At 33.1% G+C, this 43,210-nt stretch carries 32 protein-coding genes (1 of these 32 cut by a window edge); 14 read left to right on the forward strand and 18 right to left on the reverse strand.

The window, feature by feature from the left end:
• Nucleotides 1-501, reverse strand: the 5' portion of a protein-coding gene (locus DK441_RS26175; RefSeq protein WP_109853480.1) for an ion transporter. 375 nt of this gene lie to the left of the window's left edge; only the first 501 of its 876 coding nucleotides appear in the window; the start codon lies at nucleotides 499-501; its stop codon lies off the left edge, out of view.
• Between the two features lie 253 nt (nucleotides 502-754).
• Nucleotides 755-2,293, reverse strand: a complete 1,539-nt coding sequence (locus DK441_RS26180; protein ID WP_109853481.1) for a BspA family leucine-rich repeat surface protein — start codon at nucleotides 2,291-2,293, stop codon at nucleotides 755-757.
• 505 nt (nucleotides 2,294-2,798) lie between these two features.
• Between DK441_RS26180 and DK441_RS26185 the strand changes: the two genes are divergently transcribed.
• Nucleotides 2,799-5,699 carry a two-component regulator propeller domain-containing protein gene (locus DK441_RS26185; RefSeq protein WP_109853482.1) on the forward strand — a complete coding sequence of 967 codons (2,901 nt, stop codon included), beginning with the start codon at nucleotides 2,799-2,801 and terminating at the stop codon, nucleotides 5,697-5,699.
• Between the two features lie 28 nt (nucleotides 5,700-5,727).
• Nucleotides 5,728-6,342: a response regulator transcription factor gene (locus DK441_RS26190; RefSeq protein ID WP_109853483.1), complete on the forward strand. Its 615-nt coding sequence runs from the start codon at nucleotides 5,728-5,730 to the stop codon at nucleotides 6,340-6,342.
• Between the two features lie 48 nt (nucleotides 6,343-6,390).
• Here the strand turns inward: DK441_RS26190 and DK441_RS26195 are convergent, their stop codons facing one another.
• From DK441_RS26195 to DK441_RS26205, 3 genes are read right to left on the reverse strand one after another with little or no spacing between them, the layout of a single operon-like run.
• Nucleotides 6,391-7,683: a glycosyltransferase family 4 protein gene (locus DK441_RS26195; RefSeq protein WP_370444339.1), complete on the reverse strand. Its 1,293-nt coding sequence runs from the start codon at nucleotides 7,681-7,683 to the stop codon at nucleotides 6,391-6,393.
• Nucleotides 7,684-7,691: 8 nt separating this feature from the next.
• Nucleotides 7,692-10,133 carry a YfhO family protein gene (locus DK441_RS26200; RefSeq protein WP_109853485.1) on the reverse strand — a complete coding sequence of 814 codons (2,442 nt, stop codon included), beginning with the start codon at nucleotides 10,131-10,133 and terminating at the stop codon, nucleotides 7,692-7,694.
• A gap of 32 nt (nucleotides 10,134-10,165) precedes the next feature.
• The gene (locus tag DK441_RS26205) at nucleotides 10,166-10,450 is read right to left on the reverse strand and encodes a DUF4834 family protein (protein ID WP_317193936.1); all 285 of its coding nucleotides are present in this window, start codon (nucleotides 10,448-10,450) and stop codon (nucleotides 10,166-10,168) included.
• 46 nt (nucleotides 10,451-10,496) lie between these two features.
• On the opposite strand from DK441_RS26205, the gene DK441_RS26950 reads away from it, so the two are divergent.
• The 3 genes from DK441_RS26950 (at nucleotide 10,497) to DK441_RS26850 (ending at nucleotide 13,949) form a co-directional block, all read left to right on the forward strand.
• On the forward strand, nucleotides 10,497-12,200 hold the full coding sequence (locus DK441_RS26950) for a transporter (RefSeq protein WP_235015842.1): 1,704 nt from the start codon (nucleotides 10,497-10,499) through the stop codon (nucleotides 12,198-12,200).
• Nucleotides 12,201-12,337: 137 nt separating this feature from the next.
• Nucleotides 12,338-13,456 (forward strand): GNAT family N-acetyltransferase, encoded by a 1,119-nt coding sequence (locus DK441_RS26215; RefSeq protein WP_109853486.1) that lies wholly within the window; start codon nucleotides 12,338-12,340, stop codon nucleotides 13,454-13,456.
• A 346-nt stretch (nucleotides 13,457-13,802) separates the two neighbouring features.
• The gene (locus tag DK441_RS26850) at nucleotides 13,803-13,949 is read left to right on the forward strand and encodes a hypothetical protein (RefSeq protein ID WP_160112295.1); all 147 of its coding nucleotides are present in this window, start codon (nucleotides 13,803-13,805) and stop codon (nucleotides 13,947-13,949) included.
• A gap of 100 nt (nucleotides 13,950-14,049) precedes the next feature.
• Here the strand turns inward: DK441_RS26850 and DK441_RS26220 are convergent, their stop codons facing one another.
• The 3 genes from DK441_RS26220 to DK441_RS26230 all read right to left on the reverse strand — a co-directional run bounded on the left by DK441_RS26220 (nucleotide 14,050) and on the right by DK441_RS26230 (nucleotide 18,777).
• Nucleotides 14,050-15,309: an aminotransferase class I/II-fold pyridoxal phosphate-dependent enzyme gene (locus DK441_RS26220; protein ID WP_109853487.1), complete on the reverse strand. Its 1,260-nt coding sequence runs from the start codon at nucleotides 15,307-15,309 to the stop codon at nucleotides 14,050-14,052.
• 271 nt (nucleotides 15,310-15,580) lie between these two features.
• The gene (locus DK441_RS26225; protein ID WP_109853488.1) at nucleotides 15,581-16,621 is read right to left on the reverse strand and encodes a PLP-dependent cysteine synthase family protein; all 1,041 of its coding nucleotides are present in this window, start codon (nucleotides 16,619-16,621) and stop codon (nucleotides 15,581-15,583) included.
• Nucleotides 16,622-16,707: 86 nt separating this feature from the next.
• A complete protein-coding gene (locus DK441_RS26230) occupies nucleotides 16,708-18,777 on the reverse strand; it encodes a S9 family peptidase (RefSeq protein ID WP_109853489.1) in 2,070 nt (689 codons plus the stop codon).
• Nucleotides 18,778-18,913: 136 nt separating this feature from the next.
• Here DK441_RS26230 and DK441_RS26235 point away from each other — a divergent pair, with 136 nt between their 5' ends.
• Both DK441_RS26235 and DK441_RS26240 read left to right on the forward strand, forming a co-directional pair.
• Nucleotides 18,914-19,237 (forward strand): YbaB/EbfC family nucleoid-associated protein, encoded by a 324-nt coding sequence (locus DK441_RS26235; RefSeq protein ID WP_025668016.1) that lies wholly within the window; start codon nucleotides 18,914-18,916, stop codon nucleotides 19,235-19,237.
• Between the two features lie 124 nt (nucleotides 19,238-19,361).
• Entirely contained in the window at nucleotides 19,362-19,682 is a 321-nt protein-coding gene (locus DK441_RS26240; RefSeq protein WP_074405926.1) for a YegP family protein, read from the forward strand.
• 31 nt (nucleotides 19,683-19,713) lie between these two features.
• Here DK441_RS26240 and DK441_RS26245 read toward each other — a convergent pair whose 3' ends face one another.
• Nucleotides 19,714-20,757 carry a low specificity L-threonine aldolase gene (locus tag DK441_RS26245; protein ID WP_109853490.1) on the reverse strand — a complete coding sequence of 348 codons (1,044 nt, stop codon included), beginning with the start codon at nucleotides 20,755-20,757 and terminating at the stop codon, nucleotides 19,714-19,716.
• 117 nt (nucleotides 20,758-20,874) lie between these two features.
• Here DK441_RS26245 and DK441_RS26250 point away from each other — a divergent pair, with 117 nt between their 5' ends.
• The 3 genes from DK441_RS26250 (at nucleotide 20,875) to DK441_RS26260 (ending at nucleotide 23,198) form a co-directional block, all read left to right on the forward strand.
• Nucleotides 20,875-22,608, forward strand: a complete 1,734-nt coding sequence (locus DK441_RS26250; protein WP_160112296.1) for an AraC family transcriptional regulator — start codon at nucleotides 20,875-20,877, stop codon at nucleotides 22,606-22,608.
• A gap of 129 nt (nucleotides 22,609-22,737) precedes the next feature.
• Complete coding sequence (locus tag DK441_RS26255) at nucleotides 22,738-22,929, forward strand: hypothetical protein (protein ID WP_160112297.1); 192 nt, start codon at nucleotides 22,738-22,740, stop codon at nucleotides 22,927-22,929.
• A gap of 77 nt (nucleotides 22,930-23,006) precedes the next feature.
• On the forward strand, nucleotides 23,007-23,198 hold the full coding sequence (locus DK441_RS26260) for a hypothetical protein (RefSeq protein ID WP_025668011.1): 192 nt from the start codon (nucleotides 23,007-23,009) through the stop codon (nucleotides 23,196-23,198).
• A gap of 81 nt (nucleotides 23,199-23,279) precedes the next feature.
• Here the strand turns inward: DK441_RS26260 and DK441_RS26265 are convergent, their stop codons facing one another.
• The 9 genes from DK441_RS26265 to DK441_RS26300 all read right to left on the reverse strand — a co-directional run bounded on the left by DK441_RS26265 (nucleotide 23,280) and on the right by DK441_RS26300 (nucleotide 32,132).
• Nucleotides 23,280-25,409 carry a peptidase domain-containing ABC transporter gene (locus tag DK441_RS26265; RefSeq protein WP_109853493.1) on the reverse strand — a complete coding sequence of 710 codons (2,130 nt, stop codon included), beginning with the start codon at nucleotides 25,407-25,409 and terminating at the stop codon, nucleotides 23,280-23,282.
• Nucleotides 25,410-25,412: 3 nt separating this feature from the next.
• Nucleotides 25,413-26,660 carry an HlyD family secretion protein gene (locus tag DK441_RS26270; protein WP_109853494.1) on the reverse strand — a complete coding sequence of 416 codons (1,248 nt, stop codon included), beginning with the start codon at nucleotides 26,658-26,660 and terminating at the stop codon, nucleotides 25,413-25,415.
• Between the two features lie 9 nt (nucleotides 26,661-26,669).
• Nucleotides 26,670-26,855 carry a TIGR04149 family rSAM-modified RiPP gene (locus tag DK441_RS26275; protein ID WP_074405920.1) on the reverse strand — a complete coding sequence of 62 codons (186 nt, stop codon included), beginning with the start codon at nucleotides 26,853-26,855 and terminating at the stop codon, nucleotides 26,670-26,672.
• Between the two features lie 96 nt (nucleotides 26,856-26,951).
• Entirely contained in the window at nucleotides 26,952-27,113 is a 162-nt protein-coding gene (locus DK441_RS26280) for a Blp family class II bacteriocin (RefSeq protein WP_109853496.1), read from the reverse strand.
• A gap of 35 nt (nucleotides 27,114-27,148) precedes the next feature.
• Nucleotides 27,149-27,367 carry a hypothetical protein gene (locus DK441_RS26285; protein ID WP_109853497.1) on the reverse strand — a complete coding sequence of 73 codons (219 nt, stop codon included), beginning with the start codon at nucleotides 27,365-27,367 and terminating at the stop codon, nucleotides 27,149-27,151.
• Between the two features lie 53 nt (nucleotides 27,368-27,420).
• Entirely contained in the window at nucleotides 27,421-27,597 is a 177-nt protein-coding gene (locus tag DK441_RS26855) for a hypothetical protein (RefSeq protein WP_160112298.1), read from the reverse strand.
• 338 nt (nucleotides 27,598-27,935) lie between these two features.
• Nucleotides 27,936-28,145 (reverse strand): hypothetical protein, encoded by a 210-nt coding sequence (locus tag DK441_RS26290; protein ID WP_025667785.1) that lies wholly within the window; start codon nucleotides 28,143-28,145, stop codon nucleotides 27,936-27,938.
• A 222-nt stretch (nucleotides 28,146-28,367) separates the two neighbouring features.
• The gene (locus tag DK441_RS26295; protein WP_109853498.1) at nucleotides 28,368-29,585 is read right to left on the reverse strand and encodes a lanthionine synthetase C family protein; all 1,218 of its coding nucleotides are present in this window, start codon (nucleotides 29,583-29,585) and stop codon (nucleotides 28,368-28,370) included.
• Between the two features lie 135 nt (nucleotides 29,586-29,720).
• Nucleotides 29,721-32,132, reverse strand: coding sequence for a zinc-dependent metalloprotease (locus tag DK441_RS26300; protein WP_109853499.1), 2,412 nt, complete (start codon nucleotides 32,130-32,132; stop codon nucleotides 29,721-29,723).
• 104 nt (nucleotides 32,133-32,236) lie between these two features.
• On the opposite strand from DK441_RS26300, the gene prfB reads away from it, so the two are divergent.
• The 4 genes from prfB to DK441_RS26320 all read left to right on the forward strand — a co-directional run.
• A protein-coding gene (gene prfB, locus DK441_RS26305; protein ID WP_109853500.1) for a peptide chain release factor 2 occupies nucleotides 32,237-33,335 on the forward strand; the annotation gives its coding sequence in 2 pieces (ribosomal slippage) (nucleotides 32,237-32,299 and nucleotides 32,301-33,335; 1,098 coding nt in all).
• Nucleotides 33,336-33,352: 17 nt separating this feature from the next.
• On the forward strand, nucleotides 33,353-33,694 hold the full coding sequence (gene arsC, locus DK441_RS26310) for an arsenate reductase (glutaredoxin) (RefSeq protein WP_025667790.1): 342 nt from the start codon (nucleotides 33,353-33,355) through the stop codon (nucleotides 33,692-33,694).
• A 194-nt stretch (nucleotides 33,695-33,888) separates the two neighbouring features.
• The gene (locus DK441_RS26315) at nucleotides 33,889-36,333 is read left to right on the forward strand and encodes a TonB-dependent receptor domain-containing protein (protein WP_109853501.1); all 2,445 of its coding nucleotides are present in this window, start codon (nucleotides 33,889-33,891) and stop codon (nucleotides 36,331-36,333) included.
• Between the two features lie 864 nt (nucleotides 36,334-37,197).
• The coding region (locus tag DK441_RS26320; protein WP_160112299.1) for a SprB repeat-containing protein at nucleotides 37,198-43,210 on the forward strand (6,013 nt) is incomplete at its 3' end.

Consider the following 43,210-nt stretch of genomic DNA (forward strand, 5'->3'; position numbering starts at 1 on the left):
TAAATCCTGAAAATGTATTGGGTCATTTTCTGAAAAGAAGAACACACCGGCTACAGCGTAGATATAAAAAAGCAACAATAATAGAATAGAAACATATCCCATAGAAGGGATACTTTTTAATAGTGCTCCTACCAACATTTGAAGTTTTGGTAATGCTTTTATAAGTTTTAAAACTCTTAATAAACGTAGTAAACGTAATATGGCTATAGAACTTCCTCCAAAAGGGAGAAATGCAGCTGCTACAATGATAAAATCAAAAACATTCCATCCATCTGTAAAATAAAGCCAGGGTTTTCTTCCTTCTGCAATAACTTTTACAACGATTTCTATAATAAAAACTCCTAAAATTATTTCATTTAATACCTCTAATACAATTTCATGCTCTGAAGAAAATCTGGGATACGTAGCAATCCCAACCAGAACACCAGCAACCAAAATTGCAATGGTGACCAGGTTTTGAAACCATTTACTTTTACTTATTGACTTACATAGATTTACCATAAAAGTTATGTTTAATAACAATCTATTAATTAAGTATAGTGTAGTAGCTTATACCAAGTATTGTGCACATAACAATTTGCATATAGCTGTTTTATATGTGTTGAATATCCGTTATATGTTATTTGATATTTATAACATGGATATCGTTCTTAAAGAGAACTGATTGACAATTTGAATATAGAATATTCAAAACCTGGTAAAAAAGGAAGCCCCAAAATTATGATAGCTTCCTTTTGTATGCTACTGCATATATCTATCTAGGGCAAGAAGTGTCCCCAATGATGCTCCAACGTTTACTGCCTGTTAAATTTTCTCTTGCTACTTGGGCAGTACAATACGTTAATCCTTCTACTCCCAAACCTACATTAGACTGTACATTTGGTAGTGCTGCCCACTTGGTAAGTAGTGCATCATAATTAACTGTAGAAATATTAGTGTTATCAAGCATCCCTTCCATAACTGTAACATTTTGAATATCCCAATCACTTATATCTGCACTAAAAGATGTAGCCTTCCAAAACATAGATCTCATATTTGTAACTTTACTTACATTCCATTTACTAAGATCTCCATTAAAAGATGTAGCTCCAGAAAACATACTTCCCATATCAGTAACATTACTTACATCCCACTGGCTTATGTCTCCATTAAAAGCAGTAGCACCAATAAACACGCTTCTCATCCTAATAACATTGCTTACATCCCATTTACTAAGATCTCCATTAAAAGCGGTCGCTCCATAAAACAGACCTGTCATATCTGTAATCTTACTAACATCCCATTGGCTTATATCTCCACTAAAAGACAATGCTTTATAAAACATACTCGCCATATCGGTAACACTACTTACATCCCAGTTACTAAGGTCTCCATTAAACTTTATACTATTAGCGAACATTTCTTTCATATTTGTAACTTTACTTACATCCCATTGACTAAGGTCTCCATTAAAAGAAGTAGCATTATCAAACACCGATCTCATATCCGTAATAGTACTAACATCCCAATCATTAAGACCTGCATTAAACTTAGCACAATTAGCAAATAGACCTGCAATACTGGTAACTTTGGATAGATTTGGTACATCTTTAGCATTATATGTCATATTTACAGCTCCTGCAAAAGTTCCATAAAGAGATTCCCATTGGTTATCCCCCCATTGCTCGATGGTTTCGAGTGTTTTCCTACTATCAGTTGATATTATAAACATAGGAAATGTTCCTGATATAGAAACTGTATATGTCCCAGCCGTTACATAAGTATGACTTGGAGCGGTAGTCTGATTCTTTTCGACAGTACCATCACCCCAATCTATAGTGTAATCGTAAGTAATATCCTTGTTAAGATCAATAGCAATAACTTCATTAGCGGTTGTAGTTTTCCAGGTAGTGATAAAAGGTTCTGATACATTCTCTACAGTTACCGTAATATCTGCACTTGCCTTATGAGTACCATCAGATACTTCTACAGAAAGTGTATACGAAGTAGTGGTTTCAAAATCCAGTTTTTTACCAGCTACCAAACTTAATTCTCCTGTATCGGTTAACTCAAAAAGAGCATCACTATTTTTAGTTAGTGTAAATGTAAGTGCTTTGTTTTCTGGATCTGTGGCTGCTACTTTACCAATAACTGCATCATCTGCAATATCTTCTGCTGTAGTAAAGGTTTGAGCATTGATCTCTGGTGCTTTATTAACTACAGGAGGGGTTTGCGGTTGTTCATCATCATTGCTACATGAGAATGTTACCAATACCATAAGTAGTATAATTCCTTTTGTTAAATATATTTTCATAATTAAATTTTATTTTGGTGTAATTTTTTGAGATGCTACTATTTATCTTGAGCGTACAAATAATAGGTTAATTTTTCATGGCAAACTGCAGAAAACACTATGTCTTTATTTTAAGAACAATCTCAAGTAAATAGGTCTAGAAGAATAGGTGTATTCTCTAAATTAATTAAGTTAATATGTCAAATACTTCAATTTGGGCAATCAAAATCTTGATTAGTATTTGCGAAGAAATAGTTTACATTGTAGTTTTTTTTCATGATATATTTGGATTTAAATTATACGCCAAAAATATCTCATTACTCAATTTTAATTTTCACCCGTTTAGGGTGATTTTTTTATAAATTTATTTTGACACTTTTGAAATCTATATTTAAACTATTAAATAGTAAATTTTAAAGTGTAGGTTTATTGTACTAATCAGGTGTTTAATGCTAATAAAATATATCGACAATCAATAATACTATCTATTTTAGATTACTAATTTTGTAAAAACATAATCATATCTATGTCGAGATTTTTTATAATATGCTATACTCTTGTCCTAAATGGTGTGATTCTTAATGCACAATCTCAGTTTTTCAAACATTTTACAACAGATAATGGCTTACCTCATGATATTACGTATCAAATCATTCAAGATCAAGAAGGGTTTATATGGATTGGTACAGATAATGGTTTAGTAAAATTTGATGGAAATCACTTTAAATCGTATAACTATAAAGAAGGATTAGACTCTTCATTTGTTATTGATATAATTGAAAACTACTCTAATCAATCCTTTTATATAGCAACATGGGGAGCAGGAGTCTATCAATTAAAAAACGATAGTATTTATCATATTTCTGTTGGACAAAAAAAATTGACAAAGATTGATAATATACATTTATTATCTAATAATTTGTTATACGCAAACGTAAATAGATATAATTTTTCGATTTATGACCTTAATAAAAATCAAAATCAAAATTACTATCTGAAAAATAAAAATAAGGAAAGACAACAACTTCACTTAGATACAATTTTCTCGAGAAATGATTCTACAAACACTCAAATGCTGTCTAATGAAAGTATTATAAACGACACTCTTTTTATACACTCCAATTTCAAAGGAGATCGCATTACTGATAATGTTAAAGGTGTATATACACTAGACATAAAAACTTTGAAAGTTACTTCTATTTTTCATGAAGTAAAAAACAAAAAAATCTATACCATTACTAAAGCAGACAGCATGTTTTTTTTGGGTGGATTAAACACTATTTATAAGTACAAAGATGATCGAATGATTGATAGTATCGTACTTCCTACCAATATGCAAAGAACTATTATTGATATACAAGTGAAAGACTCGACATTATATTGCATAGGCAAAAGTATAACAGATGCAAGTAGAGTGACCCTAAAATATGATTTAGAATCTGAAAAACTTATTGATTTATCAAAAGAGATAGGTATTAAAAGTATGGTTTCAGATAATTTGATAGATAAAAACGGTAATCTTTGGATTACAACATATGGAGAAGGAGTCTATATGCTTCCTAAGGATCCGCCTTTTTTTTTAGGTAGTAATACATTTATAAACCATGATCTAAAAGATATTGGAAAACTTGATAGCACCTTATATGTTTTATCTACAAATCGATTATACAAAATCAAGGATAAACAAATTTTAAGTTCTATTAGTATTACTGAACATCGTGAAAAAATTCAGGCAAATAAAAACAACCATAGCATTAACATATTTGGAAGTTATGAGGGTAAAAAATATAAAATTCAAGAAACACCAGTTAATGTCGTTGCTAATAAACAATTTGAACTATTAACTGAAGATGGTAGCATTCTTATTTCCAATAAAAATGTTAAACATGGAGGTGAATTAAATGCCTATAAAGATGGTGGTAAAATATACAGTATCAGCTTTAAAAGAGACTTATTAAAAGAGGTCTATATACATAAAGGTAAACTTTATATTATTCGGGATAATCAACCGGGTATAAGAATTTACGATGCCTATACAGGAACGCTAATTGAAACCTGGGATAAAACAACAGGGTTCCCTTTACAAAAAGTAACTAAAGTATTATTTCATAATCATAAAATATGGATTGCTTCAAATAGAGGTCTATTTATTGTAGAAGAAAATAAGATAAGAAAGAATTTTAGTGAGCAGAAAGGGCTCCTAAGTAATCATATTAATGATATCTATTTTGATCAGCACAACATATTATGGATCGCAACTCAAAGAGGAGTAAATATCTATAAAAATGATATTATGTACACTCTAGATAAGGATTCGGGGCAAAAATCTTCTTTTGTAACCTCAATTATGGAGTTAGATGATCACATATATATATCAGGTAATAAGGGGATGTTTATTAAACATAATCTTTATCCTTTTAAAGTGAAATCTAACACAGATATTATCATCAAAAAAAAAGAGGCAAATTTTATTGTTAATCCTATAAATTATTTAAATCCCAATAGTATAAAAATACAGTATAAAATAAATAAAGATTCTTGGAGGCATTTAAATGCAGATACATTATTCGTACAATATTTAAGTCACGGAATTCATAAAATTCAATTTAAATATAAAGACGGGTTAAGTGATTGGAAAATAAATTCGCCACAATCTTTTACCATTTATCACCCATGGTACGAACGTCCCTGGTTTGTTACTTTTCTTGTAATTATAACTTCGGCCTTACTTCTCGTTATTATCAGCTTGAAATTAGAACAAAGTAAAGCAAAGAATTCTTTCCTAAAAGCTACATTGCACGAAAGAGAACTTTTGAAAAAAGAATTGACTAACGTTCATAAAAATATTGCTCAGGATTTTCATGATGAATTAGGAAATAAAATTGCTAGTATATCGGTACTCTCTAATCTAATGAGTAAAAAAATGAAAGAGAATACCAAAGAATTTAAACAGATAAAAAAAATCAATAGAGATTCTAATTCTTTATACTCTGGAATGAGAGATTTTATCTGGTCCTTAGATCAAAATAGCAATGAGTTAGATCATGTTTTTTGTTATCTAAAAGACTTTGGAGAAGATTTATTTTCTAATTCGGACATCACTTTTTATGTAGAAAATCTAGATATACCCAGGCAGATTTCGCTACCTTACTATTGGAGCAAACAGCTTATTTTTATCTTTAAAGAAGCGATGACCAATTGTATAAAACATAGCAAAGCTACAGAAGTTGTGCTTCATCTAAATATTCAGGATGATAGATTAATAATATCATTGCATGATAATGGAATTGGGTGTATTATTGAATCCCTGAAACGAAAAAACGGATTAGTCAATATGACTGAAAGAGCTAAAAAAATTAATTCGGTATTAGACATTAAAAATGAAAATGGACTCAAAATATCCTTTACAGGTAAGTTAAATCTATAGTTTTGTTCTAATACCCTAAAAATCAATAATGAATTCAAAAATAAAAATACTAATTATTGAAGACAATAAAGTTTTATTAGATTCTTATAAAGAGATTATCAATGAGGCCAAAAACTTTTGCACAATTGGCGCTTATAGTAATTGTGAAGAAGCTATTTTAAATCTAAAAAACGATAATCCTGATATAGCTCTTATTGATATACAACTCCCTGGGATAAACGGGATTGAAGGGCTAAAAAAAATGAAAAAAATCAAATCAGATCTTCTCTCAATAATTATTACGGTACATAATGACACAAAATATATTTTTGATGCTTTATGTGCAGGAGCTATAGGATATTTAACTAAAAATACTGAACCCGATGAATTAATTAATGCTTTAAATGAAGCATATCGCGGAGGAGCACCGATGAGTGCTTTAATAGCCAGAAAAGTGGTAGAATCTTTTGTTTCACCCAAAGAGAAAGATTTGTCTGATAGAGAAAATAGTGTTTTACAATTACTTGCCAAAGGAAAAAGCTATGCCTCTATTGGTAAAGAGCTTAATGTTTCTATTAATACCATAAAAACTCATACCCGCAATATTTATGAAAAACTACAAGTAAATAGTAAAGAGGAAATTATAAAGAAGTATAACAATTAGTTAATACAAAACTATCAATTCTTATAGTGATTAAAGTGAAGATCAAATCTATTCGCTATCCACTATTCCCTTTATCGTATTTGCCATTACTTTGGTCAACTCCCTTCTACTGTATTTTCCCACTCCAATAACGTGAGATGCTAATGTTCCTTTTTGAAACTGAACAAAGTATTCAAGTATCTGTGCTTTTATCTTTTCATACTCTTGATACTCAAAAAAAGTACCCGAATTTGTTTCCGAAATTAATCTTGAAACATCTGCCCCTTTAGGGCCAATGGCAATAATAGGTCTTGTAGAAACCATATATTCAAACAATTTACCGGGTATAATGCATCGGGTATCTTTACTATCGATTTCAATCAATAGTAAAACTTGTGAACTTCTTTGAATTTGGATAGCATCTATGTGCGGGACATAACCTTTCAGTTCTAAAAAATCTGATAATCCAGCTTCCCGAATTGAAGACAATACATCATCACTAACGGCTCCTACCAATTGTAATCGAAATGCTTCAGAAAATGCTTTATTTTCTTCGATTAAATCATACAAGGCCTTCCAAAGATTCTTTGGATTTCTACCAGACAATAAGGATCCTATGTGTGAAATAGTAAACGTAGTATCCAAAACTGTTTCGGGGATCGATTCTTTGTCATAGCCATTAGTGATTACAGAAATTGGAGTATCTGTAATCTCTTTAAACTCTTTTTTTGTTATAAAACTGGTAACAACAATATGATCGGCAGTGTTTAATACTGCCTTCTCCATAGATGTATGCTTTTGCATAGATCGCTTTGTAAGTTTCAGCTTATCATGATATCCAATGGTAGTCCAGGGATCCCTAAAATCAGCAATCCACTTTGCGCCTGTATGTTGTTTCAACCCCTTTCCTATCAAGTGGATACTATGAGGCGGACCTGTAGTAATTATGGTATTAATTTTATTTTCTGAAAGATACTTTTCTAAATATCTTACCGAAGGTTTTACCCAGAATTTGCGGGCATCTGGAATAAAAAAATTACCCCGTATATACAATAGCAGTCGCTGTATAAAAGACTGCTTTGCTGCACCAGCAATAATACCTTTACTTATCGTTTTGGTCTCATTTTTAGAAAAAACCTGTGCAAAACGATATGGTTCAAAAATAGGTTGTTTTAGCACTTCTATTCCTTCAGGGATTTCAGATAATAAAGAAGTATCTTCTAGAGGGTATGTAGGATTTTCGGGCACATATACTATTGGTTCTATACCAAAATATCTAAAGTACTTAACAAACTTAAGCCACCGCTGTACTCCAGGACCTCCCGCAGGTGGCCAATAATATGTAATGATCAGGATCTTCACAATATACCTTACTTATCTTCTTTTGTTAAAGATAGCAAACTCCCTGTTTTCTTATATTGAAAATACAATCCGCCAAGCACCAGTAAAACCAAAAGAATAGAGCTCGTAAGCGTAATGGTACTTCCTGTTTTTACAACCTGAGGTTCGAATTTAAATTCTATCGAATGCTTTCCTGCTGGTACTTTTAGGCCTCTTAACATATAATCTACCGGGTATATAGGTGTAGTTTCGCCATCAATATATGCGTTCCAACCATCTTTATAGTATGTTTCAGAAAAGACAATAAAACCTGGATTAGCAGCATAGACATTATATGCCAGATGATTAGGTTGAGTTTTAGAAATTGATACTGTAGAAATACTATCTTTATTAGGTTTAAAATCTCCTAATTCGCCTTGATAATCTTTTCTAATAACCGCCGTCTTTTTGGTATCTATAGTATTTAATGATTCAAATTCCTTTTTATAATTGTCTACAAATTTTAGTTCTTCTACAAACCAGGCTGCTCCATTAATTGAAGGGTTTTGCTGAACGTCTAGCTGTCCTTCTTTATTTTGTTGAATTACATATTTTACATTAAGCATATTAATTACTTCCAGATTACCTTTGGCAATATGGCCGAAATACATATCTTCCATTTTTCTGGGACGTACTGCAGTATACCCATTAATAGAATTAAAGAAGTAATTCGTGTGTGAATTATTAAAACCTCTAGCCTGATCTAATACTCTAAAATAAGATTCGTCTTTTAGAATTTCTTTATCCACCGCTGTTGGTTGAAAATAATTTCTGTATTCACGCTTAGAGATAAAACCCTCATTATCAACACTACGTCTATCTACGGTAACCAAATCTATTACAATTAGTGCTCCTAGTGCGATAAGGGTAATATTTTCTGAAAACTTTTTCTTTAAACTAAGCCAAAGCACACCTCCCATTAGAATTATAAACAGAAGTGAACGCAAACTATCGCTTTTCATGATTGCAATTCGATCTTCTTTGATAGCATCAAAAATAGCAGGTTGTTCAATCCCTAATCGAACTTCTGAAGATGATTTGAAACTAAATAAACTTCCTCCAAACAGCCAAAAAAGCAGACACAATCCTCCAAAAACTCCTAATGAAATTAAAAATTTCTTTTGCCTTTCTTCAATAGATATTTTGTCATTAAAGAAACGATGTAATCCAAAAACAGCGGTAATAGGTATTAATAACTCTAAAATGACCTGAATACTTGATACTGCTCTGAACTTATTATAAAAAGGTACATAATCAATAAAAAATCTTGTTAGAAATTCTAAATTCTTACCCCAACTTAAAGCGAGAGATAATATCATTCCTGCCAGTAGCCACCAGCGAAGCCTTCCTTTAACCAATAACAACCCTAAAAGGGCTAAAAACACTACTGTTATTCCTAAATATGGAGGAGCTTCTACAAAAGGTTGTTCTCCCCAATATAGTCCTGTAACTTTAGCATAATAATTAGCTTGCTCTCTTGGCTGTCCTAATTCAATCAATTTTTGATAAAAAGCAGAATCTGTACCCAAATCAGATGCTCTACCCAATCCCATTAATTTAGGAACAAAAAGGTTTAGTGACTCTAATTTACCATAACTGTATTCTGTAATATATTCATAATCCAATCCATTCTTTTCTGAAGAAGTCGCTGTGGTTTCTGCCAATAAATTTTTACCTCTAATACTGGTATCAACATATTCTGATGTAGATAATAAAGTTGTTGCATTTGTCGCCAATCCTAATAACACGGCTAGTACCAATGTTCCTACAGATTTAAAAAAATGTGGAATTTCTTTTTTTCGTATAGCGTCGATAAAATAAGCTACTCCCATGACTAGAGTAAGTAACCCCAGATAATATGTCATCTGATAATGATTGGCTTGTATTTCTAAGCCCATGGCCAGTGCTGTCAATAAAAAACCCCAAACATATCTTTTCTGAAAAACCATTATAATTCCCGAAAGAACTAACGGAAAGTAAGCAATAGCATGTGCTTTAGAATTATGCCCCACTCCTATTATGATAATTAAATATGCCGAAAATCCAAAGGCTAATGCTCCCAAAATAGCAATTTTCCATGGGATGCGCATTACAAGCATCAAAATATAAAAGCTAAGCAAGTAAAGAAAAAGATAATCTGCTGGTCTAGGTAAAAAACGAATCAAACGATCCAATTTATCCATGTAATCATGCGGAAATTTTGCTCCCAACTGATAAGTAGGCATTCCTCCATAAGCAGAATTATTCCAATACGTTTCTTTACCGGTATTAGTGCGATAATCGTTTTGTTGTTTAGCCATACTCTCATAATGCTTTATATCATTCTGATAGAGCATTTTCCCACTTAATACTGGGTTAAAATAAGCTAATGAAACTATTACAAAACCTAAAACGACAAGAATATGAGGTAAAAATCTTTTAATTAAAGACATGATGTGTGTGAGTTTACTAATAAAGAGCCAAATTAATCAATTTCCTCATAATCGATATATTCTCCTACATCTTTATTAGAATAATTTTGTTTCGATTTTTTTTCAATAGTTACCTCTCCTTCTGTAGACTGCCGGGGTTGTTGATATTGATCAAATTGCTGTTTAAATTTCTCTCCAGCTTTCTTTGTAACATATCTAAGCAATAGAGGACCAAATAACCGCGTTATTATCTTTAGTCCATAATATACTAAGATTATAATGAGAATTATCTTTAATACCCCTTGTAGTGATGCTTCCTGCATAACATTTTTTTTCAAAAATAATGAACTCTGTATACAATTACATGTAGACAGTCCTAAAAAAATGATAAAATCTGCTATATTTGAACCAAATCTATTGAGTATGTACCCTAAGTCTATTCTGTTATTAATTATCACATTTCTATGTACCCTAACGGTTTCTGCACAATATACCGAGAAGATCAATACCAATAGACCTGGTACATCACAGGGTGCTTTCTCGGTTGGTAATAACGTTTTACAATTAGAAGGTGGTTTTGGCTTTGGAAAAGAAAAACATAAACTCCTTAATACAAAGACAAATGTTTTTAAGTTCGATTATTCTGTGCGATACGGTTTATTAATCGAACAATTAGAACTTAGACTAAATGGTACCTTTAGAGCAGATGGAGTAAAACAAACCATTGGAGGTAATGAAGAAAAAATAAAGAGAAGTAACTTTGAAGTAAATACGATTGGTGCAAAATATTTGATTTATGATCCATATAAGAAGCCAAAAAAAGATTCTACTAATTATGATGAATTAAAAAGCTGGAAAGAGCGTTACAAATTTAAGTGGAAAAGCTTAATCCCAGCAGTTTCTGCCTATGTAGGAGCCAATTTTGTATCAAAAGACAACCCTTTTACTGCACCTAATGATGATACCTTTAGTCCAAAGATTGTTTTAATGACCCAGAATAACTGGACTACGAGTTTGAATGGAAACTGGGTATTGGTAACTAATTTGATTGTCGATAAAGTAACAACAGATGATCCGATTATCGGTTGGATTATTACTTCTACTCATACAATAAATGAAAAATGGGCTGCTTTTGGAGAATATCAAGGGCAAAAAAGTGATTTTTATAGTGATAATATTCTTAGACTTGGAGGAGCCTATTTATACAATAAAGATCTACAACTAGATGCAAACATTGCTTTCAATTTTAAAGATACTCCTTCTATTTTTACTTTTAGTTTTGGGGCATCTTATCGATTTGATTGGCATACCAAAGACGAGATCATCGAGCAACCAGGATTAGAAGGCGGCATTAAAGAAGGAGAGAAAGAAGAAAATGAGGACGAAGGAGAGAAAGAAGAAGATGAACAAGATGGGTTGGATGAACTTGAAGAAGGAGAAGAAATAGAAAACGATAGCCTTAAATTGAGAAAAACTCCTTTTGTTAATGATTTTGAAGACGATGGTTTCAGAGACGCAATCGAAAGCGACCTTGATCAAAGACGAACTGAAGAACGATTAGAGCGTGAGCGTATTGAAAACGAGAAAATAGCTAAAAAAGAAGGTAAGAAATTTAGAAAAGAAGAAGCTAGACGTCTAAAACGTGAAGCAAAAGAAGCCAGAAAAGCTGAAAAAGCTGAAATCCAAGCCGAGAAAGAAAAGCAAAAAATGATCAATGATATTGATGCCGAATTGGATAAAATGGAGAAAGAACAAGGTGTGGATCAAGAACTACAAGATATAGATAAAGAGCTTCAGGAACTCGAAAAAATGGAAAAAGACTTAGATTCTGATAATCAAGAAAAGGAAGAGAAAAAAAAAGAACAAAAGGAAGAGGAAGATGTAGATGCTGAATACGAAAAGTATCAAAAGGAACAAGAAAAAACTAAGAAAGCAGAAGAAAAAAGAAGAAGGAAAGAGGAAAAAAAGCGTCAAAAAGAAGAGAAGAAAAGAAAAAAAGAAGAACAAAAGCGCAAAAGCAAAGAAGAAAAGGATAATAAAACTGATGATTCGGATCTTGATAAAGAATTAGAAAAAATAGATCAGTAATTAGTATAAAAGGCAGGAATAAAACTCTTTAAAGCATCTAAATAAAGAATCTAATGCAATTATTACTAAAATGATCTGTATGCAACCATAATATTTAATAAAAGGATTATATATTTGTGATGAATTAGAGATGATATATGATTACGATTAAAGAAATTACTTCAAAAGGAGATTTAACAACGTTTGTTAAATTTCCTTTTGAATTATATAAAGATTCCCCATACTATGTCCCTTCTATTATCAAAGAAGAAGTAGATGTGATGAATCCAAAGAAGAATCCTGTTTTTAGAAACTCTGATGCAAAATATTTCTTGGCTTACAAAGGCGATACCATAGTAGGAAGAATCGCTGCAATTATAAATTGGATTGAAGTAAACGAACAAAAAAAACCTAAAGTACGCTTTGGATGGTTTGATGTGATTGATGATATTGAAGTAACTAAAGCGTTATTAGAAAAAGTTTCAGAATACGGTACTCAACATGGTTTAGAATATATGGAAGGCCCGGTAGGTTTTTCAAATATGGACAAAGCAGGAATTCTAATTAAAGGATTCGAAGAGTTAAACACCATGATTACCTGGTATAATTACCCTTACTATTCAAAACATATGGAGCAGCTTAATTTTGAACCAGCTGCTACATGGGTAGAATACAAAATAAGAGTTCCGAAAAAGACAAAAGAAAAGGTAATAAAATTTGCTGAGGTAATTAAAGAACGTTATCAGCTTAAGCTTCTCAAATTCAAAAAAAGCAAAGAAATACTTCGGTATGCAGATGATATGTTTGATCTGCTAAACAAAACCTATAGTAGCTTACAAACTTTTGTTCCTATACAGCAGTACCAGATAGATATGTATAAGAAAAAGTACTTACCCTACCTAAATCCCGAATATATTACCTGCATTGCTGATAAAACAGGGAAACTTATAGCATTTTCGATCGTAATGCCTTCATTCTCTAAGGCTTTGAAAAAAATGAATGGTAAAGTATACCCGCTAAGATTTTTACATATCCTAAAAGCACAGCGTAGAAATGATACAGCAGCTTTTTATCTTATAGGGGTTGATCCAGAATACCAAAATAAAGGAGTAACTGCACTTATCTTTAAAGAAATGAATGAAGCTTTTCTTCGTAATGGGATCGAAGTTGTCGAAACTAATCCCGAACTTGAAGAAAATAAAGCAATCCAAGCCCTCTGGAATGGTTATGAGCATGAACAACATAAGATGAGACGAACGTTTAGAAAAAACCTCTAAAGCGTAAATTCCTTTTTCGCCGGTTTTATAACCTCATTTTTTAATTCATATTCAAAAGAAAACTTCTACTAATCTAAAAGATAATATATTAGAGATGTAGGGTAATCAAACTCTAACCCAACCTATCATAAACCTAAAGCTTTCATTAGAAAAACTTTCTTCAATTAAAACATTGTCCTGATTTCTTGAAAGCTAAAAGAATCAGGATAGAATATTATAGCCAAATTCTACATTTACCTCAGTTATGCAATTGTGATAACAGTAAACACAAAGACATATGCCTGAGTGTCTATAATGGTTCGGGAAAAACCTATTAAACATTAATTTACTTTAAATCATTACTATTATGAAAAAACAAAAATTAAATTTCAAAAAATTGTCCCTTGAAAAGTCAACTGTTACAGAATTGAATCTTAGAAAAATTGTTGGTGGAGTACGCATGGATGAGCAGATCACCGAGGATCCAACATTAAATGTTACTTGTCATTGCTAAAATACCTACAAAAGGCTACTAAATAGTAACTTTAGTAGCCTTTTTTTATAATTCGATTATCGAATAAATCTCTATTTCAAGAAAAATTGATATTTGTTTTTTATTCTCCCATTGCTGCAGCGACAGCAGCAGACATACGTTTATAAGTTCCGTTTTCTAATCGTTCTCGTATAGCAGAAAATGCATTAAGTGTTTCTTCTATATCCTCTAAGGTATGAGAAGCTGTAGGAATTAACCTCAATAATATCAATCCTTTTGGTATAACTGGATATACTACAATAGAGCAGAAAATCCCATAATTTTCTCTAAGATCTTTTACCAGAGCCATAGCTTCAGGAATACTTCCTTTTAAATATACTGGCGTTACGCAACTCTGAGTAGTTCCTAAGTCAAAACCTCTTTCTCTAAGTCCATTCTGCAAATTATTTACATTCTGCCATAGTTTAGCTTTTAGTTCGGGCATTGTCCTAAGCATATCTAAACGCTTAAGAGCACCTACTACTAATTGCATTTGCAATGATTTTGCAAACATTTGAGAACGTAAATTATATTTTAAATAATCTATAATCTCTTGATCGGCAGCAATAAATGCTCCTGTACTCGCCATAGATTTGGCAAACGTAGCAAAATACACATCGATTTGATCCTGAATACCTTGCTCCTCACCTGTTCCTGCTCCTGTTGCTCCTAATGTACCAAATCCGTGTGCATCATCAACAAACAATCTAAAGTTATACTTTTCTTTTAAAGCTACAATTTCTTTTAGTCTTCCTTGCTCTCCTCGCATTCCAAAAACACCTTCAGAAATCAGTAAAATCCCTCCTCCGGTCTTTTGTGCCATTTTGGTGGCTCTCATCAAGTTTTTATCGATACTTTCTATATCATTATGTCGATACGTATATCGTTGTCCTTGATGTAATCGTACTCCATCAATAATACAAGCATGTGCATCTACATCATATACAATAATATCATCTTTACTTACCAGTGCATCAATTGTAGAAACCATTCCCTGGTATCCAAAATTTAATAAATATGCTGCTTCTTTATCGACAAACTCTGCTAATTCATCTTGTAATTGTTCATGAAGATCTGTATGCCCACTCATCATCCTAGCTCCCATTGGATACGCAGATCCATAAGCTGCTGCTGCCTCTGCATCTACCTTACGAACTTCTTCTTTATTTGCTAATCCCAAATAGTCATTGATACTCCAGGTAATTACTTCTCTCCCTTGAAACCTCATTCTATTTGATATAGGCCCTTCTAGTTTAGGAAAAACAAAATATCCTTCTGCCTGATCCGCCCACTTTCCTAATGGTCCTTTGTCTTTATAAATCTTATCAAATAAATCTCTCATTTATCAAAAAATTGTTTCTTATAAGTGTGCGAAAATACGGAAAATTGATTTGATGACATAATTATATTCAATTTCACTTTTATAAAGTGCTATTTTAACACTTTACAAAATCTACTACACAATGAACCATAAGTATTTTAATGATTTCTTGTAATTTAATAAATAAAATTGATATCAATAATTGAGGAAAGTAGGAACCGTATTATGAAAATAATATCAAAAAAAACATCCCGAAATATCGGGATGTTTATAATTCTATTTTAATTATATTTTATTTAATGAATTGAACTTTTGTTGCATCAATTTCATTCTTGCTATCAAAAAATCCTTGATCTGTCATCCAATCATCACTAAATACTTTACTCATGTATCGTGATCCATGATCGGGAAGAATAACAATAACATTACTATTTTCATCAAACTCACCTTGCTCAGCAAGTTGTTTTACACCTTGTATAGCTGCTCCACTTGTATATCCTAAAAACAGTCCTTCTTTTTTTACTAATTCTCTAGCTGTATGTGCACTATCTTCATCACTAACCTTTTCAAATTTATCAATAACATCAAAATCTGTTGCAGTAGGGATTAAATTTTTACCCAGACCTTCAATTCTATAAGGATATATTTCTTCCTCATCAAATTCTCTGGTTTCATGATACTTTTTTAAAACCGATCCATAAGCATCGATTCCCAAAACACGTACATTACTGTTTTTTTCTTTCAAAAACCTTGCAGTACCTGAGATAGTTCCTCCGGTTCCACAACATGCTATAAAATGTGTAAGCTTACCATTGGTTTGCTCCCAAATTTCTGGTCCCGTAGAATTATAATGAGCGTCAATATTTAATTCATTAAAATATTGATTTATATATACAGATCCTTTTATTTCTTCATGAAGTCTTTTTGCCACCTGATAATACGATCTTGGATCATCAGCACTTACATGGGCCGGGCATACATATACCTTTGCTCCCATATTCTTAAGCATTGCAATTTTATCCTTAGAGGATTTAGAACTAACAGCAAGAATACAATCGTAACCTTTGATCACGCTAACCATTGCTAAACTAAAACCTGTATTACCACTTGTTGTTTCAATAATGGTATCACCGGGTTTAAGAATACCTCTTCTTTCTGCTTCTTCTATAATATAAAGTGCAATTCTATCTTTGGTGGAGTGTCCCGGGTTAAAAGATTCTACTTTTGCGTAGTAATTTCCCGGAAAGTCGTTCATAATTCTGTTTAATTTTATAAGCGGGGTATCGCCAATAAGCTCTAAAACATTATTATAAGCCCTAATATCTTCTCTCATATAATTGTGTTTTACAGATTCGTGGAATAAAATGGGGGTCCACTAACTGTTACAAAAACGGTACGAAGTTACATTATTTTTTTTAATTACTCTTGGATACCTTCTAAATCTAATAAAAAGGCATATTCTTCTGCCACTTCTTTAAGTGCTTCAAATCTCCCTGAGGCTCCTCCATGTCCGGCTTCCATATTTGTATGTAATATTAATAAATTCTTATCTGTCTTTAACTCTCTTAATTTTGCTACCCATTTTGCTGGCTCCCAATATTGCACCTGAGAATCATGCAAACCTGTATTTACTAACATATTAGGATATTTCTGAGCTACAACATTATCATAAGGAGAATATGACTTCATATATGTATAATATTCTTTTTCATTAGGATTACCCCATTCATCGTATTCTCCTGTGGTTAAAGGAATACTATCATCAAGCATTGTACTTACAACATCTACAAAAGGTACCGATGCTACTACTCCATTATATAATTCTGGCGCCATATTAACTATTGCCCCCATCAATAATCCTCCTGCAGAACCTCCCATAGCATATAAATGATTGGTAGAAGTATATCCTTGTGCTATTAAAGACTTTGAACAATCAATAAAATCTGTAAACGTATTTTTCTTTTTAAGAAGTTTTCCATCTTCATACCAGGATCGTCCCAGATATTCGCTTCCTCTTATGTGGGCAATGGCGTAAATAAATCCTCTATCCAGCAAACTTAATCTCGCCGTAGAAAAATAAGGATCTATAGTTGATCCATATGAACCATAACCATATTGTAATAATGGGTTACTTCTATCCTTTTGTAATCCTCTTTTATATATTAAAGAAATAGGAATTTTAGTTCCATCCTCGGCTGTTGCCCATACTCTTTCTGAAACATAATCACTTTTATCAAATTTACCACCAAGGACTTCTTGTTCCTTTTTTACTTTTTTCTCCTGAGATTCCATATCAAAATCAATTACCGAATTAGGAGTAGTAAGAGAGTTATAAGAGTATCTTAGGCTTTTGGTATCAAAATCAGGGTTTGTACTTACATAAGCGGTATAGGTTTCATTATCAAAAGGAAGGTAATAATCAGCAGTACCGTCCCATCTTTTGATATTAATCTTATTTAAACCATTATTACGCTCACTAATAACTAAATACTCTTTAAAAATCTCTACATCTTCTAGTAAAACATCTTTTCGGTGTGGTATGACATCTTTCCAGTTCTCTTTGGCAGTATTATCCTCAGATACCTTCATCAGCTTAAAATTAGTAGCTTCGTCTGCATTGGTTAACACATAGAAATGATCATCATAATGTGCTATCCCATATTCTACTCCTCTTATTCTTGGCTGAAAAACTTTAAATTCTCCTGTAGGATCATCGGATCTTAAAATTCTATATTCTGAAGTTAGCGTACTACTTGACCCTATTACAAGGTATTTTTTAGATTTGGTTTTATATACAAATGTAGAAAAGGTATCATCTGTTTCATTAAAAATCTCTACATCATCTGATACTGGAGTTCCCAGAACATGCCTGTAAATCTTATTAGATCGCAGTGTTTCATTATCTTTTTTGGTATAAAATAAGGTTTTACTATCTGTAGCCCAGGTACTACCACCAGTTGTAGTTTCTATAATCTCTGGATATACTTCACCTGTTACAAGGTTTTTTATTCGTATGGTATATTTACGTCTACTTACGGTATCTACACCATATGCAGCTAACTTATTATCAGGGCTAATACTAAGTCCGGATAATCTATAATAACTATATCCTTCAGCTTCTTTGTTACAATCAAAAAGAATTTCTTCTTCTGCATCAAGGCTTTCTTTTTTTCTGGAATAAATAGGATAATCTTTTCCTTTTTCGAAACGAGTTAAATACCAATACCCGTTTAATTTATACGGAACTGAAGAATCATCCTCTTTGATACGACTTTTCATTTCTTCAAAAAGGTTTTCCTGAAACTTCTTTGTATGAGCAGTCATCTTATCATTATAGGCATTCTCTTGCTCTAGATAATCAATCACCTCCTGGTTTTCACGATCATTTAACCAAAAATAGTTATCAACACGAATATCATCATGTTTTTCTAGATTTGCTGGTTTTTTAGCTGCTATAGGAGGTTGAACTTTAGAATCCAATGTCGTCATGGTATTTTATTTACAAGAAGTTGCGAAAATAAGAGATAATAAGAATATAATGAATGAAGTTTTCATAATAATCTTGTTAGTTTATTAACAGCCAAAGTACTAATTTTGTATTTATAAATTTTAAAAACACATACACATGTTTGGAGATATGATGGGGATGATGGGTAAATTAAAGGAAACCCAGCAAAAAGTAGAGGAAACTAAAGAAAGGTTAAATACCGTTTTGGTAGATGAAGAAAGTTCTGATGGTTTACTTAAAATTACGCTCACCGCAAATCGAGAAGTTAAAAAAATCGCTATATCCGATCAACTATTAGAAGACAAGGAACAGCTAGAGGATTATTTAATTTTAACTTTAAATAAGGCTATCGCAAAAGCAACACAGGTTAATGAAACAGAATTGGCTGCAGTTGCTAAAGAAGGTATGCCAAATATCCCGGGGATGGATTTATTTAAATAGTCCTGTCATCAATTAAAGGGTGTTGGGCTTTAAAAAAGTGCAGTTAGCTATTTTTATATTTTTCTTTCTCCTTTTAATTCTATAATTTTAACAAAAGCTAAAAAATTAACTAAAATCTGACAATATGTTTGAACTCAAAAATAAGGAAGGGTCTAGCTATCATTTTACCTTAAAAGCTAAAAACGGACAAGTTATCTTAAGTAGTGAGGTTTACAATAGTAAATCTGCTGCTGAAAATGGAATCGCTTCAGTTAAGAAAAATGCATCTGAAGATGGTCGATACGAACGTAAAACAGCTAAAAATGGTAAGTTCTATTTTAACCTAAAAGCTGGTAATGGCCAGGTAATAGGTAGTAGTCAGATGTATGCTTCTGAGTCTGGAATGGAAAATGGCATCAATTCTGTAAAAGAAAATGCATCGGGTGCCGATACTAAAGAAATTTAATTTTTTAAGTGTTTATAAATAAAGCTGCTCATTATATATGAGCAGCTTTATTTATATTCAGAGTTACTGAAGTTAATAATTCTAAAAAGTACTCATGCTTTTGCTGGGTATATTCCAAATGTGTTACAAATCTTAATTTACCTTGCCCCATTCCATAAAAATGAACGTTTTTTGACGCCATTTCTGCAATAAATTCTTCTTCATTGCCGTCTATAACAAATATAACTATATTGGTATCTACAGGTTCTACCTGCGTTACAAAAGGTAGTTTTTTTAGTACTTCGCCAATTTCTTCGGCTCTTTTATGATCTTCTGCTAATCGGTCGATATGATGCTCAATAGCATATAATCCGGCAGCTGCCAAATATCCTAACTGGCGCATTCCTCCTCCTAATATTTTTCTGATACGAATTGCATGTTCCATAATATCGCTATTACCAACTAAAACCGATCCTACTGGTGCTCCCAGGCCTTTGCTTAAACAAACAGAAATAGAATCAAAAACTTCTCCGTATTGGGTAGCACTTTCATTTTTGGCTACAAGAGCATTCCATAATCGTGCTCCATCCAAATGGTATCCAAGATGATGCTGATCACATACTTGCCTTATTTTTTTTATTTCTTCAAAATCATAACATGCTCCACCTCCTTTATTGGTCGTATTCTCTATACATACCAAACTTGTTAACGGGCTATGATAAAAATCTGGTGGATTAATTGCTGCTTCTACCTGCTCTGTTGTAACCATCCCTCTGTGACCATCTAGTAATTTGCATGATACTCCACTATTAAAAGAAACTCCTCCTCCTTCATAATTATATACATGAGCAAATTTATCAGCTATCAATTGCTCGCCTGGTTGTGTGTGTAATTTAATAGCAGCCTGGTTTGCCATACTTCCCGAAGGGAAAAACAATGCAGTATCTTTACCAAACATTTGTGCTACCTTTTCCTCTAATGCATTTACTGTAGGGTCTTCTTTATACACATCATCCCCTACCTCAGCATTCATCATGGCAGCAAGCATTTCTGGAGTAGGTTTGGTAATCGTATCACTTCTAAGATCTATTTTCATTTTTTTATAATACTATATGATTTATATTGTAATCTACTCGACCAATAAAAATAATGCTATTTTTGTGAATAGCACTAGCATATTGCTCTAAAATAAATGTTCCTTCAAAAAAATATTATGTATAGGTTTTTTATATATTGTTTTTTACTGCAATTTCTTTTTACCCCAACCTCATTAAAGGCGCAACACTATACAGATTCACTACAGCAAAAAAGTTATAAAGAGTTACAAAATCTTTTTTTAGAAAATCGTAATGTAGATTCCATAAATGCAAAAAAGATTTTGAAGGTTTATATAGAAAAAGCAAAGAAAAATTTAGATACTCTCAAAATAGCACAAGCCTTTCGACTTTATTGCCTGGATAAAAGTGAAGAAAACAAACAACCCTTTTTAGATAGTATTATTGCCATTACTAAGAATAAACAAAATAAAAACTACCCTGCTTTTGCTTATCACAGGAAAGCACAATTTTTTCTACATCAACAAAGAAATATTGAAAAGACCTTAAATAATCTTAACCTGGCTCGTAAGTATGCAAAATTGAATAACAATATCCGTCTTTTATACAGAATAAAACATCACATTGGTATTATTAAAAGTGAGCATTTAAATGAAAAAGAGGAAGCTTTGGCTATTTTTAAAGAGTGTGAAAAATTTTATAAAGATAAAGACAAGTATATCTATAGATATTTATTTACGCTACATGTTATTGCAGAAACATATATAGGTCTTAAAAAATATGATTCTGCATCATATCATAATAACCTGGGATATAACAAAGCTGTAAATGGTACTAATATCGAGCAAAACAAAATGAAAGCCTATTTTATTTTATGTGAAGGAATTAACCAATATACTCAAAAAAAATACACAGCTTCTATCGACAGTATAAATAAAGCTATACCTACAATGATAGAATATAACGATATCTCTAATATAATTGATAGTAATTTTTATTTAGGGAAATCATATTATGACCTTGGGAATAAAGAAAAAGCAATACCGCTTTTAAAAAAAACAGATTCTATATTAGAAACGTTAAACTCTATTCCACAATACAAACATGTTAAAACCTACGAGTACTTAAAAAATTACTATAAAGAAATAAATGATCTGCCCAATCAAAATAAATATTTAGATAAGTTAAATACTGTATTGGATAATTATCTAAATGATCAGATTTTTATTAGTAGAAAAGTAAAAGAAGACTATGATATTCCGTTACTAATTGAGGAGCAACAGGCCATCATAAAAAAACTAAATAAAAACAATGATACTTATATTTCGGGATTATTAATTTCGGGAATACTTTTACTAATTTCTGGGGGGCTTATCTACTATCAATATCGAAAAAGACGATTGTATAAAATTAGGTTCGAACAACTGATTATCGATTCTAAATCAAATACGCATTCACCCTACTCAAACCAAGAGATCAAATCTACGAAAAGTTCGGATTTAAAAGTTCCCGAAAAACATGTAACTTATATACTGAGTAAGCTTGATGAGTTTGAAAAAAACCATGATTTTTTAAATATAGGAGTAAGTTCTCAATCTCTGGCTGATGATATAGAAACCAATGTTAAATACTTGTCACGAGTGATTAATCATTATAAAAACAAAAGTTTTACCAACTATCTAAATGAGTTACGAATCACCTATGCCGTAAAAGAATTACAGGAGAATGTAATGCTACAAAAATTCACTATAAAAGCTATCGCTAGCGAGTTTGGATATAACAGCGCTGAGACTTTTTCTAATGCCTTTTATAAACAGGTAAAGATAAAACCTTCTTATTTTATTAAGGAATTAAGAAAGGTAAAAAGTGATAAAAAAACCCTATCTATTTAGGTCTATTAACGCTTCTTAAAAACACGAAATTCCAGAATTTCGTGTAGTGTAAATAATTTTTCCATTTAAAAACAACGGTTTTTACATACATTCGTGATCAACCCACAAAACAATAAAACATATTACATCATGAAAAAAAAATCACTCAACACAAAAAAACTTACCTTAAAAAAATTTGAAATTTCTAAATTTAATGAGTTAAATAAAATTCATGGAGGAGGAGGAGGCAGTACACCGCAAAATGGAGTTGCTCGATGTGTCTCTGACTCTTGTGGAAATAATGGAAAATGTGATTCTTCTATCTATTATCAATTTGATTAGAAGATAAATAGTTTCAAAACCATCTTTAACAACGGTTTTTACATACATTCGTGATCAACTCACAAAACATATTAGTCATGAAAAAAAAATCACTCAACACAAAAAAACTAACTTTAAAAAAACTTGAAATTTCTAAACTTAATGGATTAAGTAAAATTTATGGAGGATTTCCAGGAGGAGGTAGTACACCTCAAAATGAGGCTGGCTGTGCCTCTCAATCTTGTAAGCGTAATAATGATTGTGACACTATTTATGTGGATAGAAAATAAACAATTTTAAAAACCACCCTCTACAATTTCATATAATACCATATCTGACTAGATATGGTATTATTTTTTACAACAATATCATCAAATCGCTACAACAACATCTGGTATTTTTGCTTCTAGTAGCTGGCCGTTTTGTAATGCAACTACTCGATCTGCCATTGCAATGGTATCGGGTCTATGCGCAATAATTATTCTTGTAATATTCAATTTCTTTACTGTCGTATTCACTACAGATTCTAACCCTATATCAAGATGTGAGGTAGCTTCATCGAGGAACAATATTTTAGGTTTTTTGTATAAAGCTCTTGCAAGTAGCAATCTTTGTTTTTGCCCACCAGACAAGCTACTTCCCATATCCCCAATTAGAGTATGATATCCCATTGGCATTGCCATGATATCTTGGTGTATAGCCGCCATCTGCGCACATTGTTCTATCCATTCCTGATCAAAATCAGGATCAAAAAAGCAAATATTATCTGCAATACTACCCGATAATAGTTGATCATTTTGCATTACTGTACCTATTAAATTTCTATACGTTCGTAGCCCTACTTTTCGTATATCATATCCATCAACAAGAATAGTTCCGGTTTCTGGTTTTAGTAACCCCAACATTACTTTCATTAATGTTGTTTTTCCGCATCCCGATGCTCCCACTACTGCTATAGAGCTCCCCTCCTCTATTTTGAAATTAAGATTCTTAAATAAATACGGTTCATTATCAGAATATCTAAAACTAATATTCTCCAAATCCAACTCTCCTTTTACCTGTGACAACTGCCTTTTACCATCGATATCTTCTTCTTGTCCTGTAAGAATGATATCGCCAAGGCGTTCCATATGAAGGGAAAGCATTTTAAATTGTATAAATTTATTAACCAAAGCAGAAGCTTTTTCTGTAAACTGACTTTTATAAGACATAAAAGCATATAGCATTCCAATAGTCATCAAGCTATCCATCACTAATGAGGCAGCCAGATAAATCACAATTATATTTTCGAGTCCAAATAAAAATCCATTAATAAAGTTATAACCGATATCTAATTTGCCAATTCGTATACCAGTATTCATAGCATCGGCATAATAATTATGCCACACGGTTTGTCGTTGACTTTCATTACCAAATAGCTTAACACTTTGGATACCTCTAACGGTTTCCATAAAATTAGAATTCTGTTTGGCATCTGCTACAATAGCTTCTTCTTTCAATTGTCTATACGGGCGATACAATGCTAATCGCACTATTATATATAATGCTACAGCAACCAGAACAATAAAGGCAAGTGTTGTGCTATATATAAACATCATAACCAGAAGCCCGATAGCCATTATACCATCTACAACGGTTTCAATAAGACCGGTAGTTAATAGTTGTTTTACATCTTCCAGAGATCCGAATCGGGAGATAATATCACCAATATGTCTTTTTTCAAAGTAATCCATTGGCAGTTTTAACAAATGCCGTAACAGATTTGCTGCCATTTGGATATTGAGCTGTGTTCCCATATACAAAATAACGACTCCACGTAACGCAGTTACTGCCAAATTAACCAGCTTCATAAGGCCAAAACCTAATGCTAGTATCAACAATAAATCCAAATCTCGGCTAATAATAACATCATCGACTACTAACTGCATATAAAATGGAGTTGCTATCGCAAATACCTGTAGTAACAATGACAATACCAGAATTTGTGTCAATACTCTCTTTAAACCTGTAATTCTACTCCAGAAATCAGATAGTTTTGCTCTTTTTGAAATTTTTTCTGGCTTAAAATCAGGTGTAGGTGTCAATTCTAATGCTACTCCTGTAAAATGCTTCGAAACTTCTGACAGTTTCATTATCCTTTTTCCAACGGCCGGATCGTGGATAGTGACTTTATTTCCTTTTACTGAAGTGAGTACAACAAAATGATTTAAATTCCAATGTAAAATACATGGAGTGTTTAATTGCGAAAGCTCTTCTAATTCAAGGCGTAGCGGTCTGGAGCTAAACTGAAGATTATCTGCTAATTTTATAAGCCCTTGTAGCGTTGCTCCTTTTGCAGATATAGAGTATTTACGTCGTAAAGCATTGAGGTCCAATTTATGTCCATAATAATTAGCGACCATAGCTATAGAAGTTAGCCCACACTCTGCTACCTCTGTTTGTATGATGACGGGGACTCTTTTCTCCCAGCCGTAATGAAGTAAATGAATTGGGTTTTGCATATACTATAATTTTCCTTTTAGACTATATATAGGTTCTAACAACCATTGCCCCAGGCTGCGTTCTTCTAAAATAATATCTGCTGCTACAGACATTCCTGATTGCAATGGCATTTTTTTACCATATGCATTAATAGTTTGTACATCTAGAGCAACTTTTATGCGATATACCGGTTCTTGCATAGGAATGGGTATAGTAACCTCGTTTGGGCTAATAACCGCTTCTGCTATTTGCACAATTTTACCTTGGTACAATCCATATCGTTGATACGGAAAAGCATCATATCGTAATAATACCTGCTGGTTCTTTTTTACAAAACCAATAGCTCTCGAAGGCAAAAACAATTCGGCATACAGCGTTGTATTTTCTGGTATGATGGTTAGTATGGGTACAGCAGAAGATACATTTTGCCCAATATTAACCTGGGTTGAAGTAATACGGCCATTTACAGGGGCTTTGATCATATAAGAATGGCTGTTTTTTAATTCTATAAGACGTTCTTCTTTTTGTGCCAGCTGATTTTCTAATTCTTTTAATCGGGTACTTTTGCGTAAAGGAGATTGCTCCTGCTGCTTTCGTATATTGGCTATTTCTGTTTTCTTATTGATTTGTAATCTTTTAGTAGCATTAAAAGATGCCTTAGCACTAAAATATATACTTCTTTTACTAGTAAGGTCATCTTCAGAAACTAGCCCTTTTACTCTAAGTTGCTTATAGGTATTCCATTGGCTTTTTGCCAGTTGTACTTGTTCTTTCTGGTTTTGTAATTGCTGATTGATCTGGTAATATTCATTCTTATGATTTATAAGAATGGTAGATAATCGGCTACCTTCGCTATCCAGAACTTGTGTTTCATCAATAATTCGTTGTTCGAGGTTTATTTTTTGTTGCTCTAGTCGGGTAATCAATTGTTGATTGATGCTTATACTATCCTTTGTACCTCGTTCTGTAGTAACTTCGAGTAGGTTTTGGCCTTTACTAATTTTTTGACCATCTGTACTATGTTTTTTATCGATAACTCCATTAAATGGAGCATACACTCGCACTAAACCTTTGTCGGGTACCAAATACCCTGTTACCATCTCACGACGGGCAAAGGTTCCGAACGCTAAAAAAAGCCCCACCATCGTAACTACAAAAACCAGTATACCTGTAAATATCCAAAAGGATATGGGTCGTATTAATAAAACATCTCCTAATAACCGTTGGGTATTATTTTTTATGGCTTCTTTACGAAATAGCGGGGAACTCATAAGCTTTATTTAGTGAATTCTTTGTGTGAAATTTTCACATTCAAAATTATTAGATTGCCTTGTTGGATTTGTCGGGAAACTAATATGACAGGTTGGAGTACAAGAATCTACCACTCCTCCTTTTATGGTATTCATTTCAAGGTTTGATATGGTACACTTATTAAGGTTCAGTTTTTTAATTTTATTGTTTTTCATGATATCATTAATTTTTATATTATTAATTTCTTTAATCATCTCAATAAAAGATTACATACAGGCCCAATTATATAGGCCTGTATGATATTCAAAGTATTAGTCTTCAGACATACTACCTGCAATGGCACCAATAATAGCGCCTAATATAGCACCTAATGGTCCTCCTATTGCATTTCCGATACCGGCACCTGTAATTGCACCGCTCGCTGCATCACCACCATTAACTTCCTGTACTTCTTCAAATTTTAAATCTCTCATGTCTTTGATTTTTTAATTATTGTTATTAATTGCCACTATGAAGGGTCTTTTTTTGAAGTAACAGCTGCTGCTGTAAAACCTGTGCATGCCGCTAAACCTAGACTCCATGCTGCTACTGCTCCTAACCCTCCTGTTCCTGCTATCAATGCCGCACCACCAATAATTGCTACTGCACAACTTGCTCCTGAAGCTTCACTAGCTGTAACAGGTCCACCACTAACTTCTTTTACTTCGGTAAATTTTAAATCTCTCATTTTGTAAATTTTTAATTGTTAAACATTTGTTACGTATCCGATAGATCAAAAAATTATTCTACAATAACTTTACCTACCTTATACACGGTACAAGCTGCTGCTGCTCCTTGCATACCTGGTACAAACCATCCTGCAATCGAAACAACAGAACATGCTCCATCGACAAATTCTCCAAGGTTAAACTCTCCTCCATTTACTTCTTGTACTTCTTCAAGTTTTAAATCTCTCATTTTTGTATTTTTAAATTGTTAAACATAAATTTCTATCAAAGCGCTTTGATGCTAGCAAACATAAAGGAACAAGAAGGTTTTTTGCAACAGGTTATATTGGGTATTCCAGAATTTCGAGCGTTTTTCCAGAATTTCGATTTTGTTTTTACAGAAAAAAATGACTAAACCATTTCAAGTATTTTTTTTCTAAAAAAGAAAGTATGTTATCGTCTAATAATCGTAAACAAAAAATCGTCTGAAAATCTATTTTCAGACGATTCATCTCAACTTTCGAAAAACTGTGTGTTTACAAATCAGCTAAAAATGTATTAGCAAAGAATCTCGATAAGTATTGTTGTTTATTTGTGAGCATTAACACATACCTGGCAGCTCATAGGTGTTTGTGAGTATTGACATGCCAATCCTTGCGTACCATTTCCACAGCCAAATGGATCTGCTGTTGGTAAACCAGGCCCCGTTATTGGATGAGGCCAGTTTATTCCACCCTTAATGCTATCTAATTGTGCTACATTCATTTTCTTAAGACTCAATTTCTTTTTACTTTTCATGATATTTAATTTTATGTTATACAAATATCAAAGCGCTTTGATAGAAACAAACATAGCCTGTTCTATAAGCTTGATGCAAATGAATGTATTGAGTATTCTGGAAAAACGCTCGTTTTTCCAGAATTTCGACTTTTTTTAGATTAAATGACAGGAAATCTTACCAAGAGGAAGTTAAAATGCTCCTATGAAATTGTAGTTTTTGAAATTATAAAGAAAAAACGATTAGCTAATCAAAAGGCATTCGTCCCATTTGGTGTCAAAAGGAGCCAAATAGGATATTATAGATAACCCGATACCAGCAACACCTTCAAGCAAACTTACTTCGGTTTTCCATTTTTCTTCGTCTGCTCCTCGCCATACCATATATCCCGCGTATCCTTGCTCATGTATCGCCATGTTAAGTGCTTTCTGTGCCCAAAAATCAGAAGCTTCCTTAAATACTATATCGTTTGTTTTTCTATACAAATAATTATAAATAAGAAGTATCCCATATGCTCCATGGCACAATCCAGCATCCTGAACTCCCGCTTCTTCAATATCTTTTCGTTGCGTAGAATATTTTAAAATAGCTATTGCTTCATCACTAATTTGGGTATCTCCTAATATTGTACCCGCTCTAAATATCGATATTCCTATCCCTAAATCTCCATAGCACCACGCTAATCTCGAATTATTATCCTCTACATTCTCTTCAACAACCCAATTAGGAAATGTAGCGGTTAGTGTTTTATCTTTATTTTTACAATGCAATATATAGCGCACCGACTGTTGTAACATCTCTCTAACATCATCATAAAATTCTTTATGTTCGGCTATTCGGGATAGGAAATTAACCATACTTGATATTCCGTGAGACAAACTTAAATTACACCCCTTAACTCCTTCTTCTTGCCTTAGAATAGACTCCCACCATACTCCGTGGTCATTCTTTTTTGATGATTTTTTTAGTGCTGCAATCAACTCATCAAGGTAGTTCTTATAGTGTGTTTTTGCCTCTTCTGAAGCCAGATTTTGATAACGCTTTAAAAAATAATATCCATATCCCATTGCACCATGCAGAAAATCATAATTCTCTATTTTTATATCGGCTCTCATTGCTTCTAACAAATAGGAATCTAAATCAGACGAAAGGAAGTCATCATCTAACTCTACAAACTCTTCTTCTTTAAGAATTTCGAGCACCCAACATGCTCCTGCAATTCCCGTACAAAAAGTGGGAAAAGTAAAACCATTATTAATAAGTTCTACAGCTCTTGTAATTGTTTCTGCTCCTTTATCTGCATGAATATCCTCATTTAAAAACTTTGAATAATAAAATTGAAATAAAGCAACTCCGGAAACTCCTGATAAAACCCCTACTTCCTGATTGTTTTCTGCCTTAGCATCTAAAACCTCACTTATTTCTTTTAATTTATTCCTTAATTGAATTTCAATAGTCATGTAGTGCTTAGTATTTCGAATTTGTAAAGTGGTAAAGATAAAAAGTAAAATAGTAGGGCTTCAAACAATACCAGTCTAAATTCTAGAATTTAGACTGGTATCTGTTTTTAGCATACAAAATGATAGAGTATATATTTAGAAACCACAACTAAAACTACCTATAGGAGATCCATCTGGTATTTTGGGAGATGGTAATGCTTTAAAATCTCCTGGTTTTTCTATAAACTTATTAATTTGATTCAGGTAATATTCATTATACATCTTATCAGTAACATCACCTGTCTTATTTTTAAGAAGGGGGATTAACCCTTTAATTTTGGCATAAGCAATAGCATTAACCTGTGAATATGCTTGTGTATTTTTACTTAAGTTCATTAAATGTTTTAAAACATTAGCTTTTACCATATGTTGAATTTCTTTATGGTACTTATTTTTAGCTTTGGTTTCAAAAGAGAATTTTAATAATTCATCTAGAGTTTCTACTAATCCTAACTGGTTTTGATCTAAACTTTTTTGCTGTACCAGTCGAGATGCTCTTTCGGGATGCAATAACAAAGAAAGACTCATATCACTTGCTGTAGAAGCTACGCTTAGTGCATCAAAACCAACTCCTGTTTTTCCTTTAAAAGATTCTCTGGTTCTACCATATCCAAAAGCTCTTGGTGGAAATAATTTTAATTTATCTTCTGGAATAGCCAAAACTTCAGGAGATAATGTCTTTAAAACTGCTTCAAGTGCTTCTTTTTGTTTTTTTAAATTAACTGTTTCTACAATTGTTTGTTGATCACCTTTAACCGAATAATTATAATTTAGTCCCCCAATAAGCTTTACTGTAGCCTCGGTCTGGTACCTGTGGAAAAAATACAATGGTACAAAAACATCTTCCAAAACCGAATATGGTTCATTACTTCTGATGTTATCTGAAGAAAAATTACGTATCGCAACTTCTCTAATTTTCAGCATATTGTCTAGCTCTTCGGTAACACTTTTACCATTATCCCATAAATGAGCTAATTCATGTGCTCCTCCTTGCGGTCTGGCATCACTATCCGAAATAAAACGAAGGCCAGATTGATAGGCAGTATTCAAAATTTTGTTAAGTGCTTCTTTTTCATTAGTATTTTTATCAAATTCTGAATAACTGTATGCCACTGTGACCTTATCCCATTCTCCTATATTGGTATCATACGCATTCGACAAATCTATTTTACCATCCTTAAGTGCCACTGTTGGGTGAGGATAATCCATTACCGACGCTCTTCCGTTTGTACTTGCGGTAAAATTATGCGCAAAACCAATAGTATGACCTACCTCATGCGCAGATAATTGGCGAATACGAGCTAGTGCCATTTTCAACATAGGTTCATAATTATCATCACGAGTAGCAAAAGGTTGATTTAATAATGCCTGAGCTATCAAAAAGTCCTGACGTATTCTTAAACTCCCTAAGCTTACATGTCCTTTAAGAATTTCCCCTGTCCTGGGATCAACAACACTTGCACCATAACTCCACCCCCTGGTAGAACGATGCACCCATTGTATTACATTATATCGTAAATCCATAGGGTCTGCATCTGCAGGTAACATCTTAACCTGATACGCATCTTTAAAACCAATTGCTTCATATGCCTGATTCCACCATCTTGCCCCATCTAATAGTGCTGATCGCACTGGTTCTGGAGTACCAGGATCTAAATAATAAACAATAGGTTCTTTTGCTTCACTTATATCTTGATTTGGATTTTTTTTCTCTAATCGATGTCTAATAATATAGCGCTTCTTTATAGGATCTTGTACTGGTGTTGCATAATCCAGGTAAGAAATAGATATAGCTCCACTTCTGGGATCAAACTCTCTTTTCTTATATCCATCATCTGGTAGTTTTACAAACGAATGATGCTGAATAACAGTTAAGAATTTTGAGTCTGGTGCTACAGATCTAATATTTCGCCCTGTAGGTGAGCCTTTATAAGTAATCAAAGCCTCAAATTCTACATTTTTAGGAAAAGCTTTGGTTCTTTCGAGACTCAAACTGCTTCTGGTTTTGTCAACACTGTACGTTCCTTCTTTTTGATACTTTAATCGATTAATGATGTTATGCGTATCCTGTAGAAGAAAAGGAGTTAAGTCAATAATATATGTATTAGACTTTTCTTCTTTAATAGGAAATCCAAATAGCACAGATTTTGCAAAAGCCTGTTCGACACTTCTTTTCTCTAGTGTATTGTCTGTTATAGCGCGGTATCGTTGATTGGGTTGCACCAGTAACAGCTTATTACCTGCTTTTTGAAATTTTACCACTACGCCATCACCAATCTGTCCTCTGTCTAATCCTATATCATTTGATCCTAATCCTGTAGCCAACGAATGTACATATAAAAATTCTGAGTCGAGCTTATCTACTTCTAGATAAATCTCGTCTTTTGATTCATTATAATAGAACTTAAAATAGCCATCAAAAGATGCCAAATTTTTCTGTTTTTCTAAAAATTGAGCAGAAATGATATTCCCTGCTAGAAAGAATAAACAAATGAAGCGTAGTTTCATAGACTGATGATTTATGTGATAAAATTTCTAAATCTATAAAATAACACAAAAATTACTTCTTACTGAACTGTTAAATCTTATTTTTGTCAAAAATAAATTAGATTATGATCAATACTGAGACTTTACAAGATCTTAGGGAGCGCCTGGTTGCGTTAAGGAGGTATCTTTGACATTGATGCCAAACTTATAGAAATAGCCAATCAGGAAGAAAAAACATTTGCTCCGGATTTTTGGGATAATGCCCAGGAGGCCGAAAAATTAATGCGTACTCTAAATGCTGAAAAAAAATGGGTTTCTGATTATGAAAAAGGAGTTACATTAGTTGATGACCTCGAAGTTCTTTATGAATTTTATAAAGAAGGTGACGCTACCGAATCAGAAGTTTCTGAGCGTTATGATGAGACCAAATCATCAATTGAAGATTTGGAATTTAAAAATATGCTTAGTGATGAAGGGGATAGCATGAGTGCTGTTTTACAAATCACGGCAGGTGCTGGAGGTACCGAAAGTTGTGATTGGGCAAGTATGCTCATGCGCATGTATATGATGTGGGCAGAAAAGCAAGGTTTTAAAATTAGAGAACTTAATTATCAAGGTGGCGATGTAGCAGGTATAAAAACAGTTACTTTAGAAATAGAAGGAGACTATGCTTTTGGGTGGTTGAAAGGAGAAAATGGCGTGCATCGATTAGTACGTATCTCTCCATTTGATAGTAATGCAAAACGCCATACTTCGTTTGCTTCTATTTATGTGTATCCTCTTGCCGATGATAGTATAGAAATAGATATCAATCCTGCTGATTACGAGATTATCACATCTCGTTCTAGTGGAGCAGGTGGACAAAATGTAAATAAAGTAGAAACCAAAGTACAGCTCACCCACTTCCCTACCGGTATCCAGATTTCATGCTCAGATACAAGATCACAACAAGAGAATAGGCTAAAAGCATTACAAATGCTTAAATCACAATTGTTTGAAATTGAACTTAAGAAGCAACAAGCGCAACGTGATGAGATCGAGGCCTCAAAAATGAAAATAGAATGGGGTTCTCAAATTCGTAATTATGTCATGCATCCTTATAAATTGGTTAAAGATGTAAGAACTGCAGAAGAAACAGGTAATGTAGATGCTGTAATGGATGGAAATATCAATCAATTTCTAAAGGCTTACCTTATGACAATGGGGCAAAAAAATGACGATTAAAAAAACACAAAATTAAAATGATCACAATTTATCATAATTCGAGATGTAGTAAATCAAGAGGATGTCTTGCAATACTTGAAGAACAAAAAAAAGACATTACTGTGGTTAATTACCTACAAAATCCACCCTCAGAAAAAGAATTGAAAGAAATACTTAAACTTTTAGACATCTCTCCTATAGACCTGGTTAGAAAAAATGAAGCCATTTGGAAAGAAAATTTTAAAGGTAAAGATTATACCGATTCTGAATTGATCACTATACTCTCTAATAATCCAAAATTAATCGAACGCCCTATTGTTGTTAACGAAGGTAAAGCAATAATCGGACGACCACCAGAAAAAGTTATTGATATTATATAAGTAATCCCTCTCTTATAAAATATTTTTTTTCGCATAAGATTAAACCTTTTACATTTCTTCATGTCTAAATGCATGTAACGCATAATAGGTGATACTACGTATCACACATTTTAAATACATCACATTTAACACATCATTAACCGCCTTCTCGTATCTGCTTCGATACTTTTGGCCAGAATTATTCAATTTTAGAAATGAAGAAGTTTTTATTCTTACTGTTTTCGGCATTAACACTTATGCTATCAGCCCAAAACCGAAACTTTACAAAGGGGCCTGTAAATATTACTGGTTTAATCCTAGATCAAGATACCAACAAACCCCTCGAATATGCTACGATAGCTTTTTTTAGCCCCAGATTACAGAAAATTGTTACTGGTGGTATTACCGATAAAAACGGAAAATTTAATATCGAGGTAGATGCCGGAGTATATAACATAAGTGTAGAGTTTATTTCATTTAAAACAAAAAACCTTCCCAAACAAAAGTTATTCAAAAACACAAACTTAGGTACGATTACTCTCGGGTTGGATACCGAAACACTAGATGATGTAGTAGTCATAGCAGAAAAAACCACTGTCGAAATTAAATTAGATAAAAAGATTTATAATGTAGGTAAAGATCTCACAGTAAGTGGCGGTACAGTAAGCGATGTACTGGATAACGTACCTTCTGTCTCTGTAGATGTCGAAGGCAATGTTGCGCTTCGTGGTAACGATAATGTAAGAATCCTTATTAACGGAAAACCATCGGGTTTAGTTGGTTTAAACAGTACAGATGCATTAAGACAACTGCCTGCAGAATCTATAGAAAGAGTCGAAGTAATCACCTCGCCTTCTGCCCGTTATGATGCCGAAGGAACCGCAGGGATTTTAAATATTATTCTAAGACGAAGTAAACTACAAGGTATGAACGGAGCCATTACAATTAATGGTGGTTATCCTCTATCCGCTGGTATTTCGGGAAATCTAAATTATCGATCTGGAGATTTTAACTTTTTTACAACTTCAGGATATAATTATAGAGAAGTACCGGGGAATTCTTTTTCCCAAACTCAATATCTTTTTAGCGGCCTACCAAACTCCTTTTTAAGAGAAGAACGGGATTTTGACAGGGTACGTAAAGGATTAAATTCTAATATCGGTGTCGAATGGTATATCAACGAAACTTCATCTGTCACAACATCTTTTTTATATAGATCTAGTGATAAAGAAAGTAATACAACAAATAGAATTACAGAATTAAATTCTAATGGAGATATTTTGAGTCAAAATATTCGTTTTGATCCAGAAATCGAAGATGATATTACGAAACAATATTCTCTTAATTACACTAAAGATTTTAATACCAGTGGCCACAAATTAACTTTCGATTTTCAGATAGAAGATAGTAATGAAGATGAAAGATCAAAAATTACACAAGAAAATATAACTGCTGTAGAGCTTGTAGAAACAATAGAAGAACAAAATCGTATTCTGTTGCAAGCTGATTATGTATTACCTATCGGTGAAAACACTCAATTCGAACTAGGATATAGAGGTAATTTTAATGAGTTAGATACTGATTATTTGGTGCAATTAGAAGATAATGGATCCATAACAACAAATTCTGATTTATCAAACACCTTATTGTATACAGAACAAGTAAATGCTGGGTACACACAATTAGGAAGTAAATGGGGAAAACTATCTTATTTATTAGGACTTAGATTAGAAAGTACTCGAATTACTATTGATCAGCAAACTAGTAATGATTTAAGCAAAAAGAATTATACCGACATATTTCCTACGGTTAATCTGGGATACGAAATCTCTAAAAAACAAAGTTTAACTCTTGGTTATAACCGTAGAATACGCAGGCCTAGATCCAGATTTATTAATCCTTTTCCTTCTAGGTCTAGTGCTACTAATTTATTTCAGGGAAATCCAGATCTTGATCCAAGTTATTCTAATGCATTTGATTTAGGGTATTTAAATAGAATGGGAAAGCTTACTTTAAATACATCTATATATTATAATCACTCTACACAGATATTCACTTTTATTTCTGAAGATACAGGGGATACAACCATCATTGGAGCAGATGCAAATAACCCTGGTACAGAAGTTCCTGTTATTAGAAGAACACCTATAAACCTAACTAGTTCTGATCGATATGGTTTTGAGTTTACTCTTACTTACAACCCAAGTAGAAAATGGAGAGTAAATGGTAATTTTAACGCATTTCAGAATAGTGTTCGAGGAGAGAATAATGGAGAAAATCTTGATGCAGATAATTTTAGTTGGTTTGCAAGGCTTAATAATAAAGTTACACTACCTGCAAAAATAGACTGGCAAACCAGTATGTTTTATAGAGGGCCAAGTGAAAATGCACAAACAAAAAGTGATGGTATTTTTAGTATGAACTTTGCATTTAGCAAAGATCTTTTTAAAGAAAAGGCTTCGCTTACTTTTAATGTTAGTGATGTATTTAACTCTCGAAAACGAACAAGTACCTCTACTACTACTACATTTATGTCGGACAATGAATTTCAGTGGAGAGAACGTAGTTTTAATCTATCCTTCACCTATAGATTTAATCAGAAAAAGAAAAGACAACGCCCTCAAAGAGGTATTAATGGAGGTGAAGAATTCGAAGGATAACACTTATAGAATAATTAAACAAAAAAGGAAGTCATTTTGACTTCCTTTTTTGTTTAAAGTATCAATATAAAATAGGGTTTCATTAAAAAAATATTTTGTAAAAATGCCATCTAAACTTATAATTGTCCTACATATTTTTTAAACCGTTAAAGTAAGTTTGTTTATCAAGTAGCAGAAAAAATAGAGCTGGATTTTTTCTGTTTCCTCAAAACCCTTGTTTATTAACAAAACAAACTTTAATTCATCTGTTTATATGCATATTTTTTGGTTTTTCAATTAACAAACAACTATATGACATAACTAACTTTGGTAGAAAACATGTTCTTTTACTTTTCACTAATTTAAATAATATTCACATGAATAATACTAACCTACTTATAGCTACCCACAATACTTTTATAGTGGTTTATATAAATAATCGAGATACCATATTTGTTTGAAACCGAAGGCTTTTCTTTAACACTACCCAATGTGACGGATTAACAGTTAATTAATAAAATCATGTTCCATTTGTAGAATTTCATAAAGGTAAAAACACAAAATTAGTACGTGAATTATAGAAAATCTAAATCTAAGTTCTAATCATTCGTCACTAATTCACTAGGTATTCATCACAAAACCAAAATTGCTCAACATTTTTTTTGAAGACTTCAAGTATGTTTGTTTACAAAGCTAGCTATCGGTTTAGGGGTTGATTTCAAATTAAAAAAGTAGTGTACCCCTGAAAACCGTGACTATTTTTTCTCTAATAGGAAATAATATTGAAAAAAAAACACATCATAAAAAAGAGTGCCTAAAATCTATTCAATTTCAATAAAGAATAATATAGAAGAAAAGCTCTAAAGTATTAAAGCAAATATAAATATGATAGCAAAATACCTCAATTCGTCATCTAAATTTATTATTATTTTAATTATTTCAATATCTATTTCACCACAAACATTCGCTCAAGTTGACTTTGGTGTTGTTCCAAATAGTACATTAAAAATAAAGGGGGAGTTAAAAGTAATTGGTAATGCTATCACCGGCCTGGATCAAACCTTGGATGGTATACTATATACACCCAATATGGATTATGATGGTTTGCAAAGTAATAACAGTAAAACTTTCGGATATATTGATATAGACAGTGAAGATACATTTAGTTCTAGTAGTGCAGACCTGATTCTTCCTTCTGGTTGCGAAAAAATTGCGTATGCGGGCTTATACTGGTCTGCTACGTATTTTGTCGATAGGATGCCTGATGGTCGACCACGATATACTGACTTACCTCTAATAGATACTCGTCCGGATTTTAGAAGTGTAAAGTTTAAACCTCCTGGAGGGAGTTATATCACGATTCCACCTTCTCAAACCACAGTTATTTATGATGGTTATCCTAATAGCGATACCAACAAAAATCTGGATGTTTTAGATTTTGATAAAGATGGTGATACCACAGAACCAGCAGCAGCCGTAGACATGCCCTATGTTTGCTACGCAGATGTTACAGATATTATGAAAGGTATATCAAACCCATCAGGAACGTATACTATTGCTAATGTACGATCTGCTACGGGACTTGGAAAATCGGATTACCAACATCCTAACCAAATGGGTACTAACGGTATCTCTTCTGGGTGGGTATTAGTAGTAGCATATGAAGATCCTAAATTACCGGCAAAATACATAAGTACCAGAAGCGGGTATTTAGTAGTAGATGTAGGAGCTAAAAAAAAATCTTTTAAGTATGAACCTTTTAATACTTTGCCAGATGAACTACCCGTAAATGCCAGATATTCTATTGCCACTCTAGAAGGGGAAAGATATTTTAGCGGAGACATTTTGGAAATAGAAAAACCAGATTTTACAACACAAGAACTTTACACAACTCCTGCTAATCCCAAAAACAACTTTTTCGACAGTTCGATTTCTGAAAATGGTGAGTATGTGACTACAAGAAAACCTAAATCTAAAAATACTATGGGGCTTGATATAGATATTTTTGATATCGATAACCCCAAAAACACTATTATCCAAAATGGTCAGACATCGGCTACTTTTTTTACTTCTACTAAAAGTGATTCTTACAGTGTATTTTTTCATTCTTTTCAAATAGAAATTATTGAGCCCGAACTTACAGTTACCAAACAAGTATTTAATACTGACGACAAAGAAATTACAGGAGAAAATGTAAGCTTAGGACAAAAATTGTATTATAAACTTACTATAGAAAATCAAGGTAATGAAGATATTATCAATGCATCAATCAAAGATAAACTTCCTATAAATGTAGACTATATAGAAGGTAGTATTTCTACAGATAATTCTGGGGTAACTGCTGTTATTAACAGTAATAAAGATGAAATCAATATTACTATTGACAACAAATTATTGGTTAAAAACGGGGGTAAATATACTGTTGAGTTTGGGGTGCAAATTATTGATGATTGTTTTAAGCTGAGGGATGCATGTTCTAATGAGATTAAAAATGTAGCTCTTTCTACATATACGGGGGCTACTTCTGGGTTTCTCAGAGAAGAAAAGGAAAGTATTTTGGGGCAAGATACATGTGGACATGATATTACAGGAACTTCTAACGTTCTGGTGAGGGATGATATATGTACCAAACAAGCACAAGATGCATTTATTTGTACGGGGTCTATAGAGCTTGTTGCTGGTAATAATTTTGAAAAATATGAATGGGTAAATATGGATGCTCCTGGGACTATAATTGGAAATAATCAAATATTGAACGTTACAAAAGCCGGAACATACAGAGTTACCAAAATCGATAAAAAGTGTAAAAATGCAATAGAAATTTTTAAGGTTGATGCCTTTACTACTGTAAAAAATCCTGTTTTAGAAATTGTAAAGGATATTATTGATAATCCTATTCCTAATGTAAGTGGTAATATACGTACATGTACGATCACCGGTGAAGCTTTACCTGAGCTATTTTTATGTGGATCTGATACAGAATACACCATAAATTCTGAGTTTACAACAGCAACTAAAATCATATGGGAACGCTTAGATACCAAAGCTTGTACAATAAAAAAAGATCCTAATTGCCCTACCCCCTCAATAGATATCGATAATGTATGTATTAATGATTGGGGAAAAGTTGGAGAAGGGATAGATTATACAGTTAAAGAAAGTGGAGAATATAGAATCGTTGTTACTTTTGATGCTAATTGCACGATACCTTTTTACTTTAATGTATTTAAAAACAGCCTGGATCCAGAACTCAAAGTTTTAGAAGATATTGTTTGTTATAATCCCGGAACAAAAGTGGGAGCAGGAATATTACAAGTTCAAAAAACCTCAAATCAACATGAGTATGAATTGATTTTTAACGAAGAAGTTATTAGACCGTATCAAACATCCACTATATTTTCTGATTTAACAAAACCTGGTGAGTATACTGTTAACGTTCGTCAAAAAAATGGACCTAACGGAGCTTGCATTGTACAAGCAACAGCAAAATTAAAAGAATTCGATGCTAAAGAAGAGGTTACAGTAACATCTCCTTCTTGCCCTAATGATAGAGGGCAAGTACAAATAGTTGTTACAGAGTCAAAAGAATTCTATACGTATACTATAAATAGCACAGGCACAACCGACCCACATACAGATACAACAGGGCCCATCAAAAATGCGAAACATACGTTTAAAGGCCTTAACCCAGGCACATACCAGGTTTTTGTAGAATCCTCTGGTGGTAACTGTTTATTTGACAAAGATATAGAAGTAGAGGAACCAAAAGACTTTTCGGCTACAGTGAGACTTCTTAAAGATTTACATTGTAACCCGGGATATCAACCTGATCCAACTCTTAACGATCCAGATTCACCTAATTACGATCCTTTAGCATTACCCTTTGACTCAGATGAATTTATTGCAATATATAAAGTAGAAGTGACCGGAGGATCAGGGAATTATAGTTTTAATACCAAAGAAGATTTTTCAGGTATTACACTAGACCCACTGCCAGGTACATCATATGAATTTAGAGCTACTACAGCAGGTGTTTACCCTGTTTTTGTTAATGATAATACCAACAATTGTACAATCAAAGCAGGTAGTGTTAACGTAAATTCTTTTGAAACATTAAACGTAACTGTAACCCCTAAAAATCCTTTATGTTCTAATAATAAAGGGGCTATTCAAGTAGATGTTAGTACAGGAAAACCTGTTAGCTATATTTTAGATCAAGGAACAGCGACAGAGGTAACTATTAACTCAAATAATACCACTGAAATATTTAACAATGTAGATACATCGATATCCCATACTGTTACTGTTAAAGATAGGTATGATTGTGATTTTACCATCACTAACATAACTTTTACTGTGCCAGATCCTATTAAAGCTAGTGAAACTATTGTTAATATTACCTGTAATACAGATGGAAGCGGTAATAATCCTGGTTCAATCACACTTACTTTGGATGGAGGAACTCCTGATGCCGATGCAGCAAGCTATACCTACAAATTAACTAAAAATGGACTACCAATACCCCTAATTACTCCATCTTTCCCTTCGGCTGACCAAGTTTTATTTGCAGGTTTAGACTTTGGTATATATACTATTGAAGTCATAGATGACAATTTGTGTAGTGAAGTTTTTGGTTCTTATGAAATTAAAAATGCAGTTGATGAGCTAAAAATAGAAGTAAGTCCATTAGGTAATTGTGCTATTGGGTCTGTAGTAGACATCACCGTAATTAATGGATCTGGAGTTGATACCGGTGGCGCTATTGTAGGGTTTACAATCGAAGTAATCGGTGATCTCAACAATCCCGTTCAGGCTCTAAACGATAGAGCGCCAGATCCTGTTCCTCCCCCAACACCCCCAGGTCTTATTAAAGACCATCGTATTGACGGTACAAATGCTTTAGAATTTGGAAAAAGCTATACTATTAAAGTTGTAGACCTGGGAACAAACTGTGAATATCAGCAAAAATTCACGCTTATTGCTCCTGCAGCTCCTACAGTTTCTTTAGGAACTATAACTCATGAGCGCTGTGTAAATGGAAGAGATGGGGAAATTAAATTTACTGTAGACAATTACGATCCGATACCTGTCGATCTAAACTGGGAGATTTTTAATAGATTCGCGACCCCATCAGATCTTCCCGTACTTTCTGGAGGTCCCGTAACAGCAAGTGGAGGACCTATTTCAATAGATTCTAGCACAGAAGGAGGTTTGCCTCCGGGAGAATACTATATTCGTGTTACCGAGGTAACGGGTACCAGATTGTGTTCGGGAGTATCTCCAAATTTTAAAATAGAAGCAGCAGAATCTTCAATATCGATAAAAATCAATCAATTACAAGATGAAACCTGTAATCCCGGTGATGATGCTAAGATAGAAGCAGTTGTTACTGGTGGTACTGGAGCAATACAATACCAATTAGATAACCCAGGAGGAGGACCGCCATTAGTGCCATTTGGTAGTGATCCTAAATTTGGAGGTTATAAACTTGATGGTGGTATTGCACCAGCAGGAATAGACTATGTGGTTAGAGTAAAAGATGCTAGAGGTTGTGAGGTAACAAATACAATTAATATCCAACCCCCAATACCTTTAGAATTAGAAGAAATTGACCCAATTACTTTGGCTTGTTCTAATAGTGATGATGGTACAATTGTAGCTGAAGCTTCAGGTGGCCAGGGACCTGGAACCTATTTTTTTATGCTTGAATATCCAGATGGTTCACAAACTGGTAACATAGCAAGTGCTACAAATACTTTTGAATGGAATGATCTTAAACCAGGTCGTTATATTATTACAGTTACTGATAACTTAGCATGCCAGTTTTCTCGAAATGTGGATATTAATACACCATCTGCTGTAACCATAAAGGTAAATCAAGGACCTATAACTTGTCGTGCTGCTAGCCCGAATCCGATGATAGTTACTGCAGGAGGAGGAACGCCTCCTTATGAATTTAGCAGTGATGGAATTACTTTTGTATCAGGAACAAGTCCTTTTACATTCCCAACATTACCAAAAGGTGATTATAATTTCTATGTTAGAGATGCAAATGGATGTGTTTCTCCGGCGTCTAATACGATACAAATACGAGAAATTCCGGAAATAAAAGTAGCATTAGATCTAAATAACACATTTATTATTTGTTTTGGTGAGCGAACAGGTTCTATTAATGCAAAAACTGAAGGAGGTTTAGGTGATTATGGCTATCGAGTAACAGGTACAGATTACTTAGGAAATGCTGTTGAACTCCCTGGACCTATTGGTTCTGATAATACACAAACCACTAGTTTCTTTGGAGATCTATTAGCCGGAAATTATACCTATACCGTAACCAGTGGAGATTGTATGGATAATGTAACGCCTTTTGAAATACGCCAACCAAAAGAGAAATTCGTGGCAGAAGCCTTTGAAACACCTGTTACTTGTAGTGGTGAAAGAAATGGTAATATTAGGGTAACCGCTTCTGGTGGTACAGCCTCATATACGTTTTCTTTATATAATAGTGCAAATTTAGCCGTATATGAACTTAGAGGAGATGATATAGATAATCTTCCCGGGGAACATACTTTTGAAAATCTACTCCCAGACACCTATCGAGTAGAAGTAGAAGATGATAACGGTTGTCCGATAACTATTATTGATATTCAGATTATAGAACCAGCACCAATTTTGGCTACTGTAAATGCTACAACTCCAGAAGATTGTGCAGGAGATATGAATGGTACAGCTACCTTATCTATCACAGGAGGATTACCACCAGCAAATCCAGCAGATCCTAGTTATTTCTGGAGTATCGATGGGGTAACTTATCAAGCTGTTACCGATCCTGCGAATTTGTTTATAGATAATCTGCCAGGAGGTACAACTACAGTATTTATTAGAGATTCTCAAAACA

The organism is Aquimarina sp. AU58 (genome assembly GCF_900312745.1).
Lineage (GTDB): Bacteria > Bacteroidota > Bacteroidia > Flavobacteriales > Flavobacteriaceae > Aquimarina > Aquimarina spinulae.

What these genes read in the sequence shown, in the direction of transcription:
- DK441_RS26180 (WP_109853481.1), bottom strand. Translation starts at nt 2,293, where the DNA reads ATGAAAATATATTTAACAAAAGGAATTATACTACTTATGGTATTGGTA.
- DK441_RS26185 (WP_109853482.1), top strand. Translation starts at nt 2,799, where the DNA reads ATGTCGAGATTTTTTATAATATGCTATACTCTTGTCCTAAATGGTGTG.
- DK441_RS26190 (WP_109853483.1), top strand. Translation starts at nt 5,728, where the DNA reads ATGAATTCAAAAATAAAAATACTAATTATTGAAGACAATAAAGTTTTA.
- DK441_RS26200 (WP_109853485.1), bottom strand. Translation starts at nt 10,133, where the DNA reads ATGTCTTTAATTAAAAGATTTTTACCTCATATTCTTGTCGTTTTAGGT.
- DK441_RS26950 (WP_235015842.1), top strand. Translation starts at nt 10,497, where the DNA reads ATGATAAAATCTGCTATATTTGAACCAAATCTATTGAGTATGTACCCT.
- DK441_RS26215 (WP_109853486.1), top strand. Translation starts at nt 12,338, where the DNA reads ATGATTACGATTAAAGAAATTACTTCAAAAGGAGATTTAACAACGTTT.
- DK441_RS26850 (WP_160112295.1), top strand. Translation starts at nt 13,803, where the DNA reads ATGAAAAAACAAAAATTAAATTTCAAAAAATTGTCCCTTGAAAAGTCA.
- DK441_RS26220 (WP_109853487.1), bottom strand. Translation starts at nt 15,309, where the DNA reads ATGAGAGATTTATTTGATAAGATTTATAAAGACAAAGGACCATTAGGA.
- DK441_RS26225 (WP_109853488.1), bottom strand. Translation starts at nt 16,621, where the DNA reads ATGAGAGAAGATATTAGGGCTTATAATAATGTTTTAGAGCTTATTGGC.
- DK441_RS26230 (WP_109853489.1), bottom strand. Translation starts at nt 18,777, where the DNA reads ATGACGACATTGGATTCTAAAGTTCAACCTCCTATAGCAGCTAAAAAA.
- DK441_RS26235 (WP_025668016.1), top strand. Translation starts at nt 18,914, where the DNA reads ATGTTTGGAGATATGATGGGGATGATGGGTAAATTAAAGGAAACCCAG.
- DK441_RS26240 (WP_074405926.1), top strand. Translation starts at nt 19,362, where the DNA reads ATGTTTGAACTCAAAAATAAGGAAGGGTCTAGCTATCATTTTACCTTA.
- DK441_RS26245 (WP_109853490.1), bottom strand. Translation starts at nt 20,757, where the DNA reads ATGAAAATAGATCTTAGAAGTGATACGATTACCAAACCTACTCCAGAA.
- DK441_RS26250 (WP_160112296.1), top strand. Translation starts at nt 20,875, where the DNA reads ATGTATAGGTTTTTTATATATTGTTTTTTACTGCAATTTCTTTTTACC.
- DK441_RS26255 (WP_160112297.1), top strand. Translation starts at nt 22,738, where the DNA reads ATGAAAAAAAAATCACTCAACACAAAAAAACTTACCTTAAAAAAATTT.
- DK441_RS26260 (WP_025668011.1), top strand. Translation starts at nt 23,007, where the DNA reads ATGAAAAAAAAATCACTCAACACAAAAAAACTAACTTTAAAAAAACTT.
- DK441_RS26265 (WP_109853493.1), bottom strand. Translation starts at nt 25,409, where the DNA reads ATGCAAAACCCAATTCATTTACTTCATTACGGCTGGGAGAAAAGAGTC.
- DK441_RS26270 (WP_109853494.1), bottom strand. Translation starts at nt 26,660, where the DNA reads ATGAGTTCCCCGCTATTTCGTAAAGAAGCCATAAAAAATAATACCCAA.
- DK441_RS26275 (WP_074405920.1), bottom strand. Translation starts at nt 26,855, where the DNA reads ATGAAAAACAATAAAATTAAAAAACTGAACCTTAATAAGTGTACCATA.
- DK441_RS26280 (WP_109853496.1), bottom strand. Translation starts at nt 27,113, where the DNA reads ATGAGAGATTTAAAATTTGAAGAAGTACAGGAAGTTAATGGTGGTGAT.
- DK441_RS26285 (WP_109853497.1), bottom strand. Translation starts at nt 27,367, where the DNA reads ATGAGAGATTTAAAATTTACCGAAGTAAAAGAAGTTAGTGGTGGACCT.
- DK441_RS26855 (WP_160112298.1), bottom strand. Translation starts at nt 27,597, where the DNA reads ATGAGAGATTTAAAACTTGAAGAAGTACAAGAAGTAAATGGAGGAGAG.
- DK441_RS26290 (WP_025667785.1), bottom strand. Translation starts at nt 28,145, where the DNA reads ATGAAAAGTAAAAAGAAATTGAGTCTTAAGAAAATGAATGTAGCACAA.
- DK441_RS26295 (WP_109853498.1), bottom strand. Translation starts at nt 29,585, where the DNA reads ATGACTATTGAAATTCAATTAAGGAATAAATTAAAAGAAATAAGTGAG.
- DK441_RS26300 (WP_109853499.1), bottom strand. Translation starts at nt 32,132, where the DNA reads ATGAAACTACGCTTCATTTGTTTATTCTTTCTAGCAGGGAATATCATT.
- arsC (WP_025667790.1), top strand. Translation starts at nt 33,353, where the DNA reads ATGATCACAATTTATCATAATTCGAGATGTAGTAAATCAAGAGGATGT.
- DK441_RS26315 (WP_109853501.1), top strand. Translation starts at nt 33,889, where the DNA reads ATGAAGAAGTTTTTATTCTTACTGTTTTCGGCATTAACACTTATGCTA.